57 protein-coding genes and 1 pseudogene (1 of these 58 only partly in view) are annotated in these 56,446 nt (G+C 60.6%); 26 read left to right on the top strand and 32 right to left on the bottom strand.

Features of this window, described 5'->3' with window-relative positions; genetic code table 11:
• Window positions 1–257 precede the first annotated feature (257 nt).
• From N1937_RS16735 to N1937_RS16755, 5 genes are all read right to left on the bottom strand, one after another.
• Window positions 258–572 carry an antibiotic biosynthesis monooxygenase family protein gene (locus N1937_RS16735; protein ID WP_020051304.1) on the bottom strand — a complete coding sequence of 105 codons (315 nt, stop codon included), beginning with the start codon at window positions 570–572 and terminating at the stop codon, window positions 258–260.
• A 112-nt stretch (window positions 573–684) separates the two neighbouring features.
• A complete protein-coding gene (locus N1937_RS16740) occupies window positions 685–957 on the bottom strand; it encodes a hypothetical protein (protein ID WP_222295633.1) in 273 nt (90 codons plus the stop codon).
• Complete coding sequence (locus tag N1937_RS16745) at window positions 954–1,361, bottom strand: DUF2325 domain-containing protein (protein WP_018481661.1); 408 nt, start codon at window positions 1,359–1,361, stop codon at window positions 954–956. Before N1937_RS16745 ends, N1937_RS16740 begins: the two co-directional genes overlap by 4 nt.
• Before the next feature lie 109 nt (window positions 1,362–1,470).
• Window positions 1,471–2,790, bottom strand: a complete 1,320-nt coding sequence (locus N1937_RS16750) for an energy transducer TonB family protein (RefSeq protein ID WP_260056583.1) — start codon at window positions 2,788–2,790, stop codon at window positions 1,471–1,473.
• A 158-nt stretch (window positions 2,791–2,948) separates the two neighbouring features.
• Complete coding sequence (locus N1937_RS16755) at window positions 2,949–3,371, bottom strand: hypothetical protein (RefSeq protein ID WP_222295631.1); 423 nt, start codon at window positions 3,369–3,371, stop codon at window positions 2,949–2,951.
• Between the two features lie 175 nt (window positions 3,372–3,546).
• Between N1937_RS16755 and hemP the strand changes: the two genes are divergently transcribed.
• From hemP to N1937_RS16790, 7 genes are all read left to right on the top strand, one after another.
• Complete coding sequence (gene hemP / locus N1937_RS16760; protein WP_170257320.1) at window positions 3,547–3,729, top strand: hemin uptake protein HemP; 183 nt, start codon at window positions 3,547–3,549, stop codon at window positions 3,727–3,729.
• Between the two features lie 8 nt (window positions 3,730–3,737).
• Window positions 3,738–4,787 (top strand): hemin-degrading factor, encoded by a 1,050-nt coding sequence (locus N1937_RS16765; protein ID WP_260056584.1) that lies wholly within the window; start codon window positions 3,738–3,740, stop codon window positions 4,785–4,787.
• Between the two features lie 11 nt (window positions 4,788–4,798).
• Complete coding sequence (locus N1937_RS16770) at window positions 4,799–5,728, top strand: heme/hemin ABC transporter substrate-binding protein (protein ID WP_222295629.1); 930 nt, start codon at window positions 4,799–4,801, stop codon at window positions 5,726–5,728.
• Between the two features lie 2 nt (window positions 5,729–5,730).
• On the top strand, window positions 5,731–6,843 hold the full coding sequence (locus tag N1937_RS16775; RefSeq protein ID WP_260056585.1) for a FecCD family ABC transporter permease: 1,113 nt from the start codon (window positions 5,731–5,733) through the stop codon (window positions 6,841–6,843).
• A gap of 63 nt (window positions 6,844–6,906) precedes the next feature.
• Window positions 6,907–7,701, top strand: a complete 795-nt coding sequence (locus tag N1937_RS16780) for a heme ABC transporter ATP-binding protein (RefSeq protein ID WP_170257321.1) — start codon at window positions 6,907–6,909, stop codon at window positions 7,699–7,701.
• 147 nt (window positions 7,702–7,848) lie between these two features.
• The gene (locus tag N1937_RS16785; protein WP_017965788.1) at window positions 7,849–8,193 is read left to right on the top strand and encodes a DUF883 family protein; all 345 of its coding nucleotides are present in this window, start codon (window positions 7,849–7,851) and stop codon (window positions 8,191–8,193) included.
• Window positions 8,194–8,202: 9 nt separating this feature from the next.
• Complete coding sequence (locus tag N1937_RS16790) at window positions 8,203–8,604, top strand: hypothetical protein (RefSeq protein ID WP_017965789.1); 402 nt, start codon at window positions 8,203–8,205, stop codon at window positions 8,602–8,604.
• 253 nt (window positions 8,605–8,857) lie between these two features.
• Here the strand turns inward: N1937_RS16790 and N1937_RS16795 are convergent, their stop codons facing one another.
• Together N1937_RS16795 and N1937_RS16800 are read right to left on the bottom strand one after the other, a co-directional pair.
• Window positions 8,858–9,415 (bottom strand): RNA polymerase sigma factor, encoded by a 558-nt coding sequence (locus N1937_RS16795; RefSeq protein WP_003542247.1) that lies wholly within the window; start codon window positions 9,413–9,415, stop codon window positions 8,858–8,860.
• 11 nt (window positions 9,416–9,426) lie between these two features.
• The gene (locus N1937_RS16800; RefSeq protein ID WP_017965790.1) at window positions 9,427–9,633 is read right to left on the bottom strand and encodes a NepR family anti-sigma factor; all 207 of its coding nucleotides are present in this window, start codon (window positions 9,631–9,633) and stop codon (window positions 9,427–9,429) included.
• 366 nt (window positions 9,634–9,999) lie between these two features.
• Between N1937_RS16800 and N1937_RS16805 the strand changes: the two genes are divergently transcribed.
• From N1937_RS16805 to treZ, 5 genes are all read left to right on the top strand, one after another.
• Window positions 10,000–10,794, top strand: coding sequence for a response regulator (locus N1937_RS16805; RefSeq protein ID WP_017965791.1), 795 nt, complete (start codon window positions 10,000–10,002; stop codon window positions 10,792–10,794).
• A 192-nt stretch (window positions 10,795–10,986) separates the two neighbouring features.
• On the top strand, window positions 10,987–11,982 hold the full coding sequence (locus N1937_RS16810) for a sensor histidine kinase (RefSeq protein ID WP_017965792.1): 996 nt from the start codon (window positions 10,987–10,989) through the stop codon (window positions 11,980–11,982).
• Between the two features lie 408 nt (window positions 11,983–12,390).
• Window positions 12,391–13,752, top strand: a complete 1,362-nt coding sequence (locus N1937_RS16815; RefSeq protein WP_222295627.1) for an NAD(P)-dependent oxidoreductase — start codon at window positions 12,391–12,393, stop codon at window positions 13,750–13,752.
• Between the two features lie 15 nt (window positions 13,753–13,767).
• The gene (gene preA / locus N1937_RS16820; protein ID WP_222295626.1) at window positions 13,768–15,081 is read left to right on the top strand and encodes an NAD-dependent dihydropyrimidine dehydrogenase subunit PreA; all 1,314 of its coding nucleotides are present in this window, start codon (window positions 13,768–13,770) and stop codon (window positions 15,079–15,081) included.
• Between the two features lie 159 nt (window positions 15,082–15,240).
• On the top strand, window positions 15,241–17,229 hold the full coding sequence (treZ, locus tag N1937_RS16825; RefSeq protein ID WP_260056586.1) for a malto-oligosyltrehalose trehalohydrolase: 1,989 nt from the start codon (window positions 15,241–15,243) through the stop codon (window positions 17,227–17,229).
• Here the strand turns inward: treZ and N1937_RS16830 are convergent.
• The 3 genes from N1937_RS16830 to N1937_RS16840 all read right to left on the bottom strand — a co-directional run bounded on the left by N1937_RS16830 (window position 17,226) and on the right by N1937_RS16840 (window position 20,902).
• Window positions 17,226–18,062, bottom strand: coding sequence for an SIR2 family protein (locus tag N1937_RS16830; protein WP_170262116.1), 837 nt, complete (start codon window positions 18,060–18,062; stop codon window positions 17,226–17,228). The genes treZ and N1937_RS16830 overlap by 4 nt on opposite strands.
• A 162-nt stretch (window positions 18,063–18,224) precedes the next feature.
• Window positions 18,225–19,262, bottom strand: a complete 1,038-nt coding sequence (locus N1937_RS16835; RefSeq protein WP_170262115.1) for a TIGR03885 family FMN-dependent LLM class oxidoreductase — start codon at window positions 19,260–19,262, stop codon at window positions 18,225–18,227.
• Window positions 19,259–20,902 (bottom strand): alpha-amylase family protein, encoded by a 1,644-nt coding sequence (locus tag N1937_RS16840; RefSeq protein ID WP_441005664.1) that lies wholly within the window; start codon window positions 20,900–20,902, stop codon window positions 19,259–19,261. The genes N1937_RS16835 and N1937_RS16840 overlap by 4 nt, the downstream gene beginning before the upstream one ends.
• 179 nt (window positions 20,903–21,081) lie before the next feature.
• On the opposite strand from N1937_RS16840, the gene N1937_RS16845 reads away from it, so the two are divergent.
• Entirely contained in the window at window positions 21,082–22,761 is a 1,680-nt protein-coding gene (locus tag N1937_RS16845) for a glycoside hydrolase family 13 protein (RefSeq protein ID WP_170262114.1), read from the top strand.
• Between the two features lie 409 nt (window positions 22,762–23,170).
• Here N1937_RS16845 and N1937_RS16850 read toward each other — a convergent pair whose 3' ends face one another.
• Both N1937_RS16850 and ftrA read right to left on the bottom strand, forming a co-directional pair.
• Window positions 23,171–23,833: an SDR family oxidoreductase gene (locus tag N1937_RS16850; protein ID WP_441005650.1), complete on the bottom strand. Its 663-nt coding sequence runs from the start codon at window positions 23,831–23,833 to the stop codon at window positions 23,171–23,173.
• A gap of 194 nt (window positions 23,834–24,027) precedes the next feature.
• The gene (ftrA, locus tag N1937_RS16855) at window positions 24,028–25,029 is read right to left on the bottom strand and encodes a transcriptional regulator FtrA (RefSeq protein WP_260056588.1); all 1,002 of its coding nucleotides are present in this window, start codon (window positions 25,027–25,029) and stop codon (window positions 24,028–24,030) included.
• Window positions 25,030–25,096: 67 nt separating this feature from the next.
• Between ftrA and N1937_RS16860 the strand changes: the two genes are divergently transcribed.
• Complete coding sequence (locus N1937_RS16860) at window positions 25,097–25,507, top strand: rhodanese-like domain-containing protein (protein ID WP_170262112.1); 411 nt, start codon at window positions 25,097–25,099, stop codon at window positions 25,505–25,507.
• 52 nt (window positions 25,508–25,559) lie between these two features.
• On the opposite strand, the gene N1937_RS16865 is transcribed toward N1937_RS16860, so the two are convergent.
• Window positions 25,560–26,582 carry a zinc-dependent alcohol dehydrogenase family protein gene (locus N1937_RS16865; protein ID WP_170262111.1) on the bottom strand — a complete coding sequence of 341 codons (1,023 nt, stop codon included), beginning with the start codon at window positions 26,580–26,582 and terminating at the stop codon, window positions 25,560–25,562.
• A 101-nt stretch (window positions 26,583–26,683) separates the two neighbouring features.
• Here N1937_RS16865 and N1937_RS16870 point away from each other — a divergent pair, with 101 nt between their 5' ends.
• Together N1937_RS16870 and N1937_RS16875 are read left to right on the top strand one after the other, a co-directional pair.
• The gene (locus N1937_RS16870) at window positions 26,684–27,583 is read left to right on the top strand and encodes a LysR family transcriptional regulator (protein WP_170262110.1); all 900 of its coding nucleotides are present in this window, start codon (window positions 26,684–26,686) and stop codon (window positions 27,581–27,583) included.
• 159 nt (window positions 27,584–27,742) lie between these two features.
• Window positions 27,743–28,084, top strand: a pseudogene (locus tag N1937_RS16875) (response regulator); the annotation flags it as partial.
• Between the two features lie 4 nt (window positions 28,085–28,088).
• Here the strand turns inward: N1937_RS16875 and N1937_RS16880 are convergent.
• The gene (locus tag N1937_RS16880; RefSeq protein ID WP_170262109.1) at window positions 28,089–28,766 is read right to left on the bottom strand and encodes a TetR family transcriptional regulator C-terminal domain-containing protein; all 678 of its coding nucleotides are present in this window, start codon (window positions 28,764–28,766) and stop codon (window positions 28,089–28,091) included.
• A 276-nt stretch (window positions 28,767–29,042) separates the two neighbouring features.
• On the opposite strand from N1937_RS16880, the gene N1937_RS16885 reads away from it, so the two are divergent.
• From N1937_RS16885 to hydA, 3 genes are read left to right on the top strand one after another with little or no spacing between them, the layout of a single operon-like run.
• Window positions 29,043–30,296, top strand: coding sequence for a Zn-dependent hydrolase (locus tag N1937_RS16885; RefSeq protein WP_017965807.1), 1,254 nt, complete (start codon window positions 29,043–29,045; stop codon window positions 30,294–30,296).
• Window positions 30,296–30,880, top strand: a complete 585-nt coding sequence (locus N1937_RS16890; protein ID WP_260056589.1) for an endonuclease domain-containing protein — start codon at window positions 30,296–30,298, stop codon at window positions 30,878–30,880. The genes N1937_RS16885 and N1937_RS16890 overlap by 1 nt, the downstream gene beginning before the upstream one ends.
• Window positions 30,881–30,882: 2 nt before the next feature.
• Window positions 30,883–32,337, top strand: a complete 1,455-nt coding sequence (hydA, locus tag N1937_RS16895) for a dihydropyrimidinase (protein ID WP_162117970.1) — start codon at window positions 30,883–30,885, stop codon at window positions 32,335–32,337.
• Between the two features lie 58 nt (window positions 32,338–32,395).
• On the opposite strand, the gene N1937_RS16900 is transcribed toward hydA, so the two are convergent.
• On the bottom strand, window positions 32,396–32,809 hold the full coding sequence (locus N1937_RS16900) for a cupin domain-containing protein (protein WP_018073737.1): 414 nt from the start codon (window positions 32,807–32,809) through the stop codon (window positions 32,396–32,398).
• 94 nt (window positions 32,810–32,903) lie between these two features.
• Between N1937_RS16900 and N1937_RS16905 the strand changes: the two genes are divergently transcribed.
• The 7 genes from N1937_RS16905 (at window position 32,904) to N1937_RS16935 (ending at window position 42,252) form a co-directional block, all read left to right on the top strand.
• Entirely contained in the window at window positions 32,904–33,680 is a 777-nt protein-coding gene (locus N1937_RS16905; protein ID WP_003542281.1) for an ABC transporter ATP-binding protein, read from the top strand.
• Window positions 33,681–33,940: 260 nt separating this feature from the next.
• Window positions 33,941–34,240 carry an endonuclease domain-containing protein gene (locus N1937_RS16910; RefSeq protein WP_246726162.1) on the top strand — a complete coding sequence of 100 codons (300 nt, stop codon included), beginning with the start codon at window positions 33,941–33,943 and terminating at the stop codon, window positions 34,238–34,240.
• On the top strand, window positions 34,237–35,166 hold the full coding sequence (locus N1937_RS16915; RefSeq protein WP_222295622.1) for an ABC transporter permease: 930 nt from the start codon (window positions 34,237–34,239) through the stop codon (window positions 35,164–35,166). Before N1937_RS16910 ends, N1937_RS16915 begins: the two co-directional genes overlap by 4 nt.
• Window positions 35,163–36,290: an ABC transporter permease gene (locus N1937_RS16920; RefSeq protein ID WP_170262105.1), complete on the top strand. Its 1,128-nt coding sequence runs from the start codon at window positions 35,163–35,165 to the stop codon at window positions 36,288–36,290. Before N1937_RS16915 ends, N1937_RS16920 begins: the two co-directional genes overlap by 4 nt.
• 58 nt (window positions 36,291–36,348) lie before the next feature.
• Complete coding sequence (locus tag N1937_RS16925; RefSeq protein ID WP_222295621.1) at window positions 36,349–37,320, top strand: ABC transporter substrate-binding protein; 972 nt, start codon at window positions 36,349–36,351, stop codon at window positions 37,318–37,320.
• A gap of 402 nt (window positions 37,321–37,722) precedes the next feature.
• Window positions 37,723–38,913, top strand: coding sequence for an efflux RND transporter periplasmic adaptor subunit (locus N1937_RS16930; RefSeq protein ID WP_222295620.1), 1,191 nt, complete (start codon window positions 37,723–37,725; stop codon window positions 38,911–38,913).
• Between the two features lie 12 nt (window positions 38,914–38,925).
• Window positions 38,926–42,252 carry an efflux RND transporter permease subunit gene (locus N1937_RS16935; protein WP_222295619.1) on the top strand — a complete coding sequence of 1,109 codons (3,327 nt, stop codon included), beginning with the start codon at window positions 38,926–38,928 and terminating at the stop codon, window positions 42,250–42,252.
• 210 nt (window positions 42,253–42,462) lie between these two features.
• On the opposite strand, the gene ureG is transcribed toward N1937_RS16935, so the two are convergent.
• From ureG to urtA, 17 genes are all read right to left on the bottom strand, one after another.
• Window positions 42,463–43,074 (bottom strand): urease accessory protein UreG, encoded by a 612-nt coding sequence (ureG, locus tag N1937_RS16940; RefSeq protein ID WP_017965817.1) that lies wholly within the window; start codon window positions 43,072–43,074, stop codon window positions 42,463–42,465.
• Between the two features lie 190 nt (window positions 43,075–43,264).
• Entirely contained in the window at window positions 43,265–43,936 is a 672-nt protein-coding gene (locus N1937_RS16945; RefSeq protein ID WP_222295618.1) for an urease accessory protein UreF, read from the bottom strand.
• Between the two features lie 6 nt (window positions 43,937–43,942).
• A complete protein-coding gene (ureE, locus tag N1937_RS16950) occupies window positions 43,943–44,560 on the bottom strand; it encodes an urease accessory protein UreE (RefSeq protein ID WP_260056590.1) in 618 nt (205 codons plus the stop codon).
• An 86-nt stretch (window positions 44,561–44,646) separates the two neighbouring features.
• Complete coding sequence (locus N1937_RS16955; RefSeq protein WP_222295616.1) at window positions 44,647–45,510, bottom strand: GGDEF domain-containing protein; 864 nt, start codon at window positions 45,508–45,510, stop codon at window positions 44,647–44,649.
• A gap of 330 nt (window positions 45,511–45,840) precedes the next feature.
• Complete coding sequence (locus N1937_RS16960; protein WP_017965821.1) at window positions 45,841–46,512, bottom strand: TIGR02117 family protein; 672 nt, start codon at window positions 46,510–46,512, stop codon at window positions 45,841–45,843.
• A 30-nt stretch (window positions 46,513–46,542) separates the two neighbouring features.
• Window positions 46,543–48,255 carry an urease subunit alpha gene (ureC, locus tag N1937_RS16965; RefSeq protein WP_170257308.1) on the bottom strand — a complete coding sequence of 571 codons (1,713 nt, stop codon included), beginning with the start codon at window positions 48,253–48,255 and terminating at the stop codon, window positions 46,543–46,545.
• Window positions 48,256–48,258: 3 nt separating this feature from the next.
• Window positions 48,259–48,882, bottom strand: coding sequence for a hypothetical protein (locus N1937_RS16970; RefSeq protein WP_017965823.1), 624 nt, complete (start codon window positions 48,880–48,882; stop codon window positions 48,259–48,261).
• 16 nt (window positions 48,883–48,898) lie between these two features.
• A complete protein-coding gene (locus N1937_RS16975) occupies window positions 48,899–49,306 on the bottom strand; it encodes a lysozyme inhibitor LprI family protein (RefSeq protein WP_260056591.1) in 408 nt (135 codons plus the stop codon).
• A 22-nt stretch (window positions 49,307–49,328) separates the two neighbouring features.
• Window positions 49,329–49,634: an urease subunit beta gene (locus tag N1937_RS16980; RefSeq protein ID WP_222295614.1), complete on the bottom strand. Its 306-nt coding sequence runs from the start codon at window positions 49,632–49,634 to the stop codon at window positions 49,329–49,331.
• Between the two features lie 10 nt (window positions 49,635–49,644).
• Window positions 49,645–49,896, bottom strand: a complete 252-nt coding sequence (locus N1937_RS16985) for a DUF1272 domain-containing protein (RefSeq protein ID WP_018493803.1) — start codon at window positions 49,894–49,896, stop codon at window positions 49,645–49,647.
• Between the two features lie 10 nt (window positions 49,897–49,906).
• Window positions 49,907–50,209: an urease subunit gamma gene (locus N1937_RS16990; RefSeq protein WP_003561955.1), complete on the bottom strand. Its 303-nt coding sequence runs from the start codon at window positions 50,207–50,209 to the stop codon at window positions 49,907–49,909.
• 33 nt (window positions 50,210–50,242) lie between these two features.
• Window positions 50,243–51,064, bottom strand: a complete 822-nt coding sequence (locus tag N1937_RS16995; protein WP_222295672.1) for an urease accessory protein UreD — start codon at window positions 51,062–51,064, stop codon at window positions 50,243–50,245.
• A 159-nt stretch (window positions 51,065–51,223) separates the two neighbouring features.
• Window positions 51,224–51,919, bottom strand: a complete 696-nt coding sequence (gene urtE, locus N1937_RS17000; protein ID WP_128406856.1) for an urea ABC transporter ATP-binding subunit UrtE — start codon at window positions 51,917–51,919, stop codon at window positions 51,224–51,226.
• A 224-nt stretch (window positions 51,920–52,143) separates the two neighbouring features.
• The gene (gene urtD, locus N1937_RS17005; protein WP_222295613.1) at window positions 52,144–52,899 is read right to left on the bottom strand and encodes an urea ABC transporter ATP-binding protein UrtD; all 756 of its coding nucleotides are present in this window, start codon (window positions 52,897–52,899) and stop codon (window positions 52,144–52,146) included.
• Between the two features lie 5 nt (window positions 52,900–52,904).
• A complete protein-coding gene (urtC, locus tag N1937_RS17010) occupies window positions 52,905–54,068 on the bottom strand; it encodes an urea ABC transporter permease subunit UrtC (protein WP_260056592.1) in 1,164 nt (387 codons plus the stop codon).
• Window positions 54,065–55,717 (bottom strand): urea ABC transporter permease subunit UrtB, encoded by a 1,653-nt coding sequence (urtB, locus tag N1937_RS17015; protein ID WP_170278844.1) that lies wholly within the window; start codon window positions 55,715–55,717, stop codon window positions 54,065–54,067. Before urtB ends, urtC begins: the two co-directional genes overlap by 4 nt.
• A 114-nt stretch (window positions 55,718–55,831) precedes the next feature.
• Window positions 55,832–56,446 carry the 3' end of an urea ABC transporter substrate-binding protein gene (gene urtA, locus N1937_RS17020; protein WP_017965831.1) on the bottom strand. Its footprint extends 678 nt past the window's final position, so 615 of the gene's 1,293 nt are visible here — the last part of the coding sequence; its start codon lies off the right edge, out of view; the stop codon is at window positions 55,832–55,834.

Below are 56,446 nucleotides of genomic sequence, written 5' to 3' on the forward strand. Positions count from 1 at the left end.
GTGGCCCGAAGGGTCGGATGCAAGGGGGCCGCACGGCACGCCATCCATTATTGCCCTTCGCTTACTCTCAGTGCATTCGCGGCTTAGCCGCTCACCCCCTCATCGCCTCGCTATCGCTCCGGCACTTCTCCCCGTTGGGGAGAAGAGACCTGTGGCAGCGCCTCAGGCTCCTTTCTCCGCCGGAGTTGAGAGAGAGAGAGAGAGAGCAAAAAATCAAGATTTTAGCGAAGAGCCAAGTCGCTCTTAATCAACCGCAATTATATCCCGTCGACCACGTTGAAGCCTTCGAAAACAGGCGGTCCCTTGTAGATCGCCTTGTGATCGCCGGCATTGCGGTGCGCTGCGCGAAAACTCTCGGACTTCGTCCAGTTCTGAAAATCCGCTTCGCTTTTCCAGACCGTGTGCGAGGAATAGAGCGTATAGCCTTCCTCTTCGTTGACCTTACCGCGCAGCAGGCGGAATTCGACGAAACCGGGCACCTCGGGCAGGCTGGAATCACGATTGCGCCAGACCGTCTCGAAATCGCCTTCGCTCCCGGTTGCAACCTTGAAGCGGTTCATTGCGATATACATGAAATCTCCTAAAGCATGTCGCGCAAAAGTGTGTAGCGGTTTTGCGACAAGGACATGCGTAAAAACAAAGACCTAAAGCGCGATAAGCAAATCTGAAGGATTGCGACGCGCTTTAGACCTTCCTTTTGCCCGCGCTTGCCACACGCGAGGGAAAGGCGAGAACATTATCACCGCTTGCCGCGGCCGGGCCAAGCGGTCTTGTTGCCGCCTCTCCGGGCATGCGCGCTTCCCAGGTCGGGAACAGCGTCACATTCTGGTAGATCTGCTGGCGTTCGGCATGCTGCTGGAAAAGTTCGTAGAGTTCGGGCACGAGGCCCTCGCCTGTCTGCGCGGCAAGCTTGTGCAGGCCGATCATGGTGAAGCCGTCTGGGCGCTGGTCGTTCATCGGGAATTATCTCGTTCGTTCATCGTATGCAACGCACGCTCCAGGCTGGACTTGCTGCCGTTTCGAAGTGGGATGAAGGCCTTGCCGAACTTCTTGCAGCCGGTCTTCACGCGCAGGCAGGCATCGTGGCTGATACAGTCGATCGGGCAGAACACGCAGTCGACCGAGGGAAGGACGGTATCGATGCGGGAAACCGCTTCACGCAGCCCGCCGTCGTGATGAATGAGCTCGGCACCGAAATTGCTGCAGATCTGGCGAAGATGCGCCACCTGGCAGTCGCGGCCGCCGACATAGAGGAAACTGCGGCCATCCAGTTTGGATCGCCCGGAGGACGCCTGACCGGCGTCTTCGCCCGCGCTGTCGCGAACCTCCCGGTTCGAACCCTTCTTGCCCTTGCGAGCCATATGCCACCCGTTCGCTCGTTGATCGTCACACGATTTCTTGCGTGTGCGAGCGGACCTTATTAAACTTGATTTTTAGAGTAAAGTATAAAGTTGATGATTTTTATCATATTTATTGGACCGTGATTGGCAAGGAGGTAAAGCTCCTTCCACCTCCACCGGGCGTAGCCCCAAACGGTGCTGCGCGGCGGACAGCATCGATGGCGAGTTGATCGATTTCGGGAACACCAGATCCACTTACCACGCGAACCGACGTCAGGCCGCCACTGCCATTCACCGAAAAAGTGACGACCACAGTGCCCTCGACACCACGAGGTGTTCTGATCGCACGGCGAATACGGCTGCGGACCTTGCCGTCGTAATTGGCTTTGGCCGCGGTTCCGACCCCATCATTGTTGCCAGCGGCACGCGAATTGCGATCCGATTGAGCCGACGGATCACCCTCGGCCATACCCTGCTTCGCGTCCTGCTGCGCCTCCCCCCGCGAACCGGCGACCTTTTTCGGCGGGCGCTTCTTCTCGACCGGTTTCGGCTTTTCCTGCGTCACCACCTTTGGTTTCGGCATTGACGTCACGATCTCTTGCGGCACCTCCGGTTCTGGCTGAACCTCCACTGTTTCAACCGGCTTTACCTTCCGAGGCATCTCTGCCGTGATAGGCTGCACTTCGGATGGTTGAACTTCCGGAGGAACCTCATCGGCTGGCTTCTGCTCTTCCGGGGTGACGGTCGACATCGGCTGCGCGACTGCCGTTTCAGCCGGCACCTCGGAAACCAGAATCTCTGGCTCCACTGCGGTCACGGGTTCCGGCGATACGCGCGTCACCTCCTGAGCCGGAGCCGGCCGAACCGGATCCTGCGTCTCTACAGGCGACACCTCGGACGGCTGCAAGGTTTCGGGTTGAGGTTCGGCCATTTCCGTAGGCTGGATCGTGTCAGGCTGAACAGCTTCTGGAATAATTTCTTCCTGCACTGTCACTTCGGTCTCGCCGGCGGCAGCCTGATCAACGTCCGAATTGCCATACATGAAGACGCTCACCGCATCGCCTGCTTCCTCGATCGCCTCCTCCTGCGCGTTGGGGAAGGCAATGATCAATACAGCGGCCAGCGTCGCGTGGAAAATCAGCGAACCAACGCAGGCAAGCGCCACCCGTCGCCGTACCGGCTTCTTCTCGTCCTCCTGCTTTTCCACCGCCGCATCCATCGGCGGCGCAGGAACGGAGGCTATCGGCTCGGCTTCCGGATGATCGGGAAAGGAGGGTATCTGCGCGAAACGCGCATAGTGGACCACGGCCTCGCCGGCCGGCTGCCGCTGCACGTTGCGCAGGTCGGAAAGCTCATGGCCGGGATGCATGTTATTGTCGTTCAGACCGCCGTCAGCGTCCGGCTCCCCGATGAGCACCTGTCTCGATCTGGTCTTCGCTGAAATTGCCATTTGTATGCCTCGGACAGCCTGAAACATGTCCGCCGGGGTTCATCCCCGGCGTATTCTCAAAGCAATTCCAGGAAAAGTGTGAAGCGGTTTTCCGTCCGGAATTGCGTAAAAACAAACGGATAGAGCGGTTCAGCGTTTCCGTGAAAAGCTGAACCGCTCTAGCCCTCGAAGGGAACGGAAATCTGTGAATGGGTGACGAGACCCTTCATGCATTCACCCCCCGCCGGGCCATCGCAGACCGGCGTGTCGTTGATGATGATACGCGTGACCGTCTCGCACTTCACATTCGGCATATCGAACTGGCGCACGCGCTTCTTGCCCTGCGGCAGATCGCGGAAGTCGAGCACGGTGATGCGGTCGACGGCATTCTTGTCGTTGAAGAAGGCGAGCTCGAAGGAGATCTTGTTGATCGGCGCCTGAAGATTGTTCTCGGCGACGAAGGTCATCATGCAGCCCTTTTGCGACGGCGCCAAAGCGCTGAGTTCGACATCGAGCTTGGCGGTTGCCGCATCCTGCGCCTGACATACGCTTGAAACCGCCATCATCATGCCGGCCGCAACAGCCACAAACCTAACCGTCATCATCTTCTCCGCCATTGTCGCGAACCGCCGCCAGGCGGCTTCATATCAGCAATCTCAAAAACTTGACTTATTAGTCTCCTATTGCATCTTTAAAAAAGCATGAGTAAGAAAGTCAAGATAATTGTCATCACGACCGGGGATCCCGATCACCGGCCTCACGGAATTGCCAACCGAAATGATGGTTGAAAAGCCAGATAACTTTAAGCATGTGCCGCTGCAGAGCGAACCTGCGGCGCAGCACCGGATCGTCGAAAGCGCGGATCTTTTCCGCGGCACCAACGAGATCATGATTCAACACGACGGCCTGGTCTACCGCCTGAAGATCACCCGTCAAGGCAAGCTCATTCTCAATAAGTAGGGTAGGACATGACCGAACAGACAAGGCCGGCGCCAGCCGAAATCCGCGCGTTTCGCGCTGACAATCCGAAGATGCGCGAGCGCGATATCGCCGCCCAGCTGAAGATTTCCGAGGCAGCCCTCGTCGCCGCCGAAACCGGCATCAGCGTGACCCGCATCGATGGCAGCGCGCTGAAGCTTCTCGAGCGCGTGGCCGGGCTCGGTGAAGTGATGGCGCTGTCGCGCAACGAAAGTGCCGTGCACGAGAAGATCGGCGTCTTCGAAAACATCAAGAGCGGCGCGCAGGCCGCGATCGTTCTCGGCGAGAACATCGACCTGCGCATCTTCCCGAGCCGCTGGGAGCATGGTTTCGCCGTATCCAAGAAGGATGGCGATCAGGAGCGCCTCAGCCTGCAATATTTCGACAAGGCCGGCAACGCCGTGCACAAGGTGCACCTGCGCGCGAGCTCGAATGTCGAGGCCTATCACGCGATCGTCGCCGAGTTGAAGTTGCAAGATCAGTCGCAGGAATTTGTCGAGGCTGAAACCTCGAACGCCGCAGATGAGACCGCCGACATCAGCCGTGACGAACTGCGCGACAACTGGAGCAAGCTCACCGATACGCATCAGTTCTTCGGCATGCTGAAGCGCCTGAAGATCGGCCGCCAGGCGGCCGTGCGCACTGTCGGCGACGACTATGCCTGGAAGCTCGACATCAGCGCCACGGCAGAGATGATGCATGCCTCTGTGAAATCTGGCCTGCCGATCATGTGCTTCGTCGCCAATGACGGCATCGTCCAGATCCATTCCGGCCCGATCTTCAACGTGCAGGCCATGGGTCCGCGGATCAATATCATGGACCCGAGCTTCCACCTGCATCTGCGCCAGGATCATATCGCCGAGACCTGGGCCGTGCGCAAGCCGACCACGGACGGCCACGTCACCTCGCTGGAGGCCTACAACGCCGAAGGCGAGATGATCATCCAGTTCTTCGGCAAGCGGCAGGAAGGTTCCGACGAACGCGCCGCATGGCGCGAGATCATGGAAAACCTGCCGCGGGCAGCAAGCGTGGCAGCATAAGGATCGCAACGATGACGATGCGTAACAATCTGCGCCGGATCCGTGCTTGGGAACTGGCCCTGACGGCGGCCGTAATGGCGCTGCCGCTGATCCCGATGGCGCCGACGGTCGAAGGCTTCGCCTTCATCCGCGCCGCCCATGCTGACGAAAAGAAGCTCGACACGTCGCGCCTGGTTTCGGTCGGCGGCGACATTACCGAGATCGTCTATGCGCTCGGAGAGGAAAGCCGGCTGATCGCCCGTGACACGACGAGCATGTATCCGGAGGCGGCGCTGAAGCTGCCCAACGTCGGCTACATGCGCGCGCTCTCGCCGGAAGGCATCCTCGCCATGAACCCGACGGCGATCATTGCCGTCGAAGGTTCAGGCCCGCAGGAGGCGCTGACCGTGCTGAAGAATGCCAGCGTGCCCTTCGAGACCGTGCCGAGCGCCTTTACCCGCGACGGCATCATCGCCAAGATCGACCGTGTCGGCACGCTGCTTGGCGTGCCCGACAAGGCCAAGGCGCTAGAAGAAAAGGTCGCAGCCGATCTCGACGCGATGATCGCCGACGCCGAGAAACGCCCGAAGGCCGAGCGCAAGCGCGTTCTCTTCATCCTCAGCGCCCAGAACGGCCGGATCATGGCATCAGGCACCGGCACGGCCGCCGATGGCATCGTCAAGCTCGCCGGCGCCATCAACGCCGTTGGCGCATTCCCGGGTTACAAGCCGCTGACGGACGAGGCGCTTATCGAAGCCAAGCCCGACATCATCCTGATGATGAACCGCGGCGATGGCGCCGGCACCAAGAGCGAAGACCTGCTGGCTCAGCCGGCGATCGCGCTGACGCCGGCAGGCGAGAAGAAAGCGATCATCCGAATGGATGGCGTCTACCTGCTCGGCTTCGGCCCGCGCACTGCAGCCGCCGCGCGTCAGCTCAACACGGCGATCTACGGAGGCTGATCATGGCCCTGCCGCTTGCAATGACGGAACGAAGGCGACCATTCCCTATGCCGGACATCCGCGAAATCAGGCAGGCGGGCGACAGGACGCGGCTGGCCTTGCTGGTGATCGCGCTGCTCGTCGCCGGCTCGGTCTTCTCGATGCTGTTTTCGGTGACGACAGGCGCCTCGGATGCCTCGATCCTCGACGTCATCAGCAACATGGCCGGTTCCGAGATGGCGCTCAGTACGCGTGACCGGATCATCATCTTCGATATCCGCCTGCCAAGGGCGATCCTCGGCTTCTTGATCGGCGCCTCGCTTGCCGTCTCCGGTACGGTGATGCAAGGCCTGTTCCGCAATCCGCTGGCCGATCCCGGCCTCGTCGGCGTTTCCTCCGGTGCAAGCCTCGGCGCAGTCGCGATGATCGTACTCGGCAGCGGCATCGCTGCTCCGCTCCAGGTGCTTCTCGGCATCTACGCTCTGCCGGCGGCCGCCTTTGGCGGCGGCCTCGTCACGACGCTACTGCTCTACAGGATCGCCACCCATCGTGGCCAGACCTCGGTGGCGACGATGCTGCTTGCGGGCATCGCGCTCGGCGCACTCGCCCTCGCCATCACGGGGCTGCTGATCTACATGGCCAACGACCAGCAACTGCGCGACCTGACCTTCTGGAGCATGGGTTCGCTTGCCGGCGCCACGTGGACGAAGATCGCCGCCGCCAGCCCGATCATCCTGTTGTCCTTCACTACCCTGCCCTTCATGGCCCGCGGCCTCAATGCCATCACGCTCGGCGAGGCGGCCGCCTTTCATATGGGCGTGCCGGTGCAGCGGCTGAAGAATGTCGCGATCGTCGGCGTCGCCGCGGCGACCGGCGCGTCCGTCGCCGTCAGCGGCGGCATCGGCTTCGTCGGGATCGTCGTGCCGCATATCCTGCGCATGGCGATCGGCCCCGACCATCGTTTCCTGCTGCCGGCCGCAGCTCTTCTCGGCGGCTCCCTGCTGATCTTCGCGGACGTCCTGGCGCGCACCCTGGTCGCCCCGGCCGAGCTGCCGATCGGTATCATCACCGCGGCGGTCGGCGGGCCGTTCTTCCTGTGGATCCTGCTGAGGCAGCGTTCGCGCCCTGCCCTGTGAGGGGCCCCTGTGAGTAACCCCCATGAGTGCCCCCCGTGAGTGCCCCCCGTGAGTGACATTGAGATGATCGAAATTTCCGGCGTCTCCGTGCGCCTTTCCAGCAAGACCATCATCAGCGACGTCACTTTTACGGCAAGAGCCGGCGAGCTGACGGCGATTGCCGGGCCGAACGGCTGCGGCAAGACGACGACGATGAAAGCCATCTCCGGCGAACTTGCCTATGGCGGCTCGGTGCGCATCGGCGGCGACGAGGTGAGGGCTCTGAAACCCTGGCAGCTTGCTGCCGTTCGCGGTGTCCTGCCGCAGGCAAGCACGATCTCCTTTCCGTTCACCGTGCGCGAGATCGTCCGCATGGGCCTGACTTCGGGCCTCAACCTGCATCCCGACAAGGCCGAGCAGACGGCGGCCGCAGCTCTTTCCTCCGTCGACTTGACCGGCTTCGAAGGCCGTTTCTATCAGGAGCTCTCCGGCGGCGAGCAGCAGCGTGTGCAGCTTGCCCGCGTGCTCTGCCAGATCGCCGAGCCCGTCGTCGACGGCAAGCCCTGCTGGCTGCTGCTCGACGAACCGGTCTCGAGCCTCGACATCAGCCACCAGCTGATCATCATGACGCTTGCTCGCAATTTCTGCAAACGTGGCGGCGGCGTCATCGCCGTCATGCACGATCTCAACCTGACGGCGCTCTTTGCCGACCGCATCGTGCTGATGAAATCCGGCCGGCTCGCCGCCGCTGGCAGCATCGGCGAAGTGCTGACGAACGAAACGATGCTCTCGGTGTTCGGCTGCGCGCTGCGGATCAACCAGGCACCATCAGACGGCACGCCCTTCGTGCTCGCCCACAGCGCCGTTTCGCGCTCCTGAGCACCGCGCGAGCGGAACTTTTGATCGCCCGGCACGTTTCCGGCATGATCTGGGTCAATGCCGAGCGATATCATTCATGCAACGGACGGTGGTGACCCTCGTGCGAAACAGGCGGGCTTGTGCGCGCCCCAGCCAATGGAGACAGCCATGAGCTATTCTATCTTCCAGTCCGGCCGCAGCCGCCGCAACGGCACCTTCCACAATCTGGAATCCGGCATCGAGGAACAGATCGAAGCGTTGCGCGACGAACTCGCAGAACTGACGCGCCTCGTTGGCAAGAGCTCGCGCCACCAGGGTGAGAAAATCCGTAGTCAGGCCGGCGCCGGCTATGAGGAACTGCTCGGCCGCAGCGAGGATCTGCTGCGCGAATTGCAGCACGGCTATGAGCGTGGAGCGACGGAAATGCGGGAGACGGTGCGCAAGCATCCCTTAGCAACCATCGGCGCCGCAGCCGCTTTCGGCCTTGCCATCGCCTTCCTCGCCCGGCGCTGAGGAAGCGCGATGCTCTTCTCGATCCTCGGCCTGCTGACGGGCGCAAGCGTGCACCGAACCGTTGCGCGCGCCAAGCGCAATGGCATCTTCATTGCGTTTGCCGTGCTCTTCCTCCTTACTGCCTACGCGCTGGCCGTCACTGCCGGCGCCATCTGGCTCGCCGGCATATACGGTCCGATCGGCGCTGCTCTTTTCCTGGCCGCCTGCGCGCTGCTGATCGCCATCATCGCGCTGGTGGTAATGTCGATCATCAACGCCCGGGAAGCCCGCCGCACCCGGGAACGCCGCGCGGCGCTGGAATCGCTGGCAACGGTCGGGCTCGGCCTTATCCGTGCTCAGCCGCTCCTGACCGCCGGTGTTTTGGCAGCAATCGTCGCCGCCAATCTGGTGGGATCGAAGCGCGAGGATTGATTGAGGAGACGGCAACAGGCGGCGGCCCTTCACCCTAGCCCTCTCCCGGTAAAAACGGGGAGAGGGACGTGCCATACGAGACGCGAGAGAGGGACGGAGAGGTTGCGGCATATCCCCTTCGCCCCGTTTATGGGGAGAAGGTGGCGGCAGCCGGATGAGGGGCGGATCCACAATAATATCAACGATATAGTCGACAACGCAAAAAAGCCCGCTCCCCGACGGGCGACCGGCTTTCTTCCCAAATGTAACTCTTTCAGAATGCGAAGGCCTTCGACGTCAGCGGCGCCGATGTGGCGTCGGGGCCGAAATCGGCCTCGCCTGATATCTGCAGCAACTCTTGCAGCCGCTGCCGGGCTCGGTTGACGCGGCTCTTGATGGTACCCACGGCACAGCCGCAGATTTCGGCCGCCTCCTCGTAAGAAAAACCCGAGGCGCCGACGAGGATGATCGCCTCGCGTTGATCCGGCGGCAGTTGGTCGAGCGCCTTCTTGAAGTCCTGCAGGTCGAGCGCGCCATATTGCGAGGGGTGCATCGCCATCGATTCAGTGAACAGCCCGTCGCTGTCCTGCACTTCGCGGCCGCTCTTGCGCATCTGGCTGTAGAGTTCGTTGCGCAGGATCGTAAAGAGCCAGGCCTTCATATTGGTGCCCATCTCGAAATGATCCTGTTTCGCCCAGGCTTTCATGATGGTGTCCTGGACGAGATCGTCGGCACGATCGTGCCGCCCGATGAGCGAGATCGCGAAGGCGCGAAGACTTGGGAGTGCCGCCAGCAGTTCCCGCTTGAAGCTGGGTTGCGATTTGTCTTCCATGCGGCGAGATCCTATTCGGCCATCTTGGCAGAAGCCATCATTTCAGCATGGTCGAGCTTTTCGAGAAGGTCGAGAAAACGATCGGGGATCGCCTCACCCTGTGCGGCCGCATAAAGCGACCGCAGCCTGACGCCGATCTGATTGTTCGGGTCCAGGATGTCGCTCGCCCGCAGCTCCAGCTTTCGCTGATCGGCTGCTTCTTTCTTGCGTGTAGTCATCAATTCGTCTTCTCGCCGGTTGTCTGTCCAGAGTATGATGCCGAAAAGTGTGGGCGGTTTTCGGATGACATCATGCCCTAACTTTCTAATTTAGAACAGGATTCGGATTTTAGGCCGACCCGGCCGAAAATCATCCTGTTCTAGGGGGCGTGGATGGGATCAATCACGATTTCAACCAGCGACATCGAACGTTCGATCGATATCGCTGGTATTTGCCGCTGCATGGGTCAAAACGCTACGCCCTTTCTTCGTCGGCTGGAATAATGCGGCGCGACGAAAAAAGTTCCTGTCATTCCGGAACTTTTTTATGAAGGCAGCGTTAACCGCTCATTGAAGCCAATGCCGGTCTGCATTCAGGAGCCATTAATGACACTTTCTACTCGAATTGCGCCGCACCTTCCTTATCTGCGCCGCTATTCCCGCGCCCTTACCGGCACTCAGACTTCGGGCGACGCTTACGTCGCCGCCGTTCTCGAAGCCATCATCGCCGATCTGTCGATTTTCCCGGATACGGCGAATGACCGGGTCGCACTCTACAAACTGTTCACGCAACTGTTTGGTTCCACCGCAGTCCAGATTCCGGAGCCGACCTCGCCCTATGCCTGGGAGCAACGCGCCACGCTGAACCTTTCCAAGGTTTCGCCGCGCGCCCGTCAGGCCTTCCTGCTCGCCTCCGTGGAGAATTTCCGCGTCGCTGAAATTGCCGAAATCCTGGAAACCGAGGAGCAGGATGTCGTGCAGTTGCTCGACGTAGCGTCGCAGGAGATTTCCCGTCAGGTCGCAACCGATATCATGATCATCGAGGACGAACCGCTGATCGCCATGGATATCGAGCAGATGGTCGAGAGCCTCGGCCATCGCGTCACCGGCATTGCCCGTACGCATGCCGAGGCCGTGGCGCTCTACAATAAGACCAAGCCGAGCATGGTGCTGGCCGACATTCAGCTTGCCGACGGCAGCTCCGGTATCGACGCAGTCAACGACATCCTCAAGACGTCGAGCGTGCCGGTGATCTTCATCACCGCTTTCCCGGAACGCCTTCTGACCGGCGAGCGCCCGGAACCGACTTTCCTTGTCACCAAGCCCTTCAATCCGGACATGGTCAAGGCACTGATCAGCCAGGCTCTTTTCTTCAATGAATCGACCAGAGTGGCCGCCTGAGACGTAATTTTCCGGCTTTCGGAACCAAATCGCCAAAACAGGCGTTCCGGTGCTACCGGGACGCTCCGATGGCTTTAACGGTTTTTGCAGCGCTTTGTTCTAGAGTTGGCAGGCGCTGTATGGAAGGGCGCTCCCTTCAGCGACGGTCAAGATGTCACAAGGAAAGGCGGCCGAGTGAATACGACTGAACCATTGTCCGGCATGCCTTTTACCTTCGAAGGCAAAGCCGCAATGATGGAGCGCGCGCTCGGCAGCGCCGGGGTTTCGATCCTCTGCCAGGATGCTCGACTGTCGATCTTCTACGTCGAAAATCTGCCGCCGCATTTCGCGGCGCTCTTTATGCCCGGCGGCAGCGACGCCGCCCTTTTCGGCGAGGCCCATGGGCGATATCTGACAGCGCTGAAACACAAGGTCCTGGAAACCGGCATTCCCAACAATGCTGAAGTCGAAATCGATGTCGACGGCGAAAGGCGCACTTATGAACTGAAGATCCAGCGCACCGGCGAACGCAGCGCACATGGACTTCTATCCGTCATGACTGAAGTCACCGAAAGCCGGCATCGGGAAAAAGTTCTGAAATCGCTGCTGCGCGAGCTCTCACACCGCTCGAAGAACCTTCTGGCCATCATCCAGGGCATTGCCACGCAGACGGCGCGCAACACGCTCTCTCTCGACAGCTTCCTCCTCAAGTTCCGCGGACGGCTGCAATCGCTTTCCAATTCGCAGGACCTGATCACTGATTCGAGCTGGCGCGGCGCCTACCTCTTCGAACTCGCCGAAAAGCAATTCGCCCCCTATTGGCCGGAGACGGCCGGCTCCATGCCGATCTATGGCATCAACGCTCATCTGACACCGAATGCCGCCGTGCACCTCGGGCTCGCCCTCCACGAACTCATCGTCAATTCCGCCTCCTTCGGCGCAATATCAGGCGGCGCCGCCTCCATCACGCTGAATTGCCGCGAAGCCATGATCAACGACAGGAGGGCGATCGAAGTTGCCTGGGCGGAAGTTCTGCATGATCAGTCGGAAGTCCACGAATTCAGCGACAACAGCTTCGGCCGCACCGTGCTGGAGCGTGTCGTGCCTTCATCGGTCAATGGCAAAGCGGAGTTGAACCTCGTTCCCGGCCGCATCGAGTACCGTCTGACCATTCCGGAAACCGAATTCGAGATCTTCAAGCGGGTGTGACAAGCCCTGGAGACAGCCGAGAACGAAAAACAGCTGGTGCGAGGGCGGCGCACCAGCTGTCTTCACTCACCGGGAGGGGACCGTGAGTACGTCCGGATAGTGGGTTGGGGGCGCGCATGTTGGGTCGATGCGATCACCATCCGGATATCGCAATAACGACGACCTCAAACTTTGGTTCCCTGCCATCCGAAAAAAATTCGACTTTTTTGAATCTTTTTTCGGATGCCCTTCCCTCATCACTCGCTCAGCCGTTTCACCGATTTAGGTCGAATAAATTTTCTCAGCAAAAACAGAGGATTACTTGCGAGTCAGCAAGGGAAAATCGTCAAAATTTTACCGTTTGATAAATTTTTAAACCTGAGTTACGCTTTCCCTCACAGGCCGTTTACCAATAATGAGGGAACTTCAATGGAACGACTGGAAACCGGGATTCATCCCGGCCGGCTTTCGCCCGCCGAGTATGAGGCTAATTTTTCCGATCTTCATCCGCGCCTCGATAATCATGAGGCGCTGGTCGCCGCTGACCGCTGTTATTTCTGTTATGACGCGCCATGCATGACGGCCTGTCCCACCTCGATCGACATTCCGCTGTTCATCCGCCAGATTTCGACCGGCAATCCGATCGGCTCGGCAAAGACGATCTTCGACCAGAACATCCTCGGCGGCATGTGCGCCCGCGTCTGTCCCACCGAAGAACTCTGTGAACAGGCCTGTGTGCGCAACACGGCTGAAGAGCGGCCGGTCGAGATCGGCCGCCTGCAGCGTTATGCCACCGATGCCGCCATGCAGGCCGACAAACAATTCTATGCCAGGGCCGAGCCGACCGGAAAGACGATCGCCGTTGTCGGCGCCGGCCCGGCCGGCCTTGCCGCCGCCCATCGCCTGGCCGTGAATGGCCATTCCGTCGTCATCTATGATGCCAGGGAAAAATCCGGCGGTCTCAACGAATACGGTATCGCCACTTACAAGACCGTCGACGACTTCGCCCAGAAGGAAGCCGATTACGTCCTTTCGATCGGCGGTATCGAGGTTCGGCATGGCCAGTGTCTCGGCCGCGATTTTTCACTTTCCGATCTGCAGGCGCAATATGACGGCGTCTTCCTCGGTATCGGCCTTGCCGGCGTTAACGCGCTACGCATCGAGGGCGAAAACCTTGCAGGCGTCGACGACGCCGTCGATTTCATCGCCGCACTCCGCCAAGCCGAAGACAAGGGCGAAATCGCCATCGGCCGCCGCGTCGTCGTCCTTGGCGGCGGCATGACGGCGATCGACGCTGCCGTGCAGGCAAAGCTGCTCGGCGCCGAGGAGGTGACGATCTGTTACCGTCGCGGCAAGGAGCACATGAATGCCTCCGAATACGAGCAGGATCTGGCAAGCTCCAAGGGCGTCATCATCCGCCACTGGCTGGCGCCGAAATCGATCCTGTCGCAGGACGGCAAGGTCGCCGCGATCGAAGTGGAATATACCAAAATCCTCGATGGCCGTCTCGTCGGCACCGGCGAGACCGGTGTGATTGCCGCCGACCAGATCTTCAAGGCGATCGGCCAGAGCTTTGACGCCTCTGGTCTCGGTTCGCTGCGCATGGAATCCGGCCGCATCGCCGTCGATGGCGAAGGCCATACCTCGCTTGACGGCGTCTGGGCCGGCGGCGACTGCGTCTTCGGCGGCGACGATCTCACGGTTTCCGCCGTCGCCCACGGTCGCGATGCGGCTGAATCCATCCATCGTGCCCTCACCGCAGCAGCCGCTCCGGCTGTCGCGGTTGCCTAAAGGGGAGAATGAACAATGGCTGATCTCCGTAATAATTTTGTCGGCATCAAGTCCCCGAACCCATTCTGGCTGGCGTCTGCGCCGCCGACCGACAAGGCCTACAATGTCGAGCGCGCCTTCAAGGCCGGCTGGGGCGGCGTGGTCTGGAAGACGCTGGGCGAGGAAGGCCCGCCCGTCGTCAACGTCAACGGCCCGCGCTACGGCGCGATCTGGGGCGCCGACCGCCGCCTGCTCGGTTTGAACAATATCGAGCTCATCACCGACCGCGACCTCTACACCAACCTGCGCGAAATGAAGCAGGTGAAGATGAACTGGCCGGACCGGGCACTGATCGCCTCGATCATGGTACCTTGCGAGGAAGAGGCCTGGAAGGCGATCCTGCCCTTGGTCGAAGAAACCGGCGCCGACGGCATCGAGCTCAATTTCGGCTGTCCGCACGGCATGTCGGAGCGCGGCATGGGTTCCGCGGTCGGTCAGGTGCCGGAATATATCGAGATGGTCGTGCGCTGGTGCAAGCAGTACACCCGCATGCCCGTCATCACCAAGCTCACGCCCAACATCACCGATGTCCGCCGCCCCGCCCGCGCCGCCAAGGCCGGCGGCACCGATGCCGTCTCGCTGATCAACACGATCAATTCGATCGTCTCCGTCGATCTCGACAACTTCGCCCCTAACCCGACGGTCGGCGGCAAGGGCAGCCATGGTGGTTATTGCGGCCCGGCGGTAAAGCCGATCGCCCTCAACATGGTGGCCGAGATCGCCCGCGATCCCGAAACCTATGGCCTGCCGATCTCGGGCATCGGCGGCATCACCACCTGGCGGGACGCTGCCGAATTCCTCGTGCTCGGCGCCGGCAACGTCCAGGTCTGCACCGCGGCGATGACTTACGGCTTCAAGATCGTCCAGGAGATGATCACCGGCCTCTCCGACTGGATGGACGAAAAAGGCCACCGCAGCCTCGACGACATTACCGGCCGCGCCGTGCCCAACGTCACCGACTGGCAGTATCTGAACCTCAACTACATCGCCAAGGCCAAGATCGATCAGGACGCCTGCATCAAATGCGGCCGCTGCTACATCGCCTGCGAGGACACCTCGCACCAGGCGATCACCAACTTCGTCGATGGCGCTCGCCATTTCGAGGTGATGGATGAGGAATGCGTCGGCTGCAATCTCTGCGTCAGCGTCTGTCCGGTTGAGAACTGCATCACCATGGAGCAGCTTCCCACCGGCGCCCTCGACAAACGCACCGGCCGGGTTGTCGACCCCAACTATGCCAACTGGACCACGCATCCGAACAACCCAATGGCGCGCCAGGCGGCGGAGTGATGGAGCTTCAACGCCACGGGCAAGCTCGGTCCGCGGCATTGCGCTGCACCGCAAATGCAAGTTTCGGGCTTGATGGATGGGCCCGAAAGGTGGCGAAAGGCGATTACGGGAACATCATAAGGCTGCCGAAGTTAGCGCAGGCGATTCCACGAGAGAGCCATGCACGACCACTCAAGCAGCGAAGAGTCGAAATCGAAGCCTCGCAGTTCGAGCCGACGCTCCCCGATCGGAGCGGAGGTTGATGCCGGCGGCGTTTCGTTCCGAGTATGGGCCCCTGCCAGAGAACGCTGTTTCCTCGTGATCGAGGGAAATTCCGAACATAAGATGACGGCGGAGGACGGCGGCTACTTCTGCCTGTATCTGCCCGGTTTGGATGTAGGAACGCGATACCAGTTTCACTTTGGAGACGCGGATGATCTTCTTGCCGATCCTGCCTCGCGTTTTCAGCCAGATGGTCCATCGGGGCCATCAGTCGTCGTAGATCCGGCGCGGTATCAGTGGAGTGATTACGACTGGCAAGGAATGCCCGCCTTCGGAGCTGCTCTCTACGAGATGCACATCGGCACCTTCACAAGGGAAGGTACCTTTGCGGCAGCCCGGGAAAAGCTGGAAAGACTTCGCGCACTCGGCATCAACTGCCTGGAAGTAATGCCCATCAATGAGTTTGAAGGCGAATTCGGCTGGGGCTACGACGGAACATTGCTCTATGCTCCGACGCGGCTCTATGGAACACCGGATGATGTGCGCGCTTTCGTCGACGAAGCCCACCGGATCGGCATCGGGGTGATCCTCGACGTGGTCTACAACCACTTCGGTGTCGGCGAGCGGTTTTCTGAATTCACGCCCGACTATTTCACGGAGCGGTACTCGAACGAATGGGGCAAGGCGATCAACTTCGACGGTCCGAACAGCCACGGTGTTCGGGAATATATAGCAAAGAACGCGGCCTACTGGATCGACGAATTCCATTTCGATGGACTGCGTATCGATGCAACGCAGGCGTTGTTCGACTCAAGCCACGAACACATCGTCACGGTCATTGCTAGGGAAGCTCGAGCAGCAGCGGGACAGCGGCAGATCTATCTCGTGAGCGAAAATGAGCCGCAGCAAAGCGAAATGGTGCGGCCGGAGAGCGCGGGAGGGCATGGGCTGAACGCCTTATGGAACGATGATTTCCACCGCTCCGCGACAGTGGCGCTGACCGGCCGCAACGAAGCCTATTATCATGATCACCGCGGTACGGCCCAGGAACTCGTTTCTGCCGCCAAATATGGCTGCCTGTTTCAGGGGCAGCGATATGATTGGCAGGATAAACCGCGCGGAACGGCTGGGCTCGACCTCAAGCCGTGGAATTTCGTGCACTTCCTCCAGAATCACGACCAAGTCGCCAATTCCGGCACGGGCGCCAGGATCGGCCACCTAACATCGCCAGCCCGTCTTCGGGCCATGACGGCGCTGCAACTGCTGGGGCCGCAGACGCCCATGCTCTTTCAGGGACAGGAATTTGGTGCCTCTTCTCCGTTTTATTATTTCGCAGATCACGCTGGAGAAATCGCCGACATGGTCCGGCAGGGGCGGCGCAGTTTCCTCAGCCAATTCCCGAACCTGAGGGATGAAGAGCTCATCAGACAGATGGCGGATCCGTGTGCTCGCACGACGTTTGAGAAGGTGAAGCTCGATTGGGCCGAATGGGAGAGAAACGCGGCAGTCGTGCTGCTTCATCGCGACCTGCTGAATCTTCGTCAGACGAACAAGGCATTTTCTCGCCAAGCTTGCGCTCGTGACGGCCAAATGGACGGTAATGTTTTGTCCAGATCCGCCTTCCTCCTGAGGTTCTTCGCGGAGAAGCCGTCGGACGAAAGAATATTGTTGATCAACTTCGGCAATGACCTCGTGATCGATAGTCTGCCGGATCCGCTTTTTGCGCCGCCGGAAGCTCACCAATGGCATCTCTCTTGGTCAAGTGAAGATGCCGCCTACGGTGGCAGTGGACGCCGCCCATATGATTTTTGGAAGCGTTGGGTATTGAACGGGGATATTGCTCTGGTCGTCGCCCCCTTTAAACTCCAGAACCGGCAAAACGTCTCAGCAATGCCGATTGAGGACTGGCAAGCCGGCATCTTGCGAGCCGGGGACCCTAGCACTTAACTGCCGGCATTCGATTTTCGTCGTTGAAGCAGACGTTCGAGAAAATGAGAGAGGGAGTCGCCTGAACTCTCGCCATCGCCGCTGAGGACGGTAACGCCCCACCTCTTCAGAACATGCACCTGAACTTCGGTCGGCTCGTGCATGAAGAGAAATAGCGGTGGCCGGTGTCGGTCTAGTCCGGTCCGCCGCCATGTCGACCACAGGTGATGGAGCAAAAAGCGAATGTTCAGATCGGACATGCTGTAGCCGACAAACAGCAATGTCGAGGCGAAGGCATCGCTCCTGAATTTTATGTCCAAAGGAGCGTCAAACGATAGGCGATCGAAGTAATCCGACTCTGTCAGCACCAGTGTGTCCGGATCGGAGAAGTCGCCGTGGTATTTGACGATTTGAGTTTCGCCGACTGGCGCGGTCGCCATATCTTTCGCGCTTGTGATCCGTGTGAATGGCCGCCCGAACGCCTCATAGGAGATTTCGAGATTTGCATCGTAATTTGTGGTGTACACGAGAGGAAAGTCCAATTCGACGATGAGCCTATGCAGCTCGGAGTTCTCAAGTTGCTCAGGCAAGATCTGCCACTCGCGTTTCATCCATTCGACCAACTGAGACAACGAGCCGTGCTTCAAACGGTAATATTCGGCAATTTCCTGATAGGTTGCGCCGTGCGTGGCGGCGAACGACGAAGGCAGGCCGAGATCCATCAGCATATGATCGATGAGACAGCTCCATGAGGGCAGGCCGACGTTCATCGATATTCCTGCACCAACGAACAAAACGGCCTGCCGGCGTTCAATCGCGGTGGCAATCGCCGATATTTGTTTGTCGTGTGGCACGCATCCTCCTGACTACCGTAAGACCGAACGTCGTCTGGAGAGACTTGTTTCTGTGCGGTAGCGCACTCGGTAGCGCACTTCGGCTTGGAGTTCGCTGTTCTTTGGAGCAGCATATTCCCGACAGTGCGGGCAATTGCGACGGCCAGCCGCATTCGCTCCTCATCAACTGATATCTGGACTGCCCTTGAAGCCATCTCCCGTTGAAAGATCGCATGGATCGACCGGCGCATCAGTCCTGAATGAGCGTAGTACCTCTCGACCAAAAACTTCGATGAACTCGCGCTGATTGCGCCCGACATTGTGAATATAGATTTCGTCAAATCCCATCGCGACATCGGCTTTCAACCACTCGACATGCTGTCGTGGATCGGCCGAGATGCGCACATGCTGGTCCATATCTTCAGGCCGCACCTTCAGACATGCCTCATCGAACTCCTCCGGCAAACGAAGCGTTTCCGAGATTGCAGCGGAAATCGCGTTGCTGCGCCACTGGTCGAAGGCATTTGCCCTAGCTTCCTCTTCGGAGCCGGCATAGGAAATATGTGTTTGCAAGTAGAGCGGCTTTTGCCTCCCGCCGCCGCGCCGGAAGGCTTCGACGACTTTGTCGAGCTTGCCGGTCGGCTGGTTGATGGTGATAAGCGCATCCGCCCAACCTCCCGCCCACTCGGCCGTTTCTGGCGAAAGAGCGCCGGCAACAATGCGCGGGATCTCATCAGGGAGAGTATGGACGCGGCCCTGATCGACTTTGATGGGTTCTGTCCGACTGACCAGCTTCCCCGACCACAAGTCCCTCATGATCTCGACCGCAGCCAGCAACCGTTCATTTCGTTCTGCCTTGGAGGGCCAGCGTTCACCGATGACATGTTCATTCATGGCCTGCCCGCTGCCCACCGCTATCCACGGCAACCGGCCCGAAAACATCTCTGCAATCGTCGCACCAGCCTGTGCGGTAATCGCCGGATGATAACGCCAGCCCATAGGGACTGTGATGATACCGAAGGGAATAGATTGCGTGGCCTGGAGCGCGGCCCCTAACCAGGCCCAAGCAAAGCCCGACTGACCCTGCCTCTCACTCCATGGCGTCAGGTGATCGGACGACATCACGGCGCCGAAACCTGCAGCCTCCGCAGCCTGCACATATCCGAGGAGCTCGCTTGGCGAAAATTGTTCATGGGACGCGTGATAGCCGATGAGCGTCATGATCCGTTGCCCTCGGAAATAAACCAGTGGTAGGCATAGGGCTCGAGTTGCAGGCGTGGTTGGATGGCGCCTGCGTACTCCACCTCGCCGATCAGATCTCGGAACTTCCGAGGCTGCATTCCGCCAAAATTGATTTCCGTCTTAATACGCCGGCGAGCGAGGTTGTGGACGAGCAGCAGAAGCGACCCGGCGTCTTCAAAGCCGTGGACCAAAACAGCCGGATCCTCGGCGCTCAATCTCACCAGCCGCCCTTTTGTGAAGATCGGCTGATTCCTGCGAAGAGAAATAAAACGCCTGATCTTGTTCAACAGGGAATTAGGATCATTGAATTGGTCGACAACATTGACTTTCTTGTAGGAAAACGGCTCGTCCGAGACGATCGGCTGACACAGTTTTCCGGCGTCGGCACTGGAGAAACCGGCATTCCTCTCCGCCGACCATTGCATCGGTACCCTCACTGCATTGCGTCCGGGCTGGGAAAGGTCCTCGCCGATACCGATCTCGTCGCCGTAGACGATAAGCGGCGGCCCGCTCAGAGAAAAGATGATGCTGAAGGCGAGTTCCGTCCGTCGTTGGTCGCCGCCCAACATGGGCGCAACGCGACGGCGGATGCCGCGGCCGAATGCCTGCATTTCTTCCTTCGAAGCGAAGGCGTCGAAGACGTTCTTCTTCAAATCCGCGGGAACTCGGGAAAAATCGAGCTCATCGAGATTGCGCAGGAAATTGACCCATGCGCAACCGGGCGGTGGCTCCGGAAGCAGGCTCAGTCCCTGATTGATCGAGGCCGCGTCTTTCCCAGCGAGGCCTGCGAAGAGATAGCAGGCAAGCATGAAGTTGAGCAGAAGCTGGAGTTGGTCTCCTTCGCCAAAAAAGGCGTCGGAAGCTTCCGGCGGAAGATTGACTTCTCCGAGGAGCACACCACCCGATCGCCTGCTTTGCAGATAGCTGCCGATCTGCCTCAGGATGCCGTGGGGATCGCGAGGATTGGCATGCTCAAGTCCTTTATCGGCGATGATGAGCGGGGCGGCGTCCAGCCTGAACCCGCTGACGCCGAATGCGATCCAGTAATCGACGATGCGCAATATTTCTTCGCGCACCTGCGGATTTGCAGCGTTCAATTCGGGCTGAAACTCGTAGAAGCTATGGAAATAATAGGCCCTCGCCACCTCATCATAGGTCCAGAGGCTGTCCACTTCGCCCGGAAAAATCGATTTGGCCCCTGAAGCGACAGGTGGAGGATCGGGGCTCCAGACATAATAACTGCGGTAGCGCGTCTCGTCATCCCGCCTAGCGGCCTGGAACCAGGGATGCTGATCGGATGTATGATTGACGACGAGGTCCATGATCACCCGAATGCCATGCTCACCGGCGCCGTGCAGAAATGTCAGGAAATCGTCAAGCGTTCCCACCTTTGGATTGATCGAATAGAAATCGCTGACGTCATAACCATTGTCGCGATCCGGACTGCGATAAAACGGCAGTAGCCAGATGCAGGTAATTCCGAGTTCCGAAAGGTAGGCCAGCTTTTTCGTCAGGCCCGCGAAGTCGCCAATGCCGTCACCATTGCCATCGGCGAATTTCTCGACATCGATGCTGTAGATCACCGCCTCCTCATACCAGCTGCTGCTTCGGTTCGGCACCGCGACGGTCTCCCGATAATCTCTGTTGCCACCCCTTCTAACGGTCCCGGAAGGAGGGGGTTCCTCGGATTGCGCCAAGTCCAAGGATGCCGGGGGATGCGGAAGGAAGGTCTGGCCCGGTGGAACCTGCAGACATCACCAGTGTTTTCCCGATATCCCCAACAGATAGGAAGCCTCCGATGGATTACTCCACGACACCGCTGGCAGGTCCCGAGCGATCACCTCTCCAACCGAAATGGTGGCATACCGCAACTGTATACCAGGTCTATCCGCGCAGCTTTTGCGATTCCAACGGAGACGGCATTGGCGATATCCCCGGCATCACCTCAAAGCTCGACTACCTGAAAAAGCTCGGGATCGACATCATCTGGCTGTCGCCGATCTACAAGTCGCCGATGGACGACAATGGTTATGACATATCGGACTACCGGGACATTGCCCCCGAGTTTGGCACGCTCCAAGATTTCGACCGGCTGGTGGCTGAGGCGAAAGACCGAGAAATCGGCATCATGCTCGACCTCGTCGTCAACCACACATCGGACGAGCATCCGTGGTTTCTTCAATCCCGTCACGGTTCGGACAACCCATTCCGCGACTTCTACATCTGGCGCAAACCTGCGCCGGACGGAGGACCGCCGAACGGCCTGAAGTCCTCCTTCGGCGGACCGGCCTGGACGCTCGACCCGGCAACAGGCGAATATTACCTGCATATGTTTTCTCGCCGCCAGCCGGATCTCAACTGGGAGAACGAAAGGGTGCGGGCGGAAATCTATGACATGATGAACTGGTGGCTTGAGCGAGGCATTGCCGGCTTTCGCATGGATGTCATTGATTATATCGGCAAGCAGGTGGACCAGGAGCTTATAAAGGACGGACCGCATCTGCACGACTATCTGCAGGAGATGAATGCCAAGACCTTTGGCAGCCGCGATATCCTGACGGTCGGCGAAGCCTGGAGCGCCACTCCCGGTGCAGCCCTCCTCTATTCCGGACGCGACCGCCAAGAACTCTCGATGATCTTCCAGTTCGAGCACGTCACCCAGCAATGGGACGCGGTCTATGGCAAATGGCGCCCGAAACCGTTCGACCTTGTGAATCTCAAGACCGTCCTGAGCAAATGGCAGCTTGCTCTATCGGAAGACGGGTGGAATTCGCTCTTCTGGGGCAATCACGATCTGCCGCGCGCCGTCTCCCGCTACGGCGACGTGACCGGCTATCATATCGAGTCGGCCAAGATGCTGGCCACCGTGCTGCATCTGCTGAAAGGCACGCCCTTCGTCTATCAGGGCGAGGAAATCGGAATGACAAACGTCCCCTTCACCTCCATCGATCAGTACCGGGACATCGAAACCCTCAACATGCACAGGCTGCACGTGGAGGCCGGCCTTTCCCCAGAAGAGTTTATTCGCGGAGCAAACGAGAACGGTCGCGATAACGCCCGCACACCGATGCAATGGAGTGCGGCCCCCTATGGCGGTTTTTCGACCGGCGTACCCTGGATCGAGGTCAATCCCAATTATCCGAAGGTCAACGCCGAAGCGGCCATCGGAGACGAGAAGTCGATCTGGAACCACTATCGCAAACTGATCGCGCTCCGGAAGACCTGCCCTGTCATCGTCTACGGGGAATACCGATCCTGGCTCGACCAACATCCTGATGTCTTCGTCTATACCCGTACATTCGACAGGACACGGATGATTGTCATCGCTAATTTCACCCCGCGGCACATTGGGCTGAGTTTGCCATCGGAGCTCGGGATGAACGGAGAATGTCTCATTTGCAACTATGAACCGGTGCACAAGATCAACGAGACCATTGAACTCAGCCCCTACGAGGCCTTCGCCATAGCGTCTAGGTGAAGCTGGGATCCGGTCACAGTTGCTCGGGCTTTTTGATAGTGCTCGGTGCTGCGATCTTCTCGGCTATCGCAAGCGCCGGGGCAGCGAAAGAGGCTGGCGCCGGCTGCCTCTCGATGCAATGGCCGCGCCGACCGCGATGGAAGCAAGGGCTGCAAGGCCAGCATCAGAGGCGTCGACAGCGATGGCCGCGAGCGCGAGCGTAACCCGCCATCGATATGCGCCGTGTCCTGGGAAGGCCGATAGAGATTACCGTCGCTTTTCGCGACAGGTGATGCTCGGTTGAAATAGGCGGCCATGAAGCGGCCGAGCAAACGCGCCGCCAGGTTTGGCGCCAGCAGGTGAGCGAGACGTGTTGCATTGGTTACTGCGCCAACGGTGGTCGTTGCTCGCGGGTGTTTTGCCACCTGGACTATGGCTTCGGCAACGCGCCGGCATCGATCAGCGGCGGCGGCGCGGAGACCTTCCGGCCGACATAGTTGGCACCATGCATCAGGCCGGGGGTGTCGACGAAGGCGGGGTAAATGTCACAGATATGAATGCGAGGCTTATCCGCCACCTCCGCCCGTAAGGCCTCGGAAAATCCGCGAAGCCCGAACTTGCTGGCGCTGTAGGCTGTGGCGAACGGCGCCGCTGCAAAACCGCCGAGCGAAATCATATTGATGAATACGCCCGTACCCTGGCGTAGAAACACCGGGAGAGCCGCGTGTGCGTCGTTGATATGTCCCAGCAAGTTCGCGCGGATGACCTGCTCATGCGCCTCAATTAGCGTCTCCTCGAACCGACCAACCGCGCCGACGCCGACATTGCTGACCCAGACATCGATCTTGCCGAACGAGGCAGCTTTCGAGGCAAGAGCCTTGACTGCATCGGGGTCGGTGACATCCGCAACAACTGAAGTGGCCTCGCCGCCGAGGCGGCGGCAGACCTCTGCCACTTTTTCCAATGCGGCACCGTTGCGCGACGCGAGCACCAGCCTGCTACCCCGCCTGGCGAATGCCTCGGCTGCGGCTTGACCGATACCACTCGATGCGCCGGTAATGACGACAACAGCATCCTCGAGATTGGTTGTCATAGTCGAAGCGTCCTTTCGATTTACCCTTTCTGCGCAACAACCCGGCGCCATTGAAGTTCCCGGCCGGCGGACATCGCGCCGTTTCAGTCAGCTCTTGCTGTCTCGGAGCGCGCTGAGATGTCGCTCATCATCACGCGCCATCTCGAGATGCGATCGAGAGCGGCCATTTAGGTTAAATGCAGGCAAAGGATGCCTTAGCCACCGAATGATTTTCGATAGGCATGAGGGCTTGTCCCGAGCCGCCTGCGAAAATGATGCCGCATCGTTGCCAGTGTTCCAAAGCCGCTGGCAGCGGCGATGTCATCGAGCGACACAGCAAGTTCCTTCTCCAGCAGATCGCGGGCATGCCGCAGCCGCTCCGTGAGCAGCCATTCGCCGACGCTGAGGCCCGTCGTCGCTTCGAAGCGCCGCTGGAAGGTGCGCATGCTCATGCCCGCTCTTTTCGCAAGCAGGCTGATCGGCTGATCCTCGGAAAGGCTTTCGCGCATCCATTCGATCAGCGCCCCCAAGCGGATGCCCTCGCGTTCCTCATGAACCGGCGCGTGAATGAACTGCGCCTGTCCGCCTTCGCGGTGCGGCGGCACGACGAGGCGTCTTGCAACGCTGTTTGCTGCTTCCGAACCGAAATCGCCGCGCACCACATGCAGGCAGAGATCGATGCCGGCAGCACTGCCCGCTGCCGTCAGCAGACTGCCCTCGTCTATGTAGAGAACGTCGGCATCGAGTGCGATATCGGGATAACGCGCGGCGATCGAGGCGACATAACGCCAATGCGTCGTCGCCCTGCGGTTCGTTAGCAGGCCCGACCCGGCAAGAACGGCAACACCCGAGCAAAGCGACATGATCCGTGCGCCGCGTTGATGCGCTGCCTTGAGCGCTGAAACAAGCGGCTCGGGAACGACGGCATCGATCGACCGCCAGCCCGGCACGACGATCAGGTCCGCTTCGTCAAGCACTTCCAGTCCCTGGTCGACTGCGACCGTCAGCCCTCCCGCTGCGCGAAGCGGACCCGGTTCGATGCCGCAGACTGAGAAGCGATACCAGCCTTCGCCCATTTCCGGCCGTGGCAGGCCGAAGACCTCGTAGGCGATGCCGAATTCGAAGGTGCAGAGCCCGTCATAGGCAAGTGCGGCGACCAGCGGTCCTTTCGTCTGCTGCGGCAATGAGTTTGGCATGATCTTTACGCTGTCAGACATGATGGCCAATTTCGCAAAGCTCTAGCATCGGCGATACCAGGCGGCAACTTCAGAAAAAGGAAGACCGATGCCAAGCCCCGTTTCCCAAACACCTGCTGCAGCTCCGGATGCCGCTGTCGCTCACTTTGCCGCCAAGCTCGCTTTCGAAACCGACTGCTCGGATGTGCATGCCGCCTTTGCGGCCGGCAACGTCGATTTCGTTCTCCTCGACGTGCGCTCGCCGCAGCTCTTCGCGGAGTCCCATATTCCCGGCGCCATCAACCTGCCGCACGGCAAGATGACGGCGCACCGAATGTCGGCATGGGCAAGCGATACACTCTTCGCCGTCTATTGCGCCGGCCCGCATTGCAACGGCGCCGACAAGGCCGCCTTCCGCCTCGCCAATCTCGGGCTCCAGGCCAAGCTGATGATCGGCGGCATGACCGGCTGGGCCGATGAAAGCTTCGCCTTCGAACAGGGCGTCCCTGCTGCCGCCTGATGGCCGTCTCCCCCTACAATCATGCAGCGGGGAGACGGGAAAATCGCGATCGTCAGAACTCGACGACCACCTTGCCGAAAGGCCCGCGATAGAGATGATCGAGCGCCTCAGGGAATTCGTCGAAGGCATAACGCTTGTCGATCACAGGCTTCAGCCCGGTCTGGTCGATTGCCCGCACCAGATCTTCAAGCGCACGGCGATGGCCGACGGAAATGCCCTGCACAACAGGCGCCTTGAGCAGCAACGGCCCGGTCGGGCCGGAAACCTCGAATCCCTCGAACACGCCGATGACGGAAATGCGGCCATTGATCGCCACCGCCTTCAGCGCCTGGCCGAGATGTGGGCCGCCGACGATCTCAAGCACGTGATCGGCCCCGTAGCCGCCGGTCAACTGATAGAGTTGTTCCACCCAGTCGCCCTCATGGCGATTGATCGCGTGATCGGCGCCGAGGGCAACGGCGCGGCCGAGCTTCTCCGCGCTGCCTGATGTGATGAAGACCTCCGCACCATGCGCCTTGGCGATCTGCAGACCGAAGAGCGCCACCCCGCCGGTGCCTTCCACCAGCACCTTGTCGCCGGCCTTCAGACCGCCGCGTTCGATCAGTGCGAACCAGGCAGTCAGCCCGGCGCAGGGCAAGGTGCTCGCCTGCGCCGCATCCAGCGTGTCAGGCGCGCGTGAATACCATTCTTCGGAAAGCACGGTGTATTGCGAGAGGACGCCGGGATAAAAGCCGCCGCGCGTCTTGTAAGGCGGCGTGCGCGCATCGCCTAACCCGCGTCCGTCGATCCAGTCGGGCGAAAACGTCGAGATGACCCGATCGCCCGGCTTGAAACGGCTGACCTCCGGTCCGACTGCCTCGACGACCCCCGCCATATCGGAAGCCGGCACGAAGGGAAATTGCAGCGGCAACCCCATGCCGCTCTCCATCACCAGTCGGTCGCGGAAATTGAGCGAAACGGCTTCCGTCCGCACCAGAACCCTGTTTCCCGAAACCGGCTCGAGCCTCCGCTCGCCGATCGTCAGCTGGCGCTCCGGTCCAACCGCGTCGATCTGCCATTGCCGTGTTGTTTGCATTGCCTTGCTCCTTGTCCATTGCAGGGAGCACAAGGATATCGTTGAATATTTCGCACCAGTTGCGATATTAATTCACCAGAATGGTTCCAAAGAGGAAACAAATGGAACAGCTGAAGGGTATCTCGATCTTCGTCGAAGCCGTCGAGGCTGGTGGCTTTTCGGCTGCCGCCGAGCGGCTCCATCTCACGCGTTCGGCCGTCGGCAAGACGATCGCACGTCTGGAACAGCGTCTCGGCGTGCGCCTCTTCAACCGTACGACACGCATGCAGAGCCTTACCGAGGAAGGCCGATTCTTCTACGAGCGCTGCCTGCGGGCGATCGAGGAAATCCGCCTCGGGGAAGCCATGCTGGAATCCGGCCGGCGTGACGTGCGCGGCCGATTGCGCATCTCGATGCCCGTGCTTTTCGGCCGCCACTGCATCGCGCCGATCCTCGCACGCCTGCTCGATGAACATCCGAACCTCGAACTCGACCTTTCCTTCAACGACCGTATCGTCGACCTGCTCGAGGACGGGTTCGATCTTGTCATCCGCAACGGACCGCTGAAGGACAATCCGGATCTGATGGCCCGGGCGATCGCGCGCCAGCGCATGACCGTCTGCGCATCGCCCGCCTATCTGGAAAAACATGGCGCACCGCAGACGGTCTTCGATATTCCGCGGTATGAGGGCATCGTCTACAGGCGGGGCGATGATGACAAAGGTTGGATCTTTCCGACTGCGGCTGATCCCGGGCGGCGGCTGGTGCCAAAGGCGCGACTTCGGCTCGACGACCTCGCTTCGATTTCCGATGCCGCCGTCGCCGGGCGCGGTCTTGCCTGGCTGCCCTGCTGGCTGGTCCGCGAGGAGGTGCTGGCGGGCCGGCTCATTCAGGTATTGAAGCACGAACCGGCCAATATCTCCGATGCCCATGCCGTTTGGCTGCGCTCACCGGTCATGCTGCCGAAGGTGCGGCTCGCGATCGATACGCTCGCTGCGGGATTGCCGGCAATGATGGGCTGAAGCGCTCGCCGCGGGTCTGCGAGCGACTAGAAACCCATGCTATTCCTAGGCGTTTCTCTGGAAATAACGCGATGGCGCAGTACATCCGCTCATTCACCGTCCACTGTGGGCGGCCGCCATATCACTCGGAAAAACGTCAGCATGTCACTTTGCAGCGCCCTGGTGGAAAACAATCTAGTCGTCGCCATGAATGGCGAGGATATCCTGCGCCGTTTAGGCGCCGACGTGGCAACGGCGCCAAGTGTCGCCGAAGCGATTGAGATCCTGACCGGACAGTCCTTCGATCTGGCGCTTCTTGACGTCGATCTTGGCGATGAGACGAGTTTCGGGATTGCCGATCGACTGGCTGCTGACGGCGTGCCCTTCTTATTTGCCACGGGGTATGGGGAGGGCATCGCTCAGGCGAGTAGCCACTCCGACGCGCCCGTGCTGCAGAAGCCTTATACGATGGAGGGCATGACGCATATTCTTGCCCGGGTGTCGCTTCCGAGGAGAGGGTAAAGCCTCATCCTCCAAGGGTATCCGGTCGCAGCCCACCGATGAAGAGCTGTTCCAGAAACCGCGCCGCATCCTCGAAGCGCCCCTCGCCCGAATGTTCCTGCCCCAGCACAGCACGCACCTGAACGTCGAAGTCCGCGTAATGCTGCGTCGTCGACCAGATGGAGAAGATCAGGTGGTAGGGATCGCATTTGACGATCTTGCCTGATGTCGCCCAGGCGCGGATGACCTCCGCCTTCTCGTCGACCAGTTCCTTCAGCGGCCCCTTCAACTCGTCTTCGATATGTGGCGCGCCCTGCAGCACCTCGTTGGCGAAGAGCCGGCTCTCGCGGGGAAAATCGCGGGCCATCTCCAGCTTGCGGCGGATGTAGCTGCGGATTTCCGTCTCTGGATTGCCTTCGGCGTCGAAGGCGCGGAGCGGCTCCAGCCAAGTGTAAAGTACCCGGTCGATCAGCGCCCGGTGCATGGCTTCCTTGGTGCGGAAATAATAGAGCAAGTTGGGTTTCGACATGCCGGCCACTTCGGCAATCTGATCGATTGTCGAGCCGCGAAAGCCGCTTGCCGAAAACACATCGAGCGCAGCTTCCAGGATCTGCTCTTCCTTCTCTTCCTGGATTCGCGTCCGCCTCAGGGTTTTCGCTGCTCTCGGTATTGTCACAGGCTGTCGTTTCCCCTTGAAATTCAACTTCTTCGCTCAAGTTTTGGCTAGGGACGACCCTCGCCGCTTCCTTGAGCAACTGCCCGCATTTTTATCGGCAATTTTCGTGATTTTCGTCTTGAGCCCGGCGATGGAAGTTGTAATGTTTACCAATCGGTCAAATTATCCGTCAGATGTAAAACAAAGGCAACTGGCGATTTTCCGGCGCTCGACAAAACCAATAAGGGGGCGCAGGAAAGGACCACGGGAACGAGCGGGCATGCCTCTTTGCATGACTGCCGCAAACAGGTGAGGGCATAAAGAATGGTGGCAGCACCAGGCGAGAACATGCGCGTCAATGGCGACCGTCTCTGGGACAGTCTCATGGACATGGCGAAGATCGGCCCCGGCATAGCAGGCGGCAACAACCGCCAGACACTGACAGATGCCGATGCGCAGGGCCGCAGTCTTTTCAAAAGATGGTGTGACGATGCCGGTTTGACCATGGGTGTCGACCGGATGGGCACGATGTTCGCCGCCCGCCCCGGCACCGATCCCGATGCCTTGCCGGTCTATGTCGGCTCGCATCTCGATACCCAGCCGACCGGCGGCAAATATGACGGCGTGCTCGGCGTGCTTGCGGCCCTCGAAGTCGTGCGCACGATGAACGATCTCGGCATCAAGACCAAACATCCGATCGTCGTCACCAATTGGACGAATGAGGAAGGCGCGCGTTTTGCCCCTGCCATGCTGGCGTCAGGCGTCTTCGCCGGCGTGCACAGCCTGGACTTTGCCTATAATCGCAGGGACCCCGAGGGCAATCTGTTCGGCGACGAATTGAAGCGTATCGGCTGGGTCGGCGACGAAGAGGTCGGCGCCCGCAAGATGCACGCCTATTTCGAATATCACATCGAGCAGGGACCGATCCTCGAAGCCGAGGAAAAGCAGATCGGCGTCGTCACCCATTGCCAGGGCCTCTGGTGGCTGGAATTCACACTGACCGGCAAGGAAGCCCATACCGGCTCGACGCCGATGAACCTGCGCGTCAATGCCGGCCTCGCCATGGCCCGCATTCTGGAAATGGTCCAGGACGTGGCGATGGGCGAACAGCCGGGTGCCGTCGGCGGTGTCGGCCAGGTGTTCTTCTCGCCGAATTCCCGCAACGTGCTACCCGGCAAGGTGGTCTTCACCGTCGACATCCGCTCGCCCGACAAGGAGAAGCTCGACCGTATGCGGGCAAAGATCGAGGCAAAGGCGCCTGAGATCACCAATGCACTCGGCGTCGGCTGTTCCATCGAGGCGATCGGCCACTTCGAACCGATCACCTTCGATCCGAAACTGGTCACGTCGGTGCGCGAAGCCGCCGAGCGGCTCGGCTACAGCCACATGAACATCATCTCCGGCGCCGGCCATGACGCCTGCTGGGCCGCCAAAGTGGCACCTGCGACGATGGTCATGTGCCCCTGCGTCGGCGGGCTCTCGCATAACGAGGCGGAAGAAATCTCCAAGGAATGGGCGACGGCGGGCGCCGATGTGCTGTTTCATGCGGTGGTCGAGACGGCGGAGATTGTGGTGTGATGGCTTATGTCGAGCCCGGAGCCCCCTCATCCGACCCTTCGGGCCACCTTCTCCCCGCTGGGGAGAAGGGATCGGTAGACGTCGCGGTCTCCCCCTTCTCCCCTCGGGGAGAAGGTGCCCGAAGGGCGGATGAGGGGGCTCCGGGCGCGACGAAAATTATCAAGCAGGATATCCGGAAACATCGCACCAACAAGACCGACCAGGCCAGAACGCTTCGCCGCAAAGAAACTGAAGAGGAATACCACCTCTGGAGCGACCTCCGCGCCCGCCGCTTGAATGGCTATAAGGTTGCAAGGCAAGTTCCCCTCGGCCCATTCATCGTCGATTTCCTCTGTCGTGAACAACGATTGATCGTCGAAGTCGACGGCTTCCAGCATGCCGATAGCACGTCGGATCAGCGCCGAACTGAATGGCTCAATGTGAATGGCTATTCCGTCCTACGCTTCTGGAATCGGGAAATCTCGCGCGAACGTCGCTCAGTACTCGAAACGATTCTAGCTGCCTTGCAGGGCCGGATCGAGGTCAGCTCAGAACTGCTCGGCTTCTATTCGCCGGCCCAAACTGCAGACAAGAACGGGGAATGATCATGACCACAGTCATCAAGAACGGCACCATCGTCACGGCCGACCTCACCTACAAGGCTGACGTGAAAATCGACGGCGGCAAGATCATCGAGATCGGGCAGAATCTCTCGGGCGACGAGACGCTGGATGCCACGGGCTGTTACGTCATGCCCGGCGGCATCGATCCGCACACTCATCTCGAAATGCCCTTCATGGGCACCTATTCCTCCGACGATTTCGAAAGCGGCACGCGCGCCGCCCTTTCCGGCGGCACCACCATGGTGGTTGATTTTGCCCTGCCCGCTCCCGGCCAGTCGCTGCTCGAAGCGCTGACCATGTGGGACAACAAATCGACCCGCGCCAATTGCGATTATTCCTTCCACATGGCAGTCACCTGGTGGAGTGAGCAGGTCTTCAAGGAAATGGAGACCATCGTCCGCGACAAGGGCATCAACACCTTCAAGCACTTCATGGCGTATAAGGGCGCGCTGATGGTCGACGATGACGAAATGTTCGCCTCCTTCCAGCGCTGCGCCGAACTCGGCGCCCTGCCGCTAGTGCACGCCGAAAACGGCGACGTCGTCGCCTCGATGTCGGCAAAGCTGCTCGCCGAGGGCAATAACGGCCCCGAGGCGCACGCCTATTCCCGGCCCGCCGAAGTCGAAGGTGAAGCGACCAACCGCGCCATCATGATCGCCGACATGGCCGGCTGCCCGGTCTATATCGTCCACACCTCTTGCGAACAGGCGCACGAGGCGATCCGCCGTGCGCGCAGCAAGGGCATGCGCGTCTATGGCGAACCGCTGATCCAGCACCTGACGCTCGACGAGAGCGAATATTCCAATCCCGACTGGGATCATGCGGCCCGCCGGGTGATGTCGCCGCCCTTCCGCAACAAGCAGCATCAGGATTCGCTCTGGGCAGGTCTCGCCTCCGGCTCGCTGCAGGTCGTCGCCACTGACCATTGCGCCTTCACCACGGCGCAGAAGCGCTTCGGCGTTGGCGATTTCACCAAGATCCCGAACGGCACCGGCGGCCTCGAAGACCGCATGCCGATGCTCTGGACGCATGGTGTCAACACCGGGCGGCTGACGATGAACGAATTCGTCGCCGTCACATCGACCAACATCGCCAAGATCCTCAACATCTATCCCAAGAAGGGCGCAATCCTTGTCGGCGCCGATGCCGATATCGTCGTCTGGGACCCGCAACGTTCCAAGACCATTTCGTCCAAAGCCCAGCAGTCGGCGATCGACTACAACGTCTTCGAAGGCAAGGAAGTGACCGGCCTGCCGCGCTATACGCTGACGCGCGGCGTCCTCGCGATCGAGGAAGGCGCGATCAAGACCCGCCAGGGCCACGGCGAATTCGTCAGGCGCGAGCCGGTCACGGCCGTCAGCAAGGCGCTTTCCCAGTGGAAGGATATCACCGCACCGCGCAAGGTGACGCGTAGCGGCATTCCGGCAAGCGGCGTATGACGATGGCGCATGACGATACGGCCATCAATCGGGGACCGCTGCCTCTATGCCAATGACCTCACGCCGGCACCAAAGCGTCCAACTCCGGCAGAAGCACGACGCTTTCCTGCTCGTTCGGATCGGTGCGCGCGATGATCGCTGTGCACGGCGTGCTGCTGAGGTTGGCCGGCAGGTGCGGCACGCCGGCCGGGATATAGAAAAGTTCGCCGGCATGAACGATGACGTGATGCTCGAGCCGGTCTCCGTACCAGGTATGAGCCTCGCCGGAGAGCATGTAGATCGCCGTCTCGTGCGCCTCGTGCAGATGCGCCTTGGCGCGCACGCCGGGCGGGATCGTCAAAAGATGCATGCAGATGCCCTTGGCGCCGACCGTTTCGGCGGCGATGCCTGCGAAATAGCTCAGCCCCTGCTTGCCGTCATAGGCATGATTGGGGCGAACGATGTGGCAGGTGGGCTTTGATGTCACGTCCATCCTCATCCTCCATGGAGTGTGTCGTCGATAAAACCGGCGGTAATGATAGCACGCAAACCGCGTTCAAGCGGGGAAAACAAGACTGGTCGCATTGATGCAAGCACCCTCCGTCGTATCCGCCAAGGATCTCTGTCTCACCTACCAGGCCAATGATGGCCCGGTGAGTGCACTGAGCAATGTCAATCTCGATGTCCGCAAGGGCGATTTCGTCTCTTTCATTGGCCCGTCGGGCTGCGGCAAGACCACCTTCCTGCGTGTCATCGCCGATCTCGAAAAGAGCACCTCGGGCGAGATCTCGATCAACGGCATGACACCGGAGGAGGCGCGCAAGGCCCGCGCCTACGGTTATGTCTTCCAGGCGCCGGCGCTCTATCCCTGGCGCACCATCGAAAACAACATCGCTCTGCCCTTGGAGATTATGGGCTATTCCGGCGCCGAGCGGACGCGGCGCATCGCCGAAGCGCTCGATCTCGTCAGTCTTTCGGGCTTCGAGAAGAAATTCCCCTGGCAGCTTTCCGGCGGCATGCAGCAGCGGGCCTCGATCGCCCGCGCACTCGCCTTCGACGCGGACCTGCTGCTGATGGATGAGCCCTTCGGCGCCTTGGACGAGATCGTCCGCGACCATCTGAATGAAGAGCTGCTGAAACTCTGGACCCGTACGAACAAGACGATCTGCTTCGTCACCCATTCCATCCCCGAGGCGGTCTATCTCTCGACCAAGATCGTGGTGATGTCTCCGCGACCGGGCCGGGTGACCGATGTGATCGACTCGACCCTGCCGGCCGAGCGCCCACTCGACATCCGCGAAACCCCCGAGTTCCTGGAGATTGCCCACCGCGTTCGCGAGGGACTGAGGACGGGACACGCATGAGGCGCGGGCGCGTGTTGTTTGGCAAGACCCCTCCCCAACCCCTCCCCACAAGGGGGAGGGGCAAACACGCGGCGCTCGCTGAATTCTCCATGGAATGTCGCGGGAGAGCGCTGCCGCCACCCGCGGGTTCGACCGTTAAGTCCCTCCCCCTTGTGGGGAGGGGTTGGGGAGGGGTCTAGATGCCACACTCAAACATCACCCTCAAAACCCGCCAAACGGCAAAACGGCTCCGCCGTGAGCTGACAAAGGCGGAGGCTGCCATGTGGGATATGCTTCGCGATCTCAGGCCCTATGGTGCCCGATTCAGGCGCGAGACGCCGATAGGCCCCTATATCGCCGATTTCGCTTGGCTTTCAGCACGACTGATCGTCGAGGTCGACGGTGACAGCCACGAGACTGCCGACGGCCGCCGCCACGATCTTGCCAGGGATGCATTCCTGCGCAACGAGGGTTTCAAAGTGCTGCGCTTCGACAATGCCCAAGTACTTGATGGACCCGATTACGTGTTTCTCACCGTCGAGAAATATGCCGCGCCATTTTTGAAGGAGCGCGTAGCATGAAGCCCGACACGTTCAAGGATAAGATCGTCCCCGTCACCACCATCCTGCTGGCCCTCGTCGTCATCTGGTATGTCGCCGCCATCCTCATGAACGCGCCATTCCAGCGCGACATGGACGGCCGCGCCGGCGTCACACCTTCGACCCTCGAATTCATCGGCAAGACGCTGGCGCAGTCGAAGCCGGTCCTGCCGGCGCCGCATCAGGTGGCGCAGAACGTCTACGAGAACACATTTCTGCGCAGCCTTTCGAGCAACCGCAGCCTCGTCTATCACAGCTGGGTAACGCTCTCCTCCACCCTGCTCGGCTTTGGCTTCGGCATGCTGCTCGGCATCCTTCTCGCCGTGCTGATCGTCCACAACCGCGCCATGGACCGCTCGCTGATGCCCTGGCTGGTGGCCAGCCAGACCATACCGATCCTCGCCATCGCACCGATGATCGTCATCATCTCCTATAACGTGCTGACCGGCGACAATGCTATTGCACATCTCCTCAATCTCGATTCCGACGCTTCCCGGCTCGTGTCGAAGGCGCTGATCTCCACCTACCTCTCCTTCTTTCCGGTCGCCGTCGGCATGGTGAAAGGGTTGCGTTCGCCTGAGATCATGCATCTCGACCTGATGCGCACCTATTATGCCAGCCCGATGCAGACTTTCTGGAAGCTGCGCGTTCCAGCCTCGATCCCTTTCCTCTTCACCTCGATGAAGGTAGCGATTGCCGCCAGCCTCGTCGGCGCCATCGTCGGCGAGTTACCGACGGGTGCTGTCGCCGGCATCGGCTCGAAGCTGCTCGCCGGCTCCTATTACAGCCAGACCATCGATATCTGGGCCGCCCTCGTCGCCGGATCGCTGCTTGCCGGCATCCTGGTCGCGATTGTCGGCGTTGCGGCGAAAATCGTTGACCGCGCCATGGGCGGGAGGCCGGCATGAGACATTTGACCTTCTCCTGGCAAGGCGTCGTCGCCCTCCTCCTCTGCATCGGAGCACTGATGGCCCTGCCGCTCCTGGCCGACGGCGCGACGCGACCCCTCACCGATGGCACGGCAACCCTCATTTTCATCATCATCATCGCGGCTGCCCTGCTGTCTCTAGCGCCGCAGCCGCCGGCCTATCGGGCCACCGTGCTGTTTATCGGCGCGCATGGCGCCGCCTGGATGCTGCTTTCGGCTCTTTCCGGCAACGATGGTGCGGCGACGCGGGCCTTCTTCCTGCTGCTGTTCGCCTGCTGGCTGCTTGCCTGGCGATGCGTCACCGAGCTGTCGAAGCTGCAGCCCGTCACAACGTCCGGCAAGTCGGCGCTCCAGCTCCTGATCCCAGCAATCTTCGGCGCCTGGATCCTCATTCTCTGGGAGGCGGTCACGCGTGGCGCCGGCGTTCCCTTCATCCTGCTGCCGCCGCCGAGCGCCATCGGCGCGCGGTTCATGGCATCGCTGCCGATCCTCGGCGCAGACGTCAGACAGACGATCTTCAAGGCGGTGCTGATCGGTTATATCCTCGGCTGCCTCAGCGGCTTCGTCGTCGCGGTGCTGGCCGACCGCATCGCCTTCCTGCGCCGCGGCCTTCTTCCGATCGGCAACATGGTTTCGGCCCTGCCGATCATCGGCGTCGCCCCTGTCATGGTCATGTGGTTCGGCTTCGATTGGCCGTCGAAGGCCGCCGTCGTCATCATCATGACCTTCTTCCCCATGCTGGTGAATACCGTCGCCGGCCTTGCCGCCTCAGGGAACATGGAGCGCGACCTGATGCGCACCTATGCGTCCGGCTATTGGCAGACACTGCTGAAGCTCAGGCTTCCCTCAGCAATGCCCTTCATTTTCAACGCACTGAAGATCAACTCGACGCTGGCGCTGATTGGTGCCATCGTTGCGGAATTCTTCGGAACGCCGATCGTCGGCATGGGCTTCCGCATCTCCACCGAGATCGGCCGCATGAATGTCGACATGGTCTGGGCGGAAATCGCCGTCGCGGCGCTGGCCGGCTCGATCTTCTATGGCATCATCGCCCTGACCGAACGGGCGGTGACGTTCTGGCATCCGTCTATCCGTGGTGGCTAGGCGCGCGCGGGCTCCAGAAACGGGTCCGGGCATAACTTCAGAGGGTAAGGATAAAAAAATGAGAAAGTTGATGGTTGCAATGATGGCGAGCGCGATGTCGCTTGCATCGGCCCATGCCATGGCCGCCGACAAGGTGGTGCTGCAGCTGAAATGGGTCACGCAGAGCCAGTTCGGCGGTTACTACGTCGCCAAGGACAAGGGCTTCTATAAGGAAGAAGGCCTCGACGTCGACATCAAGCCGGGTGGCCCTGATATCGCCCCCGAGCAGGTGATCGCCGGCGGTGGCGCCGATGTCATCGTCGACTGGATGGGTGGCGCCCTTGTTGCCCGCGAAAAGGGCGTTCCGCTCGTTAACATCGCCCAGCCCTACCAGAAGGCGGGCCTGGAAATGGTCTGCCGCAAGGATGGCCCGGTCAAGACCGAAGCCGACTTCAAGGGCCACACGCTCGGCGTCTGGTTCTTCGGCAACGAGTATCCCTTCTTCGCCTGGATGAACAAGCTCGGCCTGTCCACAGAAGGCGGTCCGAACGGCGTCACCGTGCTGAAGCAGAGCTTCGACGTGCAGCCGCTTGTCCAGAAGCAGGCCGACTGCATCTCCGTCATGACTTATAACGAATACTGGCAGGCGATCGATGCCGGCTTCAAGCCGGAAGAACTGACGGTCTTCAACTACACTGAAATGGGCAACGACCTTCTTGAAGACGGTCTCTATGCGATGGAAGACAAGCTGAAGGACCCCGCCTTCAAGGAGAAGATGGTCAAGTTCGTCCGCGCTTCGATGAAGGGCTGGAAATATGCCACCGAGAATCCCGACGAAGCCGCCGAGATCGTCATGGACAACGGCGGCCAGGACGAGAACCATCAGAAGCGTATGATGGGTGAAGTCGCCAAACTGGTCGGCGACAGCTCCGGCAAGCTGGACGAGGCACTCTATGCCCGCACGGCAAAGGCGCTGCTCGACCAGAAGATCATCAGCAAGGAGCCGTCAGGCGCCTGGACGCACGACATCACCGACGCCGCTTCCAAGTAGGTTCGTCAACGCGGCGAAGCGAAACGCGCGGGAGATTTTCCGCGCGTTTCGTGTTTTTCCGTGCGAGGTGGAAAAAAAACGCCTTGCAGCTGTCGCATTTATCGGGCGTCAAACGTCATGGGGTAAGAACGCGATCAATCTTCGTAATGTTGACATAACCTTGCGGTGATTGATTGACGTCGGAATGGTAATTATTATCGCCTGATGGGGAATTGTTTTCTGCCGGACTTGTAGATCGGGCAAATCGATACCACCTACAAGCCGAATTTGCCGCCGAGGGATGAAGACGGCAAAGGATCGGCGGAAACCTCTGAGAATGCAGGAAGGGCAGTGGCCTGATCGCGCGCTGAGTGGCAGACGCTCGAGTTCGGCCAACCTTATCATAAGATTGGACGAAGACGCATGGCACGCAAGCCGATTGGAATTCTAGGCGCCTCTACCCTTTTTGCAGCGGCACTTGCTGCATCCACCGCATTTTCGCAGGAAGCGCCGGTCGCAAAACCGCAACAGAACCTGCCGGCGATCGTCGTCACCACGGCTGTCAATCGCACCCTCGTCGACCGTGTCATCGGCACGGGAACAGTCAAACCCGTCGAAGAAGTCTATATCCAGCCGCAGGTCGAAGGCCTCTCGATTCGCACCCTGAAAGCCGATGTCGGCGACAAGGTTCAGGCCGAAAGCACGCTGGCGACGCTCAACGATGACGCGCTGGTCCTGGAAAAGAGCCAGATGATGGCGACGAGGGCCAAGGGCGAGGCAAGCCTCGCCCAGCTGCGCGCCCAGCTCATCGAGGCGCAGGCCAATGCCGAACAGGCAAGGCAGCAGCAGGCCCGCGCCCAGGAAATGGTCAAGAAGGGCACGGTTTCCACCGCCCAGGTCGAACAGGCCGATGCGACTGCCGCCGCCGCCAATGCTCGCGTCGTCTCCGCCGAACAGGCGATCGAGGTCGCCGAAGCGGATCTCAAGGTCTTCGACAGCCAGATCGCCGATGCGGATTTGAAGCTGGCGCGCACCGATGTGAAGACGCCGGTCGCCGGCACGGTCTCGGCGAAGAACGCCAAGGTCGGCGCCATTGCCGCCGGCAACGGCGATCCGCTGTTCACCATCATCCGCGACGGCGATATCGAGCTTGTCGCTGAGGTCGCCGAAAGCGATGTTGTCAGGATCGTGGCCGGCCAAAAGGCAACGATTTCGCTTTCTGGCAGCCGTGAGAAACTTTCCGGCGCCGTACGCCTGGTTTCGCCGACTGTCGATCCGGTCACTCGCCTCGGCCTCGTGCATATCTCCATCGATGATGACAGCAAGGCGCGTTCCGGCATGTATGGCAGCGCCGAAATCATCGTGCGCGAGACTGAAGGCGTAGCGCTTCCCCTGACCGCAGTACTCACCGGCAACGAAGGCTCCTCCGCCCGCAAAGTCGAGGACGGCGTGGTGAAATTCGCCAAGATCGAGACCGGCATCCAGGACGGCGCCTATGTCGAGGTGGTCAATGGATTGAAGACCGGCGACGAGGTCGTAGCCAAGGCGGGCGCTTATGTCCGCGACGGCGACCACATCACGCCGGTGCGTGAACAGCCCCCGGCTTCCAACTAAAGAGACCATCCGATGAATTTCTCAGCCTGGTCCATTCGAAATCCCGTTGCGCCGCTGCTGGCCTTCTGCCTGCTGGTGTTCATCGGCATGCAGTCATTTAATTCGCTGCCGATCACGCGTTTTCCCAATATCGACGTGCCGCTCGTCTCGATCAGCGTAACGCAGAGCGGCGCTTCGCCGGCTGAACTCGAAATGCAGGTAACGAAGGAGATCGAAGACGCGGTCGCCTCCATCACCGGCATCGACGAAATCCAGTCGACGGTCACCGACGGCAGTTCGCAAACGAACGTCATGTTCCGGATGGAAGTGCCGACCGAACAGGCCGTACAGGACACCAAGGATGCGATCGACCGCATCCGCAGCGATCTGCCGGCAACGGCCGAAGCACCGATCGTCTCCAAGGTCGATGTCGAGGGACAGGCGATCCAGACCTTCGCCGTTTCCTCGCCTGCGATGTCGCTGGAAGAACTTTCCTGGTTCGTCGACGATACGATCAAACGTTCGCTGCAGGGCCAGGCCGGCATCGGCCGTGTTGACCGTTACGGCGGCGCAGAACGCGAAGTACGCATCGAACTCACCCCTGACAAGCTCAATGCCTATGGTATCACCGCCGCCAGCGTGAACCAGCAGCTGCGCGGCACCAACATCGACCTCGGCTCTGGTCGCGGCCAGGTGGCGGGCAGCGAACAGGCGATCCGTGTTCTCGGTGACGCCCGCAACGTCGCCGACCTTGCCAATACAACCATTGGCCTGCCGAACGGCCGCTTCGTCAAACTATCCGATCTCGGCGTTATCAAGGACACTTATGAGGAGCCGAAATCCTTCTCGCGCTTCAACGCTACGCCGGTCGTTACCTTCGGCGTTTTCCGCTCGAAGGGCGCCAGCGAGGTCAGCGTCGCCGAAACCGTGGCGCAGAACCTCGACAAGGTGCGAGCCGAAAATCCCAATGTGAAGATCGAACTGATCGATGATTCGGTCTATTTCACCTACGGCAACTACGAAGCCGCCATTCATACGCTCCTCGAGGGTGCGCTGCTCGCTGTTATCGTCGTCCTCCTGTTCCTCAGGAACTGGCGTGCGACCCTGATCTCTGCAATCGCCCTTCCGCTGTCTGCGATCCCAACCTTCTGGGTCATGGACATGATGGGCTTCTCGCTGAACCTCGTCAGCTTCCTTGCTCTGACGCTCGCCACCGGTATCCTTGTCGACGATGCGATCGTCGAAATCGAAAACATTGCCCGCCACATCAAGATGGGCAAGACGCCCTATCGGGCGGCGATCGAGGCAGCCGACGAAATCGGCCTTGCCGTCATCGCCACCACCTTCACGATCATCGCTGTCTTCGTGCCCGTTTCCTTCATGCCGGGCATTCCGGGTCAATACTTCATCCAGTTCGGTCTGACCGTCGCCTTCTCCGTCTTCTTCTCGCTAATGGTCGCGCGCCTCATCACCCCGATGATGGCCGCGTATCTCATGCGTGCAGAAGACGGCGTCGACGATCATCACGACAATGATAGCCTGTTGATGCGTGGATACACACGCCTCATACGCGGCACGACCGGCCGCTGGTACACGCGTTATGCGACTCTGCTTGTCGCGTTCGGCTTCCTCGCCGGCTCCATTATGCTGCTGATGCAGGTTCCGGGCAGCTTCCTGCCGCCCGAAGACGCCTCGCGCATCGTGCTCTCTGTCGAGCTGCCGCCCAATGCACGGCTTGACGACACCGAGAAGACGACCGATGCGATCTATGACAGAGTCAAGGACATCAACGGCGTCGAAAGCGTCTTCGTCCTCGGCGGCGCGTCGCCGAAGGGCGATCTCGAACTGCGCCGTGCGACCATCACGCTGGCACTCGACAAGCTGGACCAATCGCTGGTCAAGAAGATGGTCAACGACGTGCTCGGCCGTATCCCCGTCATTGGCCCGAAACTGCCGAAGGTGGAGGTCCACGGCCGTGAACGCCCGCAGTGGGATATCGAAAAGGAAGTCTTCGTCAAGCTGCGTGACATTCCCGACGTCCGGATCCTGAAGCTCAATGACCGCGGCGAACGCGACCTCTCCTTCAACTTCCTTTCCAAGAACGACAAGGACCTGAACGACGCCGTCGGCATTCTGGAATCCAAACTGCGCGCCGATCCGCTGCTTGCCAATGTCAGCGCTGACGGCTCGCTGCCCCGTCCGGAACTGCAGGTTCACCCGCGCATGGATGAGGCCGCCCGCTTGGGCATTACGCCACAGCAGATCTCTGAGACGATCCGCGTCGCCACTATTGGCGATGTCGATGCCGCCCTTGCCAAGATCTCGCTCGACGATCGCCAGATCCCGATCCGCGTTCAGGCCGCACTCGACATGCGTCGCGATCTCGCGGCCATCCGGACGTTGAAGATCCAGACCGCCAGCGGCGGCACCGTTCCGCTCGCAAGCGTCGCCAATATCGACTATTCGGAAGGCGTAAGTTCGATCAAGCGCAACAACCGCAACCGCGTCGTTTCGATCGGTTCCGACCTGCCGCAGGGCGTCGCACTCGACACGGCTTCGGCCCGCTTCCGCCAGATCGTCAACGACGCAAATATCCCGGCCACGGTGCACCTTGCCGAAAGCGGCGACACCAAGGTGCAGAGCGAGATGCAGCAGAGTTTCGTCAACGCCATGTTGATGGGCCTGCTGCTGGTGCTGACGGTGCTGATCCTGCTCTTCAAGGACGTGATCCAGCCTTTCACCATCCTGTTCTCGCTGCCGCTCGCCATCGGCGGCGTCGCAGCCGGCCTGATCATCACCAGCAATCCGCTGTCGATGCCGGTCATGATCGGCATTCTGATGCTGATGGGTATCGTCACCAAGAATGCCATCCTGCTCGTCGATTTTGCAATCGAGATGCGCCACCAGGGCATGTCCCGCGTCGAGGCCATGGTCGAAGCCGGCCGCAAACGCGCCCGGCCGATCATCATGACCTCGATCGCCATGTCGGCAGGCATGCTGCCTTCCGCGCTCGGTGTCGGCGAAGGCGGCTCGTTTCGCGCGCCGATGGCGATCGCGGTGATCGGCGGCATCATCGTCTCGACCGTGCTCTCGCTCGTCGTCGTGCCCTCCTTCTTCCTGATCATGGACGATCTGTCCCGCCTGCTCGGCTGGGCTTTCGGCCGCCTGGTCGGCAAGAAGGACAAGGAGGAGCTGCCGCTGTCGCGCGAGGATCTCACCCGCGTCACCCGGGAGAACCGCGGCGACATCGACGCGCTGGAGGAGCGCCTGACGGCGATCGAAAAGCCGGAAGACAAACGCAAGAGCGCCAAGGGCAACGACACCAACGTGCTGCGCCTGCCGCCCTTCGCGGCGGAATAAGCAAAACCCAGGAAACGAACGGGCCGGGAGCGATCTCCCGGCCCGTTTCGTTTTTCGTTCATTTCCAACGCATGTCGCGCAAAAGTGTGCAGCGGCTTTGTGCGACATGCGTAAAAACAAAGACCTGAAGCGGGCGGTGTTCGGACGACATGCTCTAATTCTTTGATTTTGATCCGGATGTTTTAGGCCGATCCGGCCTAAAATCCGGATCTAGAGTCCGCCCTGCTCCCTGAGGAAGCTGACGATCGAGCTGACGCCGTCGCCGCGCTTCATGTCGGAGAAGACGAAGGGGCGCGAAGCGCGCATGCGCGTCGCATCCCGGTCCATCACGTCGAGATCGGCGCCGACATAGGGCGCCAGATCCTTCTTGTTGATGACGAGCAGGTCCGACCGGGTGATACCCGGCCCGCCCTTGCGCGGGATTTCCTCGCCCTGGCAAACGGAGATGACATAGATGGTGATATCGGCAAGATCGGGCGAAAAGGTCGCCGCTAGATTGTCGCCGCCGGATTCGATGAAGACGACGTCGAGATCGGGGATCCGCTGGTTGAGGCCGGCGATCGCCTGCAAATTGATCGTCGCATCCTCACGAATGGCGGTATGCGGGCAGCCGCCTGTCTCGACGCCGACGATGCGGTCCGAAGTCAATGCCTGCATCCGCACCAGCGCCTCGGCATCCTCGGTCGTATAGATATCGTTGGTGACGACGGCGACGGAATAGTCGTCGCGCATCGCCTTGCAGAGCTTTTCGGTCAGCGCTGTCTTGCCCGAGCCGACTGGCCCGCCGATGCCGACACGCAAAGGTCCGTTTCTTGATTTCATGTGCCTTACTCCAATCGAACCCCGATGATAACGAAGCCGCCCGCCCGCGCCACCGTCAAATGACTTAGAGCGCTTGTTTTTCTTCGAATCACCGAAGCGCTCTATCTCTTTGTTTTCACGCAATTCCGGACGCAAAACCGCTGCGCACTTTTGCTGGAATTGCTCTCGCCGCCGCGATAATTTCGGACAATTACGAGCGGAACAGCCGCGTCGCCTGCGTCTCATGGCGCAGGCTTGCAATATCGGCCTGCACCGTCGCCGAACCCAGATCATCGAGCGTCGAGATAGCCGCCCGCCGGGCGATCTTCGCGAGGTGCTCTTCAAGGCCGGCAAGCACGGCAACGCCATCCCTCTGCCCAGCGATGCCGAGGCGGATGCCTGACGAAACCGCTTGCGAGGCATAGGCGTGCAGGAAGACTGCGAGCACCTTCACGGATCCTATGCCATGTGCACCCGCAACCGCTCCCACCGCGACAGGATAAGCGGCCTTGCCGGGCAGCCTCTCGAATACATCGTCCGGCCAAGCGCCTGCCGCCGCCAGGAAAGCCTCGCCGAGCAGCATCGTTTCCTGATGGCGCTCGCGTGATCCGGCAAGCGCCTCGGCGAGCGCGGCGATCTCGGCAAGGCGCGCGGCTTCAGCCTGGTGCCTGTGGCTTTCGGCCAGCAGCACCGTATCGTTCCAGACCGAACCATTGCCGATTAAAGTGCCGGTCCAGGCCGCAAGCGAGGCCGCATCCGTGACCAACCCGTCGGCAACCGCCCGCTCCAGCCCGCCCGAATAGGCAAAGCTGCCGATCGGAAAGGCCGGTGAGAGCCATGCCGTCAGGCGCAGCAGTGCCTGCAACTCGCGATCCCCAGTCATCAAGGCTCAGTCGTGCTTGTGGTCGTGATGTCCGTGCTCATGACCATGATCCCGCCCGTGGTCATGATCATGACCGCGATCGTGGCGGTGCTCATGCTCATGCTCGTAGCCATGTTCGTGATCATGGTCATGGCCGTGATCATGGCCGTGGTCATGATTGTGATCGTGATCATGCCCATGCGAATGCCCGCCTTGGGAATGGTAGGCGCCGCGTGCCGGCTGGAACGGCTCGTCGATCTCGAGGACGACGGCGCCGAGGCCCTGCAGCATGGTGCGGATGACATGATCGCGCAGGATGACGATGCGATCTTCCTCGATCTGGGCCGCAAGATGCCGGTTGCCCAGATGCCAGGCGAGCTCGACCAGATGCGTGCGGTCGCGTCCGCGAACCTCGAAGAGCTTCTCGTCGGCGGCGAGGATTTCGATCAGTTCGCCGTCGTCGCGCACCAAGAGGTCGCCATTGGCGAAAAGCACCGGATCCTTGAGATCGAGCATGACCATTTCGCCATTTTCCAAATGCAGCAGCTTGCGGCGCAGATGGCGCAGATCATGCGGCAGCTTGACTTGGGCGATCGGATGGGAGGAAGGGGTTCCGGCGGGAAGATAGGACGTGACGCGCTGCATGATATGTCCGTTTTGTTGAGAGGACGACCATGCAAAATAGCTCTTCCCGATGCAAGCACCAATGCCCTTTCGTTCGCGCTTTGCTTTTATATTCCGTAAGCCTGCATCACGTTGTCGCTCTCCGGTCCTTTGTTCTCGCCATCGACGCCGCTATCGACAAGCCCGTGCCAGGCGTGACGCAGACCTTCTCGTTCGTGGACGACGCGATTGCGCCCTAGTGCCTTGGCGAGATAGAGCGCCCGGTCGGCGGAAGCATAGACCGCCTGCTTGGTGCGCCCGGCGACGAGATCGGCAACGCCGCCGGAAACGGTGATGCGGATATCGTGCCCCTCGGCTTTCATGGCGCCGCCGGCGATCCGGGCCCGGACGCTTTCGACGCGCTCCATACGCGTCTCGAGCGGCTCGCCGGAGACGATGACGCCGAACTCCTCCCCACCCAGCCGTGCGACGACGGACATCTCATCGAAGGCGGATCTCAGCATGGCCGAAACGGAGATGATGACGGCATCGCCGCAGCCATGGCCGAAGCGGTCGTTGATCGCCTTGAAACGGTCGACGTCAAAAATCACCAGCGACGCATCGCCATCAGTATCCTCAAGCGCCTCGGTAAAAGCGCGCCGGTTGAGCAGCCCGGAAAGCGTATCCGTGCGGCTGAGCTTTTCGAATTCCGCCCGCGAGAGCGCGAGATCGCGCATGGCAAAGCCGGCAAACAGTGACAGCATGCCGGAAACGGTACCGCCGATCAGCCAGGAAAAGATCGCGCTGAAGCCGATTGCATGGGCGAGCGTCACCGGTAGAAGCCCGAGAAGATCCAGCGATGGCATCGTCAATGCGATAATGACTCCTGACAGAATAACGGCAAGAAAAGCCATCTTCAGGGCGAAGACATAGACGTTTCTGCGGTATTGAAGATCGCCGAAATCGGCCTGCAGCAAAATCCAGTTTCTCATGAGAATCAACCTTCCTGCTCGGCGTTTCCAGGCATTGATAAGAGCCCAATTGCTGCGGGTGTCTTAATCGACCCGTTAAAATTCGAACGGTTCGGACGTTTCGGTGGACAGAATTTTTCTAGCAGGGGATGCAGCTTTCCAATCCCTGAATCGAACAGCGCGAAGAGACAGTTAAACGACTGATATAAAAGGGGTTCATCAAGTTTCGTGATGCAGTTGTTCCAGAATGGGTTAGCTTGACAAAATACCGGGTTTTCCACCGATTTTTACAACCATATGGAGAGCGCTATTCACAATTCACTTTAAGAGCGGACCGACCCGACGGCTGCTTCAATTGTAGACAGCAACAGACAACCGCAATGTTTGTGGAAGCGGGTTCCATATGCCGGTTCGAAACCCAGCCGAGCGCAGGGCAGCGGCGGTCCAGGTGTTGCAGCCGAAGAGTGCGTTGAAGTATCCCCTGGCTTCGAAGAACCGGTCGATCTCGCCGTAACCCGCATCCGGAATCGGCACCACCGCGCCCGCGTCGAGGACGAAACTCTCGGAGATAAAATCGCGCAGCTGCGCCAATTGATCCTCACTGACATTGAATGCCGTAACGGTGGACTGGGGCTCGGTGATATGACTGGCAAGGTCCACATGCAGCACTGAACGGTCGATCGTCAGCGCGCGCAACACCGGCAGCGGCTTCAGCTCCGCCCATGTGGGAGTTTCCAGATAGAAGGCACGTCCGCCCCAGCCGATAATAAGCCACTCCGCATTCGGATGGCCGAGCGGAAAACCAGTATTGTCGAGGAAGGAAAAGGCAGCCCGCGTTTCCGCGTCGAGCGGAATGGCAATATCGGTATGGATCGGGCCCGAGAGCAGCAGAATTCGATGCGTCACTGCCGCAGACGACGCCTCGACCGGCGCAATCAGCGGCCGGGGAATAAAGGTCCCGCAGGCCGCCGAAAGCACAAACAGAAATACGATCCGCAACAACCAGCGGATACCTGTCCTCATCGCCGCCGTCCGTCGCACATGGGCGTGGGCTTAGAACAGGAAATAGCGCTGCGCCATCGGCAGCACCGTCGCCGGCTCGCATGTCAGCAATTCGCCGTTCGCCCTGACTTCATAGGTCTCCGGGTCGACCTCGATCTCGGGTGTCAGGTCGTTGTGGATCATCGATGCCTTGGAGATGCCGCCGCGCGTATTCCTCACCGCGACCAGTTCCTTGGCAACGCCGAGCCGGCCCTTCAGGCCGGCATCGAGCGAGGCCTGGCTGACGAAGGTGACAGAGGAATTGGTGAGGCTCTTGCCATAGGAGGCAAACATCGGCCGGTAGTGTACCGGCTGCGGCGTCGGGATCGAGGCGTTCGGATCGCCCATCGGCGCGGCCGCGATCGAGCCTCCGAGCAGCACCATATCGGGCTTCACGCCGAAGAAGGCCGGATTCCACAGCACGAGGTCGGCGCGCTTGCCGACTTCGACCGAGCCGATCTCACGGCTGAGACCGTGGGCGATCGCCGGGTTGATCGTGTATTTGGCGATATAGCGGCGAACGCGGAAATTGTCGTTATCGCCCTTTTCCTCCTTCAGCCGGCCGCGCTGACGCTTCATCTTGTCGGCCGTCTGCCAAGTGCGGATCGCCACCTCGCCGACGCGGCCCATGGCTTGGCTGTCGGACGAGATGATCGAGAAGGCGCCGATATCGTGCAGGATGTCTTCGGCGGCGATCGTCTCCTTGCGGATCCGGCTTTCGGCAAAGGCGATATCTTCGGGGATCGACGGCGACAGATGGTGGCAGACCATCAGCATGTCGAGATGCTCTGCGATGGTATTGACCGTATAGGGACGCGTTGGATTGGTCGACGACGGGATGACATTCGGCTGGCCGCAGATCTTGATGATATCGGGCGCATGCCCGCCGCCCGCGCCTTCCGTATGGAAGGCATGGATGGTGCGGCCCTTGATGGCACCGATCGTATCCTCGACGAAGCCGCTTTCGTTCAGCGTATCGGTGTGGATCATCACCTGCACGTCGTATTCGTCGGCAACCGACAGGCAGCAGTCGATGGCGCCAGGGGTCGTGCCCCAATCCTCGTGCAGTTTCAGCGACGTGGCGCCTGCCAGCACCATTTCGGTCAGCGCCCCCGGCAGCGAGGCATTGCCCTTGCCGGCAAAGGCAAGGTTCATCGGAAAGGCGTCGGCCGCTTCGATCATGCGCGCCAGATGCCAGGGACCGGGCGTGCAGGTGGTGGCAAGCGTGCCGTGTGCAGGACCGGTGCCGCCGCCGAGCATGCAGGTCATGCCGCTCATCAGCGCTTCCTCGATCTGCTGCGGCGCAATGAAATGGATATGGCTGTCCATACCGCCAGCGGTGACGATCTTGCCTTCGGCGGCGATCGCCTCCGTGCCCGGGCCAACGATGATGTTGACACCCGGCTGCATGTCGGGATTACCGGCTTTGCCGATCGCGACGATGCGCCCATCCTTGAGCCCGATGTCGGCCTTGTAGATACCCGAATGATCGACGATCACCGCATTGGTGATAACCGTATCCACTGCGCCATCCGCCCGCGTCACCTGGCTCTGGCCCATGCCGTCGCGGATCACCTTGCCGCCGCCGAACTTCACCTCCTCGCCATAGGTGGTGAAATCCTTCTCGATCTCGATGAAGAGCTCCGTATCGGCAAGGCGCACCTTGTCGCCGGTGGTCGGTCCGAACATGCCGGCATAGGCGGCGCGCGAGATCTTGTAGGGCATCTATCAGGCTCCTTGGGAGGAAGAGACGAGTGTTTCTCCGCCGAGCCGCTTGAGGCGGCCAGCGGCAATATAGCTATCGACAAGCTGTCGTTCGGCCGAAAACGGGTGCCATTCCCAGCCGGCGTGGCCAAAGCCGGCAAGTGTCGCCTCGGCCTCGGCATATGTGTTCAGCACCTCGGCAATGACGATCATCCCGCTGCTCGGCACGACATAGGGCGCTGGAGAAAACGCCGAAAGCGACGCATCCACGGCCTCGTGAACCGATTTGCCGATAATGACGTGCCTTTTGCCGGTGTCTGCGCAAAAGGAGCTGAACGCAGCGGTATGGTCGTCGCAGAAATCATCAAGCTCCGGATGAGAGACGGCAAGCGGCGCCCGCATCGCGGCGAATTTTTCCGGGTCGCGCACGCTCCAGATTTCGCCAGCCGAAACGACGCCCGGATGGGCGCGCCACTCACGCGAACCGAGCATCGCCTTTGCCGGCCTACCGGTGTTGCAGACCGCGACGGCATCCGTGCGGCTGCCGCCGGCGCCATAGGAGCGGCAATCATTGAAGCGGATGACAATATCGGCGGCATCGATGATGCCAGCCCCACCCTCCTCGATGTCGCCATTGCCGACGATCATGATTTTTCTGATCACCCTAGTTGCCCATCGTATCTTCGAGCTCTTTCAGCTCTTTCGTGCGTTTGTCCGTAATGTTGGCGAGACACCCGGCGACCAGCATCGGCTCCATCGTGCCGCCACGGGCCTGAAAGCCAAAGGCGTCGCATTCGGCGTCGCGATAGTCGATCCAGGCGCGTTGCGCCTTGACCAGCGCCTGCTCTGCGCCCTTCATGTCGCCATCCAGGTCCTTGTCGATCGCCGCCAGGGCGGCGCGCGTCTTCTTATACTGCGCATTCAGCGCCTTGTCGGCAGTCTCGTGGCGCGCCGTCTCGCAGCCAGTCATGTCCGATTGCGTCTTGGGATTGTTGCAATCGATATCCTGAGCAGAGGCAGCACCTGCCGTCAGCAGCATCGCAGCCCCGACGAGGCAGATATTCAAGCGCATGCACTTCTCCCGTATTTTGTTCTTAGAGCTTGCCCATCACCAACTGGCGGAAACCGTAGACCTCGCGCTTGCCGGAAAGCGGGATCAGCGTCACCGAGCGCGTCTGCCCCGGCTCGAAGCGCACCGCAGTCCCCGCCGGGATATCGAGCCGCTTGCCGTGTGCTACCGCGCGATCGAAGGAAAGCCCGGCATTGATCTCGGCGAAATGATAGTGGCTGCCGACCTGCACCGGCCGATCGCCCGTATTGGAAACCTCCAGCGTCACCGTCGGCGCGCCGGCATTCAGTTCGATGTCGCCGCTTGCGGCAATGATCTCGCCTGGAATCATCTCGTCCTCCTTAAGCCGCCTTGGGCGCGCAGCCCTCGGCCTTCAGTACGCGCTTCGTCGATGCCGGATTTTTGGCGAGCATCGCCGCCGGCCGAATAGGCCTCGCGACGAGATTGCCGCCGCAGTTCGGGCAGACACCCTTCAGCACGCCGTCCACGCAATCGGCGCAGAAGGTGCATTCATAGGTGCAGATCCGTGCTTCAATGCTATCAGGCGGCAGATCCTTGTCGCAGCATTCGCAATTGGGCCTGAGCTCGAGCATTCCTATCTCCTCAACGGATCGGCTCGTGCACGGTGACGAGCTTGGTTCCATCAGGGAACGTCGCCTCCACCTGCACGTCGTGGATCATCTCGGCAATCCCCTCCATCACCTGGTCGCGGCCGATCACATGGGCGCCTGCTTCCATCAACTCGGCAACCGGGCGGCCGTCGCGGGCGCCTTCGACGACGAAGTCGCTGATCAGCGCGATCGCTTCGGGATAATTCAGCTTGACGCCGCGCTCCAGCCGCCGCCGCGCCACCATCGCCGCCATCGAAATCAACAGCTTGTCTTTTTCTCTCGGAGTGAGGTTCATCGCTTGTCCATCTGCTTGATCGAATGCTGAAGTTCATAGATTCCAGACTTTCGGCACAGGCGCACCATTGCGCAAGGCGGAAATGACCGGGATCAGGATTTTTCTGAGTGAGAAGCCGTCGGCCGCTGCCAGGCGGACGACGAGCTTGCCATTCCAAGCGCTCGCACCGCCCATCGATCCTTCGACGAGCGGCCGGACCTTGCCGAGATAGGCTTCTGAAAGCGGCCCGGCATAAAGCAGCGTCGCAAAGGCCACCTGTCCGCCGAGCACGGCCTGTCGCGCCGTCAGCGCCGCCACAGCTTCGGAAAGTCTGAGTTCCTCGGCGTGGATCAGTTGGCTCGAACGGCGGATGCGCCAGCGGTCGCGGAACAGCCCTGATACCACCGCCTCACCCATCGCCTTGCGGCCGAGCAGCACGGCTTCGACGGCCAGAAATTCGCCGCTCTCGTCAAGATCGACGTCCAGCCGGCGAAAAAGTGCGGCCCGATCGAAGAGGATCGTTTCCTGCGGCAGCCAGTCGACGCGGGCTTGGGCTCCGACCGTGATGCTGGTCGCCACCTCGGCGATGCCGGCCGATGCCTTGTAGATCTTCTCGCAGGCCTGAGTGGTGACGTCGATGCGCGTGCCGGCGCCGGCATCCACGCTCCAATCCATTCGATCGCCGCCTGTCAAACCGCCGGCGGTATTGATGATGACGGCTTCCATCGAGGCGTCGAAGGTATCGGGCAGGCGGATCTTCGCTGCCCCCTCCTGATAGAGTTCACGGATGCGCGTGCGGCCATCGAACAGCTTTGCCGCCAGATGTCCGCGCCCTTCGGCTCTTTGCGGTCTCGTGCCTGCCGCCGCGATCGTCATATCGTCCCTTTCGGTCGCGCCCCTGGTTTTCATTCAAGCGCGCGGATAGCGGAAAGCAAGCAATTCCTATGCCGCACCGGGCAGACCTTTGGCGGCGGCGGAAGGTTTTCCAGGCGCCGCGCCTTCTGCTGCAAAATGCGGCATCTGCCAGCCAGACAGTCAGACAGTCAGGTGGCGGCGGGCCTCCGGCGTATCCAGCGTCTCGGCAAGCCCTTCATGCACGATTTCGCCGCGGTCCATGATATAGACATAGTCGGCAAGCTCGCGGCAGAAATCGAGATACTGCTCGACGAGCAGGATCGCCATGCCGGTGGAGTCGCGCAGGTAACGGATCGCCCGGCCGATATCCTTGATGATCGACGGCTGAATGCCCTCGGTCGGCTCGTCGAGCACGAGAATCCGAGGCCGCGTCACCATGGCCCGCCCGATCGCCAACTGCTGCTGCTGCCCGCCGGAAAGATCGCCGCCGCGACGTGACAACATCGACTTCAGCACCGGGAAGAGACTGAAGATGTCATCGGGGATGTTGCGGTCGCGGCGGCCAAGCGGAGCAAAGCCGGTTTCGAGATTTTCTTTGACTGTCAGCAGCGGGAAGATTTCACGCCCCTGCGGCACATAGCCGATGCCCTGCTTGGCGCGGGCAAAGGGCGGCATGCCGTTGAGCTTGGTTTCATTGAAGGTGACGGTGCCGGCCGACAGCGGATGCTGGCCGGTAACGGCGCGAAGAAGAGAACTCTTCCCCACGCCGTTACGCCCCAGCACGCAGGTGATCTTGCCCATCTCCGCTTTGATCGAGATGCCGCGCAGCGCCTGAGCGGCACCGTAGTGGAGGTTTGCGTTTTCGACTGTCAGCATGATGCCGTCTCCTGAATCTTTGCGGGTCCAAAAAAGACCCCTCCCCAACCCCTCCCCACAAGGGGGAGGGGCAAACTCGGAGCTGCCCTCCCACTCCCCAGGAGATCATAGACAAGCTGGCGCTCGTAGCGATGAGCGAGCCTCTTGGTTAAGCCCCTCCCCCTTGTGGGGAGGGGTTGGGGAGGGGCAACACACCCACAAACATCCGATGCATCCATCGTCCCTCACCGCCCCAAATAGTTCTCGATGACCTTCGGATCCGAACTCACAAAGTCGATCGAGCCTTCCGCCAACACCGAGCCTTCAGCAAGGCAGGTCACCTTCACGCCGAGGTCTCGGATGAAGCCCATGTCATGTTCGACGACGACGACCGACCGGGTTTTGGCGATATCCTTGAGCAGGATTCCAGTTTCCGCCGTCTCCGCATCGGTCATGCCGGCCACCGGCTCGTCGACGAGCAGGAGCTTCGGCCCCTGCGCCAGCAGCATGCCGATCTCCAGCCACTGCTTCTGCCCGTGCGAGAGATTGGCGGCGAATTCGTCGCGGCGATGGGTCAGCCGCACGGTTTCGAGGATCTCCTCGATGCGCGTCTTGTCCTCGCCCGAAAGCCGGTAAAACAGCGTCGAGAACACGCCGCGACGGCGGTTCAACGCCAGCTCCAGATTGTCCCAGACCGTATGACTCTCGAAGACCGTCGGCTTCTGGAACTTGCGGCCGATGCCGAGCTGGGCGATATCGGCCTCGTCCTTCTTGGTGAGATCGATCGTGCCGTTGAAGAAAACTTCGCCCTCGTCGGGCCTGGTCTTGCCGGTGATGATATCCATCATCGTCGTCTTGCCGGCGCCGTTCGGGCCGATGATGGCTCTGAGTTCACCGGGTTCGATGACGATCGACAGCGAATTCAGCGCCTTGAAGCCGTCGAAGGAAACCGAGACGCCGTTGAGATAAAGCACGCTGGTGGGTTTGACGTCGGGGATCATGGCGCTCACTCCGCTGCCTGGATTTTCGGCTCGATACCGTCTTCCTCAACAGCCGGCGGGGCAGCCTTGGAGACGACCTTCCGCTTGCCGAGATATTGCGAAATCGTGCCGACGACGCCCTTCGGCAGGAACAGCGTGACGGCGACGAAGAGACCGCCCAGCGCAAACAGCCAGAACTCCGGGAAGAGGCCGGTGAAGATCGTCTTGCCGCCGTTGACGAGGATCGCGCCGATGATCGGACCGATCAGCGTCGCCCGCCCGCCGACCGCCGTCCAGATGACGACTTCGATCGAATTGGCAGGCGCGAATTCGCCGGGATTGATAATGCCGACCTGCGGCACGTAGAGCGCACCGGCAATACCAGCCATCATCGCCGAGACGACGAAGGCGAAGAGCTTGAAGTGCTCGACGCGGTAGCCGAGGAAGCGCGTGCGGCTTTCCGCATCGCGCACGCCGACCAGCACCTTGCCGAACTTCGAGCGCACGATCGCCGAGGCAAGCAGCAGCGACAGAGCCAGGAAGATCGCAGTTGCCGCAAAGAGGACTGCACGCGTGCCGTCAGCCTGGACGTTGAAACCGATAATGTCCTTGAAATCGGTAAGGCCGTTATTGCCGCCGAAGCCCATGTCGTTGCGGAAGAAGGCCAGCAGCAGCGCGTAAGTCATCGCCTGGGTGATGATCGAGAGATAGACGCCATTGACGCGTGAGCGGAAGGCAAACCAGCCGAAGACGAAGGCGAGCAGGCCGGGCACGACGAGCACCATCAGCGCCGCAAACCAGAAATGGTTGAAGCCGTACCAGAACCACGGCAGATCCTTCCAGTTCAGGAACACCATGAAGTCGGGCAGAACAGGGTCTCCGTAGCTGCCGCGCGTGCCGATCTGGCGCATCAGATACATGCCCATCGCATAGCCACCGAGCGCAAAGAAGGCACCGTGGCCGAGGGAGAGGATGCCGCAGAAGCCCCAGACGAGATCAAGCGCCAGCGCCAGCAGTGCATAGGTCAGATACTTGCCGAACAGCGACATGATATAAGTCGGCACGTGCAGCGGATTGGTCGGCCCCGTCATCAGGTTCAGGACCGGCACGAGGACCGCGACCAGAAGCAGGAGGGCGATGGCAACGACGATCTTGCGATCGAGTGATCGGAGAAGGAAGGCCGTTATCATGCTTCCACCGCCCTTCCTTTGAGTGCGAAGAGCCCGCGGGGACGCTTCTGGATGAAGAGAATGATGAGGACGAGCACCAGGATCTTGCCGAGCACGGCGCCGGCGAAGGGTTCGAGGAACTTGTTGACGACGCCGAGCGACAGTGCGCCGACCAGCGTACCCCAGAGATTGCCGACACCGCCGAAGACGACGACCATGAAGCTGTCGATGATGTAGGATTGACCGAGGTTCGGCGAGACGTTGTCAATCTGGCTGAGCGCCACGCCGGCGATGCCGGCAATGCCCGAGCCGAGCGCGAAGGTGAAGGCATCGACCCAGCCGGTGCGGATGCCCATCGACGACGCCATGCGCCGGTTCTGCGTAACGGCGCGCATCTGCAGGCCGAAGGCGGACCGCTTGAGCAACAGGAGCAGCGCCACAAAGACCACCATCGAAAAGACGATGATCCACAGTCGATTCCAGGTGATGGAGAGCCCGCCGAGATCGAAGACGCCGGACATCCAGCTCGGATTGCGGACCTCGCGGTTGGTCGGGCCGAAGATGCTGCGCACCGCCTGCTGCAGGATGAGCGACACTCCCCAGGTGGCGAGCAGCGTTTCGAGCGGCCGGCCGTAGAGATAGCGGATGACGGCGCGCTCGATCACCAGACCGACGAAGCCGGTAAAGACGAAGGCCGCAGGCACGGCAAAGGCCAGCGAATAATCGGCAAGTTCAGGAAAGGCGGAGGTGATGTACTCCTGCACCACATAGGTGGTGTAGGCGCCGATCATCACCATTTCGCCATGCGCCATGTTGATGACGCCCATGACGCCGAAGGTGATGGCAAGGCCGATCGCGGCAAGCAGCAGTACCGAGCCGAGAGACAATCCGTACCAGATGTTCTGGACGATATCCCACAGCGCCAGGCTGCGATTGATGGAGCTGATATCCGCCTGGATCGCCGGCTTCAGGTCGTCAGACGCGGTTTCCAGTGTGGTCGTGAGGATGGTCAGCGCATCGCGATTGCCGCGCGCCGCGATCGTATCGATCGCAGCCTTCTTGTCTTCGACGCTCGCATCCGTCTTGAGCAGCAGCACTGCGCGCGCCGCTTCCATCGTATTCTTGATCTCAGCGTCCTTTTCGGCCGCAAGCGCCGAGTTCAGCAGGTCGAGATTGGCGGGATCGGCATCTTTCAGAAGGCCCTGGGCCGCGGCAAGCCGCGCGGAACGGTTCGGGCTCATCAGCGTCAGCTGGCTGGTAGCGGCGCCGATGACGCCGCGAAGCGCGTTGTTGATCTTGACCTTCGTCATCAGATCCGGATCGACATCGGCAGCGGCTTCGCCGGTGATCGGATCGGAATAGGTCGGTTCGTCATCGGTACCGCCCTGGAGGAGAACCGGGCCGCCATCGGAATTGACGTAGAGAAGGCCGTCGCTCAACTGCTGCAGGATCTGGCTGACATGCTGGTCCTTGGAAGCGACCAGCGCTTTGATGGCCGCTTCCCGTTCCGGGAAATCGCCGACGCCGAGCGCGTCGACAAGCACGTGGATATCGTCCTGGGCCTGGACTTCGCTCGAGATTATCACGCCCGAAAAAGCAAAGCCTGAAAATACGAGGCCCGAAAATGTCAGGCAAACCGTGATGAGGAAAATCTTTATGGCGCGATACATCGGCTTTCTCGCCCTTGATAGTGTTGGCCTCGCGGCGCAATCGCTGGGACGGAGCTTCCGCCCGGAATCAAACCGGACGGAAGCCTTCAGGCAATCATCGGATCGGGGTCGTACTCAGGAGCCCTTGCCACCGCACTTGCCGGTAGCAACGTTGAAGTTGCCGCAGGACATCGGCTTGCGCCAATCGGAGATCAGGTCCTTGGAGTCAGGGAGGAAGTCCGACCATTCGTCGCCGACGACGGCAGGTGTCTGCTGGACGATTTCGAACTGGCCGTCCGCCTGGATTTCACCGATCAGCACCGGCTTGGTGATGTGGTGGTTCGGCATGACGGTCGCATAACCGCCGGAGAGGTTCGGAACGCTGACGCCGATGATGGTGTCGAGAACCTTGTCGGTATCGGTCGTGCCGGCAGCCTGGACGGCCTTAACCCATGCGTTGAAGCCGATATACGCAGCTTCCATCGGGTCGTTCGTCACGCGCTTGTCGTTCTTGGTGAAGGCGTGCCAGTCCTTGATGAACTTCTTGTTGGCAGGGCTTTCGACCGACTCGAAGTAGTTCCAGGCAGCGAGATGGCCGACGAGCGGCTTGGTGTCGAGGCCGGCAAGCTCTTCTTCGCCAACCGAGAAGGCGACGACGGGGATGTCTGTTGCCTTGATGCCCTTGTTGCCCAGTTCCTTGTAGAACGGAACGTTGGCATCGCCGTTGATCGTGGAGACGACGGCGGTCTT

It is taken from the genome of Rhizobium sp. WSM4643, assembly GCF_025152745.1.
Classification (GTDB): domain Bacteria; phylum Pseudomonadota; class Alphaproteobacteria; order Rhizobiales; family Rhizobiaceae; genus Rhizobium; species Rhizobium leguminosarum_I.

Coding starts and splice junctions, on each gene's coding strand:
- N1937_RS16865 (WP_170262111.1), bottom strand. CDS start 26,582: ATGCAAACAACACGGCAATGGCAGATCGACGCGGTTGGACCGGAGCGC.
- hydA (WP_162117970.1), top strand. CDS start 30,883: ATGACCACAGTCATCAAGAACGGCACCATCGTCACGGCCGACCTCACC.
- urtB (WP_170278844.1), bottom strand. CDS start 55,717: ATGTATCGCGCCATAAAGATTTTCCTCATCACGGTTTGCCTGACATTT.
- N1937_RS16835 (WP_170262115.1), bottom strand. CDS start 19,262: ATGACGCTCATCGGCTATCACGCGTCCCATGAACAATTTTCGCCAAGC.
- treZ (WP_260056586.1), top strand. CDS start 15,241: ATGCACGACCACTCAAGCAGCGAAGAGTCGAAATCGAAGCCTCGCAGT.
- N1937_RS16975 (WP_260056591.1), bottom strand. CDS start 49,306: ATGCGCTTGAATATCTGCCTCGTCGGGGCTGCGATGCTGCTGACGGCA.
- N1937_RS16890 (WP_260056589.1), top strand. CDS start 30,296: ATGGCTTATGTCGAGCCCGGAGCCCCCTCATCCGACCCTTCGGGCCAC.
- N1937_RS16905 (WP_003542281.1), top strand. CDS start 32,904: ATGCAAGCACCCTCCGTCGTATCCGCCAAGGATCTCTGTCTCACCTAC.
- N1937_RS16990 (WP_003561955.1), bottom strand. CDS start 50,209: ATGAACCTCACTCCGAGAGAAAAAGACAAGCTGTTGATTTCGATGGCG.
- N1937_RS16815 (WP_222295627.1), top strand. CDS start 12,391: ATGGAACGACTGGAAACCGGGATTCATCCCGGCCGGCTTTCGCCCGCC.
- N1937_RS16920 (WP_170262105.1), top strand. CDS start 35,163: ATGAGACATTTGACCTTCTCCTGGCAAGGCGTCGTCGCCCTCCTCCTC.
- N1937_RS16980 (WP_222295614.1), bottom strand. CDS start 49,634: ATGATTCCAGGCGAGATCATTGCCGCAAGCGGCGACATCGAACTGAAT.
- N1937_RS16995 (WP_222295672.1), bottom strand. CDS start 51,064: ATGACGATCGCGGCGGCAGGCACGAGACCGCAAAGAGCCGAAGGGCGC.
- N1937_RS16785 (WP_017965788.1), top strand. CDS start 7,849: ATGAGCTATTCTATCTTCCAGTCCGGCCGCAGCCGCCGCAACGGCACC.
- N1937_RS16770 (WP_222295629.1), top strand. CDS start 4,799: ATGACGATGCGTAACAATCTGCGCCGGATCCGTGCTTGGGAACTGGCC.
- N1937_RS16915 (WP_222295622.1), top strand. CDS start 34,237: ATGAAGCCCGACACGTTCAAGGATAAGATCGTCCCCGTCACCACCATC.
- N1937_RS16885 (WP_017965807.1), top strand. CDS start 29,043: ATGGTGGCAGCACCAGGCGAGAACATGCGCGTCAATGGCGACCGTCTC.
- N1937_RS16795 (WP_003542247.1), bottom strand. CDS start 9,415: ATGGAAGACAAATCGCAACCCAGCTTCAAGCGGGAACTGCTGGCGGCA.
- N1937_RS16750 (WP_260056583.1), bottom strand. CDS start 2,790: ATGGCAATTTCAGCGAAGACCAGATCGAGACAGGTGCTCATCGGGGAG.
- urtD (WP_222295613.1), bottom strand. CDS start 52,899: ATGATCCCCGACGTCAAACCCACCAGCGTGCTTTATCTCAACGGCGTC.
- N1937_RS16845 (WP_170262114.1), top strand. CDS start 21,082: ATGGATTACTCCACGACACCGCTGGCAGGTCCCGAGCGATCACCTCTC.
- N1937_RS16805 (WP_017965791.1), top strand. CDS start 10,000: ATGACACTTTCTACTCGAATTGCGCCGCACCTTCCTTATCTGCGCCGC.
- ureC (WP_170257308.1), bottom strand. CDS start 48,255: ATGCCCTACAAGATCTCGCGCGCCGCCTATGCCGGCATGTTCGGACCG.
- ureG (WP_017965817.1), bottom strand. CDS start 43,074: ATGAAATCAAGAAACGGACCTTTGCGTGTCGGCATCGGCGGGCCAGTC.
- N1937_RS16935 (WP_222295619.1), top strand. CDS start 38,926: ATGAATTTCTCAGCCTGGTCCATTCGAAATCCCGTTGCGCCGCTGCTG.
- N1937_RS16755 (WP_222295631.1), bottom strand. CDS start 3,371: ATGACGGTTAGGTTTGTGGCTGTTGCGGCCGGCATGATGATGGCGGTT.
- hemP (WP_170257320.1), top strand. CDS start 3,547: ATGATGGTTGAAAAGCCAGATAACTTTAAGCATGTGCCGCTGCAGAGC.
- N1937_RS16930 (WP_222295620.1), top strand. CDS start 37,723: ATGGCACGCAAGCCGATTGGAATTCTAGGCGCCTCTACCCTTTTTGCA.
- N1937_RS16775 (WP_260056585.1), top strand. CDS start 5,731: ATGGCCCTGCCGCTTGCAATGACGGAACGAAGGCGACCATTCCCTATG.
- N1937_RS16925 (WP_222295621.1), top strand. CDS start 36,349: ATGAGAAAGTTGATGGTTGCAATGATGGCGAGCGCGATGTCGCTTGCA.
- N1937_RS16860 (WP_170262112.1), top strand. CDS start 25,097: ATGCCAAGCCCCGTTTCCCAAACACCTGCTGCAGCTCCGGATGCCGCT.
- N1937_RS16800 (WP_017965790.1), bottom strand. CDS start 9,633: ATGACTACACGCAAGAAAGAAGCAGCCGATCAGCGAAAGCTGGAGCTG.
- N1937_RS16955 (WP_222295616.1), bottom strand. CDS start 45,510: ATGAGAAACTGGATTTTGCTGCAGGCCGATTTCGGCGATCTTCAATAC.
- N1937_RS16780 (WP_170257321.1), top strand. CDS start 6,907: ATGATCGAAATTTCCGGCGTCTCCGTGCGCCTTTCCAGCAAGACCATC.
- N1937_RS16850 (WP_441005650.1), bottom strand. CDS start 23,833: ATGACAACCAATCTCGAGGATGCTGTTGTCGTCATTACCGGCGCATCG.
- N1937_RS16765 (WP_260056584.1), top strand. CDS start 3,738: ATGACCGAACAGACAAGGCCGGCGCCAGCCGAAATCCGCGCGTTTCGC.
- urtC (WP_260056592.1), bottom strand. CDS start 54,068: ATGATAACGGCCTTCCTTCTCCGATCACTCGATCGCAAGATCGTCGTT.
- urtE (WP_128406856.1), bottom strand. CDS start 51,919: ATGCTGACAGTCGAAAACGCAAACCTCCACTACGGTGCCGCTCAGGCG.
- N1937_RS16870 (WP_170262110.1), top strand. CDS start 26,684: ATGGAACAGCTGAAGGGTATCTCGATCTTCGTCGAAGCCGTCGAGGCT.
- N1937_RS16945 (WP_222295618.1), bottom strand. CDS start 43,936: ATGACTGGGGATCGCGAGTTGCAGGCACTGCTGCGCCTGACGGCATGG.
- N1937_RS16960 (WP_017965821.1), bottom strand. CDS start 46,512: ATGAGGACAGGTATCCGCTGGTTGTTGCGGATCGTATTTCTGTTTGTG.
- ureE (WP_260056590.1), bottom strand. CDS start 44,560: ATGCAGCGCGTCACGTCCTATCTTCCCGCCGGAACCCCTTCCTCCCAT.
- N1937_RS16745 (WP_018481661.1), bottom strand. CDS start 1,361: ATGGCTCGCAAGGGCAAGAAGGGTTCGAACCGGGAGGTTCGCGACAGC.
- N1937_RS16970 (WP_017965823.1), bottom strand. CDS start 48,882: ATGATCGTCGGCAATGGCGACATCGAGGAGGGTGGGGCTGGCATCATC.
- N1937_RS16910 (WP_246726162.1), top strand. CDS start 33,941: ATGTGGGATATGCTTCGCGATCTCAGGCCCTATGGTGCCCGATTCAGG.
- N1937_RS16900 (WP_018073737.1), bottom strand. CDS start 32,809: ATGGACGTGACATCAAAGCCCACCTGCCACATCGTTCGCCCCAATCAT.
- preA (WP_222295626.1), top strand. CDS start 13,768: ATGGCTGATCTCCGTAATAATTTTGTCGGCATCAAGTCCCCGAACCCA.
- N1937_RS16740 (WP_222295633.1), bottom strand. CDS start 957: ATGAACGACCAGCGCCCAGACGGCTTCACCATGATCGGCCTGCACAAG.
- N1937_RS16735 (WP_020051304.1), bottom strand. CDS start 572: ATGTATATCGCAATGAACCGCTTCAAGGTTGCAACCGGGAGCGAAGGC.
- N1937_RS16985 (WP_018493803.1), bottom strand. CDS start 49,896: ATGCTCGAGCTCAGGCCCAATTGCGAATGCTGCGACAAGGATCTGCCG.
- ftrA (WP_260056588.1), bottom strand. CDS start 25,029: ATGTCTGACAGCGTAAAGATCATGCCAAACTCATTGCCGCAGCAGACG.
- N1937_RS16790 (WP_017965789.1), top strand. CDS start 8,203: ATGCTCTTCTCGATCCTCGGCCTGCTGACGGGCGCAAGCGTGCACCGA.